This window comes from Kumtagia ephedrae, assembly GCF_003012745.1.
Lineage (GTDB): Bacteria > Pseudomonadota > Alphaproteobacteria > Rhizobiales > Rhizobiaceae > Kumtagia > Kumtagia ephedrae.
In genome coordinates this window covers 1-56,954 of sequence record NZ_PXYK01000033.1, presented here as the reverse complement: position 1 = coordinate 56,954, position 56,954 = coordinate 1, and the positions used below count along the sequence as shown (strand labels likewise).

The following is a 56,954-nucleotide window of genomic DNA, read 5'->3' as shown; positions in this document are numbered from 1 at the left end:
TGTGATCTGAGCGGATCTGGGTCACAAGGTCCCAAGCATTCGCGGCCGTCGACGATGAAACAGGATCGTCGGTGCTTTCCTCCAGGATCGAACGAATCTCCTTCACCGTCTGTGCCCAAAGATCGGACATTCTCAAGTCCGGTTCGGCAGCACGCGGTCCGGCGGGCGGTGGCCGTCGAAGAAGGTGCGGATGTTGATGATCACCTTCTCGCCCATGTCGATGCGGCCTTCGATCGTCGCCGAGCCCATATGCGGCAGGATGACGACCTTGCCCCTGGCGGCGAGCTTGACCAGCTTCGGATTGACCGCCGGCTCGTGCTCGAACACGTCGAGGCCGGCGCCGGCGATCTTGCCTTCCTGCAGCATCCTGACCAGCGTCTCCTCGTCGATCAGGTCGCCGCGCGCCGTGTTGACGATGTAGGCGGTCGGCTGGAGCAAAGCGAGGCGGCGCGCCGACAGCAGATGGAAGGTGGCGGGCGTCGACGGGCAGTTGATGGAGATGATGTCCATGCGCGCCAGCATCTGGTCGAGGCTTTCCCAATAGGTAGCCTCCAGCTCGTCCTCGACGCTCTGCAGCACGCGGTGCCGGTTGTGGTAGTGGATCGACAGGCCGAAGGCTTTTGCGCGCCGCGCCACCGCGGTGCCGATGCGGCCCATGCCGATGATGCCGAGCCGCTTGCCGGTGAAGCGTCGGCCGAGCATCCACGTCGGCGACCAGCCGGCCCATTTCGACGGGTGCTCCAGGATGTTGGCGCCCTCGGTCAGCCGGCGCGGCACGGCCAGCATGAGCGCCATGGTCATGTCGGCCGTATCCTCGGTGAGCACGCCCGGCGTGTTGGTGACGGTGATGCCCTTGCGGGCGGCCGCCTCGACGTCGATCTTGTCGACGCCGTTGCCGAAATTGGCGATGAGCCTGAGATTCGCACCGGCCTGCTCGATGAGCGCGGCGTCGATCCGGTCGGTGACGGTCGGCACCAGCACGTCCGCCTCCTTCATGGCGGCGACAAGCTCGGGCTGGCTGAGCGGGCGGTCGTCGAGGTTCAGCCGCGCGTCGAACAGTTCCCGCATGCGGGTCTCGACCTGGTCCGGAAGCTTGCGGGTGATGACGACGAGAGGCTTCTTCTTGCCCGCCATGAGTTTCCTCGAATCCGGATCCTGTTGAGACCTCTTTAACCAAGGCGCGCGAAACTTGCACCCGACCCCGGCGTGACCGCCTGTGTAACAAGCGGCCGGGCCTATGACAAAGAAAAAGGGGCGTCCCGCGGGGGATGCCGGCTCATGCGCAGAGGAACGAAGGTGTCTGGTCTGGTGTCGATTCGCACGGTTGTCCTGGGCGCGCTGCTCGGCCTGGCGCTGTTCCCGGTCGGCGATCGCCATGCCGCCGCGCAAGGCGCCGCCGGCCCGAGCGCCTCGGTCGGCCCGAGCGGCCTGCCGCTGCCGCGCTTCGTCAGCCTGAAGTCCGGCAAGGTCAATTCGCGCATCGGACCCGGCGTGAACTATCCGGTCGACTGGCTCTATCTGAAGCCCGGACTGCCGATGGAGATCATCCAGGAATACGACAACTGGCGGCGCGTGCGCGATGCCGACGGGGCGGAGGGCTGGATCAACCAGTCGCTGCTGTCCGGCAAGCGCACGGCGATCGCCGCTCCGTGGCAGCGCGGCAAGGATGCCACGATCGACCTGGTGGCGGAGCCGCGCCGCGAGGCACGCAAGGTCGCCGTCATCGAGCCGGGGGTGGTCGGCACCATCAAGGAATGCAACGGCGAGTGGTGCCAGATGATTTTTTCCGGCCATACCGGCTGGATCAGCCAGACGCTTGTGTGGGGCGCCTATCCCGGCGAGACGATCAAGGATTGACCGCAGCGGGCCGCGCGCCCAGCCGGCGCTTGAGCGGGCGCCGTCACCGACGGGTCGGCGCAATACGCAGCCATTCGAGGCGCAGCGTCGCCCCCAGCCAGTTCGGCAAGATCGGATGTGGTGTCAGGCGCCGGCCTTGCGGCGCAGCCGCACGACCACGTCGACGTTGACGATCTCCATCCCTTCCGGCGGCGCGGGCAGGTCGCTGACCTTGATCGGGCCGGACATGATGTCGAAGACGGTGTTCTCGCCCTCGATGAAGAAATGATGGTGGTCGGACGTGTTGGTGTCGAAATAGGTCTTGGAGCCTTCGACGGCGAGGATGCGCAGCAGGCCGGCTTCCGTGAACTGGTGCAGCGTGTTGTAGACGGTCGCCAGCGACACCGGCACGCCGGCGGCAAGCGCCTCCTCGTGCAGCAATTCGGCGGAGAGATGACGGTCGCCCTTGGCGAACAGCAGGTCGGCCAGCGCCACGCGCTGGCGTGTCGGGCGCAGGCCCGCCTTGCGCACGCGCTCACCGATGCTGACTGCGTTGTCCGGTGACTTCATCGTCCCAACTACAACCCCGAGAGAGACTGCAAGCCCGCGAATACACGAACTTGGTCACAATTCCCTTTACGAGCATATATTCGGTTGTGGATTGCCGATCAATAGCCGCGCTTCGACGATGTCCGCGCGAGGCGCTCGCCGATATGTCCGGCATCGACCCAGGCAGAGGTCTACTCCGCAGCCATTGCCGTGCGCAATTCCGGTTCCTCCGCCGTGTCCTCGGGGACCTCGTCGGCAGTCGGCTTGATGCGGAACCACGCGGCGTAGAGCGCGGGCAGGAAGAGCAGGATCAGCACCGTGCCGACCGCGGTGCCGCCGATCAGAGTATAGGCCATCGATCCCCAGAAGACGGAGTGCGTGAGCGGGATGAAGGCCAGCACGGCGGCGAGTGCCGTCAGGATGACGGGCCGTGTGCGCTGGACAGTGGCTTCGACGACGGCGTGATAATCGTCGAGACCGGCCGCGCGGTTCTCCTTGATCTGCTCGGTCAGGATCAGCGTGTTGCGCATCAGGATGCCGGCCAACCCGATCAGCCCCAGGATGGCGTTGAAACCGAAGGGCTGGTTGAAGGCGAGCAGTGTCGGCACCGCGCCGACAAGCCCGAGCGGTGCCGTCAGCAGCACCATGGCCATCATCGAGAACGATCGCACCTGCAGCATGATGACGATCAGCGTGATGGCGATCATCAGCGGGAAGACCTTGCCCAGGGCTGCGTTGGCCTTGCCAGCCTCCTCGATCGATCCGCCCAATTCGATGCGATAGCCGGCCGGGAGAGATGCGATCAGCGGCTGAAGGGCCTTCATGATCTGCTTGGAGACCTCAGGAGGCTGGGTCGCCTCGTTGATGTCCGAGCGGATCGTGATGACGGGCGTGCGATCGCGGCGCTTCAGGATCGGCTCTTCCAGACGGATTTCCGAATGGCCGATCTGGTCGAGCGGAATCGGTCGGCCGTCGCGGCTCATCAGCGAGAAATCGGCCAGGCGCGCGGGATCCAGCCGTTCGCCGCCGCCGCTACGTGCCACGATGGGGACGTTGCGGATGTCCTCGCGGACCTGCGTAACCGGGATGCCGGTGAGGAGGAACTGGAGCTGCTGGCCCACCTCCGCCGGCGAAAGGCCGATGAGGTTCAGCCGATCCTGATCCGGGACGAAGCGGAGCACCGGCGTGCGACTGCCCCAGTCGCGATTGGCCTGCCGCACGTCCCGGACGCCCCGCATGATGTCGAGGGCCTTCTCGGAAATACGGTAGAGTTGCACGGGATCAGGCCCCATCACCCTGAACTCGACCGGGAACGGCGTGTAGGGGCCGAACACGAGCTGCGTGACGCGGACATAGGCTTCCGGTGCGAGCCCCTGTGCCACCGCCTGCCGGAGCCGGTGCTTCAACACCTCGCGCGCCTCGGCGTCAGCGGTCAGCGTGACGATCTTGGCGAAGGCGGGATCGGGCAGCTCCGGCGCCATCGCGAAGAAGAAGCGGGGCGCGCCCTGACCGACATAGCTCGTGACGATCCTGGCCTCGGGCTGGTCTTCCAGCCAATGTTCGAGTTTCTCGACCGTAGCTGTCGTCGTCTCGATGCTGGAGCCTTCCGGCAGGCGGACCTCCACCAGCACCTCCGGACGGTCGGATGTCGGGAAGAACTGCTCTTTGACGGCACCCATGCCGACGACGGACAGCGCGAAGGCGATGCCGACTGTGGCGCAGGTCGCGAACTTGTAGCGCACGGCAAGGGCGATGAGCCGCCGCAGGCGCCGGTAGTTCGGCGTGTCGTAGATCGCGTGGGTGCCGCCTGCGACCGGCTTGATCGCGGGCAGCATCTTCACGCCGAGATAGGGCGTGAAGATCACCGCGACGATCCAGGAGACGATGAGGGCGAACCCCACGACCCAGAAGATGTTGCCGGCGTATTCGCCGGCGGTCGAGCGGGCGAAGCCCACCGGCAGGAAGCCGGCGATCGTCACCAGCGTTCCCGACAGCATCGGCGCGGCGGTGTGGCTCCACGCATGGGCGGCCGCCTTGATGCGGTCCATGCCTTCTTCCATCTTCACCACCATCACCTCGATGGCGATGATGGCATCGTCGACGAGAAGGCCGAGCGCCAGGATCAGGGCGCCGAGCGTGATGCGGTCGAAGAACCGGCCGGTCTCCAGCATAATGAGGAAGACGACGGCGAGCGTCAGCGGGACGGCGGCCGCCACGACGATGCCGACGCGCCAGCCCATGCTGATCAGGGCGATCAGCAGGACAACGCCGAGCGCCATCGCGAACTTCATCATGAATTCGTCGACCGCCGAGGTGATGTTGACGGCCTGGTCGGTCACCTTGTCGAGCGTCATCCCGAGCGGCAGTGTCCGTGCGATGGCCGCCGTCCTGTCCTCCAAGGCCTTGCCGAGCGCGAGGCCATCCCAGCCCTCCTGCATGACCGCCGCGAGCATGATGGTGGGCTCGCCCTGGCGCCGGATGAGATAGGTGGGAGGATCCTCATAGCCGCGGCGGATTTCGGCGATGTCGGAGAGCTTCAGCGTCCGTCCCGCAGCGACGATCGGGGTATCGGCAATCGCCTGAACGCTGTCATAGGCGCCGTCGACCCGGATGAAGACGCGCGGCCCCCGCGTGTCGATCGAGCCTGCGGGCGTGACGGCGTTCTGCCGCTGCAAGGCGGCGACGATGTCCTGTGCCGACACGCCGAGGGTCGCCAGCTTGGCGTAGGAGAATTCGACGAATATCTGTTCCGGGCGTTCCCCGAGGATGTTGATTTTCTTGACGCCGGGCACGTGCAGCAGGTCCTGGCGGATCACTTCGGCCTGCCTCGCCAGCTCACGCATCGGCATGCCCTTGGCCTTCAGCGCATAAAGCGCGAAGCTCACATCCGAATATTCGTCGTTGACGAAAGGACCGTGGACGCCGGCCGGCAGGTTGCGGGCCTCGTCCCCGAGTTTCTTGCGGGCCTGGTAGAATTCCTCCTGCACGACGGATGGCGGTGTGCTGTCCTTCAGCGTGACCGTCATATATGCGTAGCCAGGCCGCGTGGTCGTCTCCACGCGGTCGTACCAGGTCAGCTCCTGGAGCCGTTTCTCCAGCGGTTCGGCGACGAGATCCTGCATCTCGCGCGCCGTGGCGCCCGGCCAGACGCTCGTGACCGTCAGGGTCTTGATGGTGAAGTTCGGGTCCTCCGCCCGACCGAGCATGACGAAAGCGTAAGCGCCGGCAGCAACCAGCAGGAGGATGAAGAACAGGGTGACGGCCCGTTCGCGAACGGCGATCGCGGAAAGATTGAGGTTCATCGTCAGTTGCTCGCGCTTCCGGGCCCAGTCCTGACGCGGGCGCCCTCCTGCAGGAGATGCGCGCCGAGCGCGACAACCTGATCGCCGGAGTTCAGTCCGGAGATCACGGCGGTTTCGTTGGTCATTCGCACGAGCTTGACCGGCTGGAATTTGACCGTTGAAGTGGCGCTGTCCAGAATCCAGACGCCGGTTCTCTCACCGTCATCGAGGACGGCCCCCAGCGGCACCTGGACCTCCGGCTGACCTGCCTGGCTTGGAAGGCGGATCGTTACCGTTGCGCCGAGCGGCGCCCCTGCAGCCTCGCCGTCGAGCACGTAGCGGGCTTCATAGGTGCGGGTCTGGGCATCCGCGGAATCCGACAGCTGCCGCAGATGCGCCGTGTGGCGACGTCCATCGCTCCCGTAGAGGCTGGCCTCGGCTGCCGAGCCGATCGCCGGACGGATCGTTTCGGGCAGTGCGACCACTGCTTCACGAGGGCCGGCCTGGGCGAGCCGAACCACGGTTTGGCCGGCGGAGACCACCTGTCCCGGCTCGCCAAACGTTTCGACCACGGTTCCATCCGCATCCGCCACCAGGACCGTATAGGTCGCTTCATTCTCGGCAACCCGTGCTTCGGCTTCGGCAGCAGCGAGTTGCGCCCTGGCCGTATCCAGCGCGGCCTTCGCCTGCTCGTAGCGCTGTCGGGGAACCCATCCGTCCTTGAGCAGACTGGCATATCGCCGTTCATCCGGTTCCGTCTGAACGACTATGGCGCGCGCCGCGGCAATGGCGTTGCGCTTCGCTGCCAGTGCGAGGTGAAGGTCGGCATCGTCGATCCGCACCAGCGGCTGGCCGGCTTTGACCTCCTGGCCAATGTCGACGAGCCGTTCCACGATCTTGCCCGGAACACGGAAACCGAGATTGCTCTCAACCCTCGCTCCGATAGTGCCGGTAAAGCTGCGCTCTGATGCGGTCACAGGTGCCGCCGTCACCAATCTGACGACCGGCGTTTCCTGCCTGGGGTCGCTCACGGCAGAGGCTTCCTGCGTGGGGATGGCAAGTGTGGCAAATGCCGCCGCGCCCGACGCTGCGACCAGGACGCCGGCCAGCACCACGAGATTCCTCTTTTTCCTGCCCATCGCCTGGTCCTAAAATTAGATTGCGTTCGCACTCTATAGCTGATATAGATTACGGGCGCAATCTAAAAAGAAGGAGATCGACGATGCGCGTGAGTCGCATGCAGGCCGCGGAAAACCGCGAGACCGTGATCAACGTGGCAAGCCGTCTTTTTCGGGAGCACGGCTTCGACGGCATCGGCCTCAAGGACCTGATGAAGGGCGCCGGACTCACCCAGGGCGCCTTTTACAAGCAGTTCGCATCGAAGGACGACCTGGCCGCTCAGGCGTCCAGGCGCGCGATGGAGCGCGCCTTCAGCCGCTTTTCAGCCGCAGCCGCGGAAAATCCCGACGATCCCCTTAGCGCGGCAATCGCTCTCTACCTCAGCACGGAACATCGCGAAGAGCGGATGGACGGCTGCCCGGTCGCGGCACTCGGTTCGGATGCAGCCAGACAGGGCGCCGACGTAAAGGCGTCATTCGAAGCCGGGATCAGGGAATACCTCGATATGCTCGGCTCTGGGGTTGACGAAGCGGAGGGCAAGGAGCCCGGCGGCAAGGCCATGGCGATTCTTTCGACAATGGTCGGCGCAATCGTCCTCTCGCGCGCCGTCAACGACGAGCAGTTGTCGAAGCAGTTCTTGGAGGCGGCCCGCGAAGCCGTTGCGTGCCAGGCCCAGGCCAACCCCCTCCATCCACAGCACGGAGCTTATCACCATGGATGACGTCATCATCATCGGCGGCAGCTTTGCCGGCCTCGCCGCTGCCCTGCAGCTCGGCCGTGCCCGCCGCAAGGTTACCGTTCTCGATACCGGCCTGCCGCGCAACCGCTTCGCCGGCCATTCGCATGGTCTGCTTGGCCACGATCACAAGCCACCGCTGGACATCCTGGCCGAGGCGCGGCGGCAGTTAGCGCGCTATCCCACGATCCGGCTCGTCAATGCCCGGGCCGATAGCGTCTCCGGCGCCATCGACGATTTCTCCGTCCTCACCGGCGATGGCGAAAGCCTTGGGGCGCGCCGCCTGATCCTGAGCTATGGCATAACCGACCAGGTGCCTGATGTGCCGGGCTTTGCCGAAGGCTGGGGCACGTCCATCGTGTCCTGTCCCTATTGCGACGGCTTTGAAGTCGCCGGCCAGCATTGGGGCCTCGTCTGGTCCGGCCCGCAGTCGCACAATCAGGTCAGGCTGTTCCACGATTGGACCGACAGGTTGACGGTCTTCGCCGATGGTCACGACATTCCGCCCGATATCCGGTCCGATCTGGAGCGTCGCAACACACCTGTCGTCGATGGCCGGATCACCGAGATCGCCCATCACGGGGGGCATGGCGCCACCGTCAAGCTCGATAGCGGCCCCGATGTCGCGGTCGACATCCTGTTCGCGCATCCGCGCAACAAGCCGTCCGCAAGCCTGCATGAATCACTGGGCCTCACCACGGTCAATACGCCCCTCGGCATCGTCCTCAAGGTTGACGAGCGCCGCGAAACCAGCATGCCGGGCATCTACGCCGCCGGCGACCTCACCAACCCCCTCATTCCCTCGGTCACCACGGCATCATGGCAAGGCGCGATGGCGGGTATCTTCGCCCAGCAGTCGATGCTGGTTTGAGAGCACAGATTGGCGGGATGTGGCGAGCTCCCTGCGCTGATCGAATGGATGACGGAGAGAACGATGTCGAAAGAAACAACAAGCAGCAGCCTTGCCGGAAAACGGGCTCTGGTCACAGGGGCATCGAGTGGCCTCGGTCTTGAATTCGCAGATATCCTGGCGGCGCAGAAGATCGATCTCGTATTGGTGGCCCGACGGCAGGAGCCGATGGAAAAGCTCGCCTCCGATCTTCGCCGCAAATACGGGGTGGACGTGCTGGTCGAAGCGGTCGATCTGGCCTCGCCCGGCGCGGCCAGTCGCCTGAAGAGCAGTCTCGACGCGAAGGCGATAGCGGTCGACATCCTGGTGAATAATGCCGGATACGGCCTGCACGGCGATTTTCTGGAAACCCCGATCGAGCGCACCACGGATATGATCCAGCTTAACATCACAACGCTCACCGAGCTGACCTATCTCTTCGGCCGCGATATGGCCACGCGGGGATCCGGACACGTCCTTCTCGTCGCCAGCCTTCTGGCCTTCCAGGCCGTTCCCAGCTACGCGGCCTATGCGGCGACCAAGGCTTATGTGCTCGCGCTTGGCGAGGCCCTGCATGACGAGCTCCGCCCCCACGGCGTGGTCGTGACCAGCCTCTGCCCGGGGCACACTGCGACCGGGTTCGATGCGGCGGCTGGCGCCACTGACTCGGCCTTGTTGCGCCTCCTCACCATGAAGCCACGCCCGGTTGCCGCGAGCGGCATGCGGGCGCTCTTGCAAGGAAAGGCCATGGTGGTCGCGGGCCTGTCGAACAAGATGGCAGCCTTTTCAAACCGCGTGACGCCGCGATCGATGCAAAGGGCCACGATGAGAAGAATAATGGCGGCTTAAGTCCCGCGTGGCGGGAACGATGCCGGGCCTTGCAGGATGGATGCGCACCGGCCAGACCGAGTAAGCTCGCCATCGAAGTTCAAACCGAGTGCCGTTGCGGCGGCCTCCGGCAGCCGGGCATGCGAACGTGCTTGCACTGTGCCAGCCCAAGCGGTTCGGCAGATCGACAGGAAGATGATGCGACGAATTGTTGTCACTGGTCTCGGAGCGGTCACGCCGCTCGCCGCGGGCGTCGAAACGTCCTGGTCGCGCCTGCTGGCCGGCCGCTCGGGCGTTCGCAGGCTTCCGGACGATGTCGTGGGAGACCTGCCCGCGAAGGTCGGCGGTGTGGTTCCCTCTTTGGAAGAAGACCCCGAAGCCGGCTTCGATCCGAATGCTGTCTTTGCGCCGAAGGATCAGCGCAAGGTCGACCGCTTCATTCTCTTCGCGCTGGCGGCGGCGGACGAGGCGCTGGCGCAGGCGGACTGGAAACCCGGCTCCGAAACCGAGCGCCTGCGCACGGCCACGATCATCGCGTCCGGCATCGGCGGTTTCCCGGCCATCACCGAGGCGGTGCGCACGGTGGACTCACGCGGTGCGCGCCGCCTGTCGCCGTTCACGATACCCTCTTTCCTGGTGAACCTCGCCGCCGGGCATGTCTCGATCCGCCACGGCTTCAAGGGGCCGCTCGGCGCGCCGGTGACCGCATGCGCGGCCGGCATCCAGGCGATCGGCGACGCGGCACGGCTGATCCGCGCAGGTGAGGCCGACATCGCCCTGTGCGGCGGCACGGAAGCCTGCATGAATCTCGTCAGCCTTGGTGGGTTTGCCGCGGCGCGCTCTCTTTCGACCGGTTTCAATTGGGCGCCGGCCCAGGCCTCCCGGCCTTTCGACAGGTCGCGGGACGGCTTCGTCATGGGCGAAGGCGCCGGCATCCTGGTCATCGAGGAACTGAGCCACGCGCTGGCGCGCGGCGCAAAACCGCTCGCCGAGCTCGTCGGCTACGGCACGACCGCGGATGCTCACCACGTCACCTCAGGCCCGGAGGACGGCGACGGGGCGCGCCGGGCCATGGAGATTGCGATCGCCCAGGCGGGGATTTCGCCGCGCGAGGTCCGTCATCTTAATGCGCATGCGACCTCCACGCCGGTCGGCGACATGGGCGAGATCGAGGCGATAAAGAGCGTGTTCGGCCGCGATTTCGCGATTGCCGTCAGCGCAACGAAATCGGCGACCGGGCACCTGCTCGGGGCCGCCGGCGGGCTCGGCGCCATCTTCGCGATCCTGGCGCTGAGGGATCAGGTGGCGCCGCCGACCCTCAATCTGAGCATGCCCGATCCGGCCGGCGACGGAATCGACTTCGTTGCAAACGAGGCCCGGCCTATGGCGATGGAATACGCGATCGCCAACGGCTTCGGCTTCGGCGGCGTGAACGCCAGCGCGCTGTTCCGGCGCTGGACGGACGATCTGTCCGGCGCAAGCACTGGAGGTGGCTCGTGATCGCCGCCGCTCGCGCTCCGGTCTGACGGGAGGACATTTCGATGAAGATCGGGATGCGTCGGCAGCCCGGTATCCCGGTCTATTGCACGGAGATGACAACGAACGACCTGAAATCGGCGCTGCAGTCGGCCGACCGGTCTCGCGCTCCCGGCAATCGTGACGCTCTGATCAGAGAATTCATGGCAGCCGGCGGCAAGCTCGGCCACGACGAAATCGTCGCCCGCAACCGGGCGGTCACCGCGTGATCAGCGAACCCGAGTGGCGATGCGGGAAGAACCTCTCCGACGACATGGCAGAGCGCCATGTCGAATGCCCCGTTTTCGTGGACAGGCCGTATGCGAATTGGTGCCTTGTGGCTGGTCGCGTTTCATAGCTTCCCTGCGAACAGGTTTTAAGGGGAAGATGATCATGACCAGCACCTCGCCGCGGGACGAAGTGGACACTGGAGTAGCCGCCGTTTCCTACAAGGATCCCGAAGCGCCGCGGCTCTTCGCGGAATCGCTGCGCAGGACCGGTTTTGGCGTCCTCAGGGACCACCCGATCCCGCAGGAGCTCATCGAGACCATCCATGGGGAATGGCTGGATTTCTTCAAAAGCGATGCCAAGCACGCCTATGCCTACGACAAGGAGAAGCAGGATGGCTTCTTCTCGACCGCGGTGTCCGAGACGGCCAAGGGCAGCACCAAGAAGGATACCAAGGAATTCTTCCACTGTTTCCCGGCGGGCCGCTATCCCGCCGAGGTCTCCGATGCCGCAAAACGCTACTACGCAGCAGCCAGCGCGCTCGCAGCCGAGCTTCTCTCCTGGGTGGAGATGCATACGCCGTCCGACATCCGGGCAAGGCTTTCGATGCCATTGCCCGATATGATCAAGGACAGCCCGCAGACGCTGCTGAGGATCCTCCACTACCCGCCGCTTACGGGAAACGAGGAGGACGGCGCACTGCGCGCCGCCGCCCATGAAGACATCAACCTGTTGACAGTGCTGCCCGCATCGAACGAACGCGGCCTGCAGCTCCTGACGGAGAACGGCGAGTGGGGCTACGTGCCGTCCGACCACGGCTCGCTGGTCATCAATATCGGCGACATGCTGCAGGAGGCGACCGGCGGCTACTACAAGTCGACGACGCATCGTGTCGCCAATCCGGTCGGTGAAAGCGCCCGTCGATCGCGCGTGTCCCTGCCCGTATTCCTCCAGCCGCGTTCGGACGTCGTTCTTTCCGAGCGCTATACGGCAGGGTCCTATCTCGAGGAGCGGCTGCGCGAGCTCGGCGTCAAGTAAAGAACGAAATCGCTGACCTGCTCGAGGTCAACGGGACAGCTCGCGGCGGACCGCCGCGATGATCGCCTGGGTGAAGGCGGTGCTGAGGGCCGGCACCGTCGACTGGTCGCGCACGCAGATCGACAGGGTTTCCCGCGTGTTCGGCGCGTCCAGCGGGACCAGCACGATCTGACCGCTCGCCAGTTCGTCGCGCACGTCGAACCGCGTCAGGATGCTGATGCCGGCTCCGGCGCGTACGGCGCTCTTGATCATGAGGATCGAATTCGAGGTCAGCGGCGCGGTCGTCCATGGCGAGCCGCTTGCGAAGATGGTGTCGATCAGCGGCCGCAGGCTCAGGCTGCCGTCGACCAGAAGCAGCGGCTCGCTCTCGCATTCGCTCGGGGAAATCGAGCGGCGCGACGCGAAGGGATGACCGGCCGCCACCGCCACCGCCATGTTGATGGGCATGGTCTCCACCGCCCAGTAGTTGGAGCTCGGCGGCATGTTGAAGGCGACGACCAGGTCGATCTCGCCGTCCTCCAGCAGGCTGACCAGCTCGCGCGTCCCGCCGACGCGGACGACGGCCGACACTTCCGGATAGCTCTGGCGCACCGTAGCGAGGATTTCGGTGAAGAAGCCGCCGGCGAAACACTCCATCATGCCGATCGTGATGCGCTGGCTCTCCTTGCCACGCAGCTTCGCCAGCTCGTTAGTCACCCCTTCCATGTCCGCATGCCAGCGGCGGATCTGCTCGGCCATGAGCCTGCCGGCCGGCGTCGCACGCACGCCGCGCGGCAGGCGTTCGAGGAAGATCATCTTGTATTCGGTTTCGAGGTTCAGGATGTGCCGGTTGATCGCAGACGGCGCCATGTTGAGGATTTCCGCCGCGCGCCGGATCGACCCGGCCTCGATCACCTCCACAAGACAACGGGTCGCCGTCGTAAAAATGGGCATCGATGTCGACTGCTCTCACTTTGAGCACGGGCCGTGCGATAAACTTTTCTTGTGTACGTTCATCCGCCTTCATAAGCTTTGAAATGTCAACCGGCGGATGGCGAGCCGCCCCGAAATCAACCATTCCGCGCAAGCTGATAGCCCGATCGGGAGCCGCAAGCCTTCCGGCGCGTGGACGCATGCGCAAGCCGAGCCGGAGTCCATGACCGTTCGAATTCTCGCAGCCGACCACGTCATCACCATGGATCCGGAAAACCGGGTCGTCGAAAACGGCGCGGTCGCCATCGACGGTGCCCGTATCGTATCGGTCGGCGCGCTGGCGGAGCTCCGGGCAAGCTTTCCGGACAGCCCCGTTCGCCTGTTGCGCGACCGCCTGCTGATGCCGGGCCTCGTCAACGCCCATCTTCATTCCGGCCTGCTGCGCGGAACGGCCGAAGGCCTTCCGGTGTGGGACTGGCTTCGCATGTACATCGATCCGATGCATCGGGTACTGCGGCCGCGCGAGGCCGAGGCGGCCTCCTGGCTCTGCTACGCGGAAGCCGTGCTGTCGGGGACGACGACGGTCGTGGACATGTGGCGTCACATGGAAGGCGCCGCCCGTGCCGCCAGCGCCATCGGCAACCGCACCGTCATGGTGCCCTATGTCGGAGAGCATCCGGACTACGACTACTTCGACCGCCTCGACGACACCGAGCGCCTGCTCGAAACCTGGCACGGCAAGGCCGATGGCCGCGTCGAGGTCTGGGTGGGGCTCGAACATGCCTTCTATTCGACCGAGGACGGCCATCGCCGCGCCATCGAGCTCGCCAGGAAGTTCCGCACTGGCTTCCACACCCACAGCAACGAGGCCGACGTCGAGCTCAGGGAGATGCACCGCCGCTACGGCACCCGGTCGATCCAGGCGCTGGAGAAGCTCGGCCTTCTCGATGCCGGCAAGACGCTGCTTGCCCACTGCGTCTGGCTCGACGACAGCGAGATCGAAGTGATGGCCCGGCGCGGAGTGGCGGTCGCCCACAATCCCGCCAGCAACATGAAGCTCGCCAGCGGTTATGCCCCGATCGGCAAGCTGCGGGCGGCGGGCGTCGCCGTCGGCATCGGCACGGACGGCGAGAAGGAGAACAACAACCTCGACATGTTCGAGGAAATGAAGTTCGCTTCGCTGCTGAGCAAGTTCGCCACGCACGATGCCGCCGCTCTCGACGCCTGGGACGTGATGCGCATGGCGACCATCGAGGGGGCGCGCGCCATCGGCAAGGAGCACGAGATCGGTTCGCTCGAAACCGGCAAGAGGGCCGACATCATCGCCGTCCGCACCGATACGCCGCGCATGACGCCGCTGTTCGGCGGCAAGGGCGGAAACCTGCACCACAATCTCGTCCATGCCGTGCGCGGCGGCGACGTCGATCTCACGATGGTCGACGGCCGCACGCTGGTCGAGGACGGACATCTGAAGACGGCCAACATCGGCGACCTGATCGCCGATGTGCAGGCGGTCGTGCCCGGCCTTTTTGCCCGGCGCGGCGCCTGGCTTGCCGAGAATGCCGCGGGCGCGGTCAGTCCGATTTCCTCGGCCTGACGGCGACCCGATTACTACTCAAGACTTAAAAAAAAGGGGAACCATAATGATGATCACCGCCATGACCCGCCGCAGCGCCCTCCGCGCCATGATGCTTGCGGCTTCGACCTCCGTGCTCGCCGTGGCCGCCACGGGCGCCCAGGGCGCCGATGCCAAAAAGATCGTCTTCCTCGTCAACGGCAATCTGGGCGACAAGTCCTATTTCGATCTCGGTGCCAAGGGCATGGATCTGGTGAAGCAGAAATACGGCGACCAGGTCGAGACCAAGGTGATCGAGATGGGCACCGACCAGACCAAATGGCTGCCGACCTTCCAGGACGTCTCCGAGCAGGACTACGATCTGATCATCGCCTGCACGTTCGAAATCTCCGACATCATGGCGGAAGTCGCGCCGGAATATCCGGACAAGACCTATGTCCTGATCGACGGCGTGATGCCCTACGACAAGGGCGACTACGGCAATGTGTATTCGGTCGTCTACAAGCAGAACGAAGGCTCCTACCTCGCGGGTATCTTTGCGGCGAGCCTGCTGAAGGACGGCGTCGTTCCAGGCTCCCAGGGGACATCCCTCGGCTTTCTCGGCGGCATGGACATTCCGATCATCAACGACTTTCTCGTCGGCTACGTCGAAGGGGCGCAGTCGGTCACGCCGGACATCAAGATCGCGATCTCCTATGCCGGCACCTTCAACGACGCGGCCAAGGGCAAGGAGCTGGCGCTCGCCCAGTACCGCGCGGGCACGGCCATCGGCTTCAACGTCGCCGGCCTGACGGGCGTCGGCCAGTTGGCGGCGGCCAAGGAGGCGGACAAATGGGCGCTCGGCGTGAACTCCGACCAGGAGCTGATCTTCAAGGACAGCGATCCGGCGATGGCCGCCAAGGTCGCCACGTCGATGCTGAAGAAGGTCGATGTCACGCTCGCCCGCACCTATGATCTGTTCCTGGAGGGCAAGCTGCCCATCGGCACCGTCGAGGCCATCGGCCTCAAGGAGGAGGCTGTCGGACTGGCCGAAACCGGCAACATGGCGACGCTCGCCCCGCCGGCGCTGAAGCAGAAGCTCGACGAAGCGAAGGTCGGCATCATCTCCGGTGCCATCAAGGTCTCTTCCGGCTTCGCCATCGATCAGGCGGCGCTCGACAAGATGCGGACCGCGGTTCGCCCCTGATCCGAAGCGGAACAGGACAGGCGGCCAATGGCGGCTGAACCCATCATCCGCTTCGAGGCGATCTCGAAGCGATATCCCAACGGGACCGAGGCGCTGAAAGGCGTCTCGTTCTCGATCGAGGCCGGGACCATCCACGCCATCTGCGGCGAGAACGGCGCCGGCAAATCGACGCTGATGAAGATCCTGTTCGGGCTGGAGCGGGCGACCGGCGGCACGATCCGCATCGACGGGCAGCCCGTCGACATCTCCTCGCCGCGCGCAGCCGCCAGCTTCGGCATCAGCATGGTGCATCAGCACTTCTCGCTGCTGCCCTCGCTCACGGTCGCCGAGAACATCCTGCTCGGCCAGGAGCCGCGCAGGGGTTTGCTGGTGGACCGCAAGGCGGCGCGCGAGCGCGTGGCAGCGCTTGCTGCCAGGTACAATCTCGAAGCGGATCCGGATGCCCGCGTCGCCGGCCTGTCGGTCGCCGCCCAGCAGAAGGTCGAGATCCTGAAAGCGCTTTCCCGCGACGTGCGGGTGCTGATCCTGGACGAGCCGACCGCGGTCCTGACGCCGCCGGAGACGGACGAGCTCTTCCGCCGGCTTCACGGGCTCAGGCGGGCCGGGATCACCATTCTCTTCATCTCGCACAAACTCGGCGAGGTGCGGGCGCTGGCCGATCGCGTCACGACGCTGCGCGCCGGGCTGCTGTCGGGCGATGCTGCCATGGGCGACATCTCCGATGCCGAGATCGCGACGCTGGTCATGGGAACGACAAAGACTGTGCCGCCGCTGCGCGAGCCCCACGGCTTCGGCGCCGAGCGGCTGCGGGTCGACAACGTCGTTCTCAGGTCCCTGGCCGGCGCCGACAGGCTGGACGGCGTGAGCCTCTCGATCCGGGCCGGCGAGATCCTAGGCATCGCCGGCGTCGACGGCAGCGGCCAGCGCGGACTGGTCTCGGTGCTCACCGGGGAGGTGTTGCCCCATGACGGAGATTTCCATCTGGACGGCCGGTCTGCCCGCGGCTGTTCGACGGCGGCCCTGCGCAAGGGCGGCATGGCCCATCTGCCGGCCGATCGTTTCCATCAGGGCAGCGCGCGCACGCTGAGCGTCGTCGACAATGCGATCGCCGGTGCCCACAGGAGCAGCCGATTTTCCCGTGGCGCCTTCCTGCGTGTGCGCGAGATGGAGACCGAGGCCCGGCGCCTGATATCGGACTTCTCGATCCGCTGTCCCGGGCCGCGCGCGCCGCTTTCCGCGCTTTCCGGCGGCAACGCGCAGAAAGTCATCGCCGCGCGCGAGTTCGCGACGGCGCCGACCTTCCTGATCGCCGACCAGCCGACGCGCGGCATCGACATCGCCGCCGCCGCTTTCCTGCAGGGCCGCATCCTCGATATGGCACGGCAGGGAACGGCGGTGCTCCTGATCAGCGCCGACCTCGATGAACTGCTTGCTCTTTCCGACCGCGTCGCCGTTCTCTATGCCGGGCGGATCACCGCCGTGCTCGACAACGGCCCGCACCTGACGCCGGAACGGCTCGGGCCTTTCATGCTCGGGCTGGAGGATGCGGCATGATCCGCCGGACGCTGGCCCCCTTCGCCCTGACGGTGCTGGTGCTGATCGTGGCGGTCGCAGCCGTGCTGATTCCGGTCGCCTTGGCGACGCCGGATCCGATCGGCATGATCGACACGTTCCTGTTCGGTCCTTTCCGCACCTTCCGCCACACGGGCAACATCGTCGAGATGGCGACGCCCGCGATGCTGTGCGGCCTGGCTGTCGCGCTGATGTTCCGCGCCGGCATGTTCAATCTCGGCGTGGAGGGCGCTTTCTTCCTCGGGGCGCTTGCGACCGCCGCCATCGTCATCCTCGTGCCCCTGCCGGGCTGGGCGATGGCGCCGGTGGCGCTCGCCGGCGGAATGATCGTCGGCTCGTCGGCCTGCGTGGTGCCGGGCGTGCTGCGCAATCGCTTCGAGGTCTCCGAACTGGTCTCCTCGCTGATGCTGAACTTCGCGGTGATGTTCATCGGCCTCTACGTCGTGAACTCCGTCCTGCGCGACCCTTCGGCGGGCGCGATGGTGAGCTACAGGATTCCCGCCGACGCCCGCCTGCCGCGCATCGTTGAGGGTACCCGCATTCATCTGGGTACTATCTTCGCCTTCCTCGCCTGCATTGCCGGCAGCATCTACCTGTTCCGCACCAAGGCGGGATACGAATCGCGCATCGTCGGCGCCAATCCCGGCTTTGCCGCGCATCTCGGACTGCCGATCCGCTCGGTCATGCTGCGCGCCCAGGTCCTGGGCGGAACGATCGCCGCGCTGGCCGGCGGCATCGAGCTTCTCGGCCTCTATCAGCGCTTCTCCTGGCAAGGCCTGCCCGGCAATGGCTGGACCGGCGTCGTGGTGGCGATCCTCGCCCGCGACCGGCCGCTGCTGCTGATCCCCTCCGCGCTGTTCCTCTCCTATCTGCAGGTCGGCGGCGATCTCGTCGCCCGCAATCACGACGTGCCCAACGAGGTGGTGGGGCTGATCCAGGCGCTGATCCTGATTCTGGTCACGGCGTCGGCGATCACGCGCAGCCCGCGCCTGCTGGCCCTGCTCTCCGGCAAGCGCAAGGAGGGCCACGCGTGACCTTCCTGGAGACCATCGCCCATATCGTCGACCTCGTTCCGGTGCTGCTGCGCGTGACGACGCCGATCCTGCTGGCGGCGCTCGGCGTGCACATCTCCCAGAAGGCGGGCGTGCTCAATCTCGGCGTCGAAGGCATGATGCTGGCCGCAGCGCTTGCCGGCGTGCTGGCCAGCGCGGCGAGTGGCAGTGCCTGGGTCGGACTTGCCGGCGCGCTGGCGACGGGGGCCGTGCTGGGCTTCCTCCTGTCCTTCGCCATCCATGTGCTGAAGGCGGACCTCATCCTGTCCGGCATCGCGTTGAACATGCTTGCCGCGGCAGGCACGACGCTGGTCCTCTACATGCTCACCGGCGACAAGGGCATGTCCGGCTCGTTGTCGAGTGGCGTCCTTCCTTCGCTTGCGATCCCGCTGATCGCCGACATTCCCGTGCTCGGCAGGCTGCTGTCGGGCCATCACGTGCTGACCTATCTCGCCTTCGCCATGGTGCCGGTGGTCGCCGTCCTGATGATGCGCACGCCCTTCGGCATACGCCTGCGTGCCGTCGGCGAGAGCGCGGAAGCGGCGGCGACCGCTGGCATCGACGTGGCACGCATGCAGATCGCCGCGCTCGTGCTTTCGGGTCTTCTCGCCGGCGCGGCGGGGGCCTTCCTTTCGATGGGCTATGTGAGCTGGTTCTCGCAGAACATGAGCGGAGGCCGCGGCTTCGTCGCCCTTGCCGCCGACCTGATGGGCTATGGCAGCGCCTGGGGCACCATGGCGGCGTCGCTGCTGCTCGGTGCCGCCGACGCGTTCGTCATTTCGCTGCAGGGCAAGGGCATCCCGAGCGAACTGCTGCAGTCCCTGCCCTACATCGTGCCGATCGTGGCGCTGGTCATCCATGCCCGCGCCCGCCGCAAGCGCTTCGTGCGCATCTGAACCCCGCATCGAACGAGGACCGGCTCATGACCCTCCGCAAAGTGATCTTCGACACCGATCCGGGCGTAGACGACGCGATGGCGCTGCTCTTCCTGCATCACGCACCGGAGGTGGAGCTTGCGGGCATCACCACGACGTTCGGCAACGGCACCATCGACCAGACCACGTTCAACGCTCTTTATATCGCCGAGCGCTTCGGCATCGCCGCGCCGGTCGCGCGCGGGGCGGGCGCGCCGCTGGTCGGCGCGGCGATGGCGCCGCCCGATTTCGTCCACGGCCGCAACGCCCTGGGCGACGTGGCGCTGCCGGCGCAACTCCGGGCCAGGGCCGACCCGCGCCCGGCATATCGTTTCATCATCGACGCCGTGCGTGCCGCCCCTCACGAGATCTCCATCGTCGCCGTCGGCCGTATGACCAATCTGGCCTTGACGCTGCGGGAGGAGCCGGGCATCGCCTCCCTGGTCAAGGAGATCGTCGTCATGGGCGGCGCCTTCGGCATCGCCGGCGTGCAGGGCAACGTCACCCCCGCTGCCGAGGCCAACATTATCGGCGATCCGGAAGCCGCCGACGAGATTGCCGCCGCCGACTGGCCGATCACCTTCGTCGGTCTCGACGTGACCCAGAAAACCAGAATGTCCACCGATTTTCTGGCCGATCTTGCCGAAAAAAGTGGCGAAAGCGGCCATTTTGTATGGGACATCTCGCGTTTTTACGAAGCCTTCCACCAGGCCGGCGGGGTTTCGTCGATCTATGTCCACGACTCCTCCGCCGTGGCGTATTTTCTGAAGCCCGAGCTTTTCACCACGCGCAGCGGAGCCATCCGCGTCTCGACCGACGGCATCACCCGCGGCATGACGGTCCAGAAGCCGGACACATTGTCCTATCCGCCCGGCGCATGGGATGGCCGGCCGTCGCACAGGGTCTGCACCTCCGTCGATTCCGACGGCTTGCTTGACCTTTATCGTTCGACGCTCATCGAAGCGCGCTGATGGTCGTAAAGAGTAGCCAGCTTCCGGTGGCGGCGGACAAGAATGGCTCGTATCTGCTCGCGATCAATCCTGGGTTTTCCGCCAGAACGCTTCGTGCAGCGCGGCGGCCTCGTCCGCTAGCAGCGGGCCGATAACCTCGATGTCGCGCTGACCCGCCTCGAATACCGTTCGGCAGGGCAGGTCGAGCGTCGGGTTTTCGTCGTGATTGCCTGTGATCAGCTTCAGCCGGCTTTCGCCGAGACCGTAGACGACCCTGCCGACGCCTGCCCAATAGACGGCCCCGGAGCACATGGCGCAGGGCTCGGCGGAGGTATACATGGTGCATTCCGCGAGGAACCGCGGGCGGTAGGCCTGCGACGCGCGTGTCATCAGCACGCGTTCGGCGTGGCCGGTCATGTCCTGCAGCGGCTGGAAGGCGTTCTCCTGTTCCATCAACACCTCGCCATCCGCTCCCACGAGAATGGCGCCGAACGGGTGGTTGCCCGCCGCCTGCGCGCGCTCGGCCACCTCGAACGTCTTGCGCAGAAAATACTCGTGATCGACCGAGCTGCGGTTGTCCTTCATCGCATGCGCTCCCTTATGTGCATTGCAGCAGGGTGCCGAATGGGAAAATCAGTGACAAGCAACAATTCGCGGCGCTACCGTACGAGAAGATGCAACGCTCTGCCGCGATCAGGAAACCATGCAGCTGCTTTCTTCCTCCGCGATCCTGCTGGATGCCGTGGCACGGGCAGGTTCGTTCCGTCGCGCGGCGGAAGCGCTCAACATGTCCGCCTCGGCGATCAACCGGCAGATACTCAACATGGAGGCGGACATCGGCCTGCCGCTGCTCGAGCGTCTTCCCCGGGGGGTCCGTCCGACCCCGATAGGGGAGCGGCTGCTGGCCGACATCAGACGGTGGCGGCGCGAGCAGGCCCTCGCCGAAGGGCAGTTGCGCGAACTCACCGGACAGAGACGCGGAGCGGTCTCGATCGGCGCCACCGAGTGCTTCAGCACGGCCGTGCTGCCGGATATCATCAGGGCGCTGTGGCAGTACCATTCGGGGGTCGAGGCGTCGGTCCAGATCGCCTCGACCGAAGAACTCGTGCGCAGGCTTGTCGCCAAGGAACTGGACCTGGCGCTGGTGTTCAATCCTCCGGCGCGCTTCGCCGCCGATATCGTCTTCCGGCTCAAACTGCGCCCCGGCCTGGTGATGGCGGCGAACCATCCTCTGGCCGGTTCCCGCAACTTGAGACTGGCCAACTGTCTTCGTCATGGTTTCGTCCTTCCGGACAGTTCGGTGCGCATTCACGAGTTCATCGAGAGCGCTTTTCGCGAGGCGCATATCGAAGTCGTCTCGCCCCTCAAATCCAACTCGATCGCGATGTTGAAGTCGATGCTCCGCAACGCCGAACTGATGGCGATTCTGTCGATCTTTGACGTGCAAACCGAACTCGCGCATGGCGAACTCGCCTTCCTCAAGATCGAGGACAGCAAACTCGAGAGGGAGGAACTCGTCATCGCGGTGCCGTCGAACCGCCGTCCGTCACCGGCCGCACAGGCTGCCATCGCGCTGCTGCGCGGCGCACTCACCGATATCGCGTCGACGCAATCCATGACCGAAAACGTTAGCTAGCGTTGCATTCCGTCGCACGGTTCGAACGTGAAATTGCTCTTGTGCACCTGCGAAAAAGCTGGAAGCTCCTCAGCCGGAACCAAGGAAAATCCGGGGCTTCAGCACACGTGTCGACGGACTTCAAATCGCTGCCGAAAGCGGAAATCCATATCCATCTCGAAGGCTGCTTCTCCACCGAGACGATCGTGGAGCTCGCGCGCGAGAACGGTACACCTCTGCCCCGGCCGGAAGAGCGGTTGCTGGAATTTCAGGGCCTCGCGGATTTTCTCCGGTTCCTCGATTTCATCTGCGGCCTGTCGCGCAGCAAGGATCAGCTCGCCAGGTCGGCCTATGCCTTTTCCCGGCGGATGGCGGATTCCGGCGTCGGCTACGCCGATGTGATCGTCAATCCGACGCACTGGTCGGGCTGGCGGGGTAATTTGTCCGGACTGGTGGAAGGGCTCGACGAGGGTTTTCGCGCAGCCGAAGCGGATGGCCTCCCGCCGGTCGGCCTGTGCGTGTCGCTTCTGCGGCAGCAATCCTGCGTGGAAGCCGTCGCGCTGGTCGAGGAACTGCTCCGGTTGAAGCATCCGCGGGTCGTCGCGCTTTCGGTCGACGGCAACGAAGCTGCATCCGGCCGCACCGGCGAGAAATTCGCGGAGGCTTTCCAGATCGCCGGACGCGGCGGTCTCGGGCGCACCGCTCATGCCGGCGAATCCAGCGGACCAGAAGGGGTTCGCGACGCGATCTTCCTGCTCGGCGCGGACCGCATCGACCACGGCGTTCGCGCCATCGAGGATCCCGCGCTTGTGGAGATCCTGGCCGATCGCCAGATCGCGCTCGGGGTCTGTCCGAGTTCCAACCTCGTGCTCGGCCTCTACAGGACGCTGGGCGAGCATCCGATCGAGCTTCTGCGTCGCGCCGGCGTGCCGGTTTCGGTCAATACCGACGATCCCGCCCTGCTGCGCACCGACCTTGCCGCGGAGTATGCCCGCACGGCCGACGCCTTCGCCTGGGACAAGGAAACGTGCAGAGGTGTCGCGGAAACCTCTATTCGCGCCTCCTTCGCCCCGGACGCGCTGAAGACCTCCCTGCTGGAGGCCCTCGCAAGATGGTGAGACACCTCGCCCTTGCAATCGTCGCTCTCGCGTTCGCGGAAGCGCCCGCCGCGGCGGCTGGCACCGACCTCTTGCAATGGGCAAGGAGCCTCCCGGAACGTTTCGCGGTATCCGGCTCCAAGGTGGAGCCGACCTACATGGCGGCGATCGACATCAGCCGCGACGGTGACGTGGTGTCCATCCTCGGTGGTGCTCCGGCCTGGGCGGAGCGGTCGCGCGAAGCGGTCGCGGTCGATGCCGACGGGACGATGCGGCACCTTGTCTGCCCGGGCGGGATGGCCTGCGACGGCACGCCCTCGCCCGCCGGTTTTCTGTCGACGGCCGCGCTGATCTCGAAAAGCCGCGCCGGCGCGCTGGACGCTTCCATCGAGGCCGAGCCCTACGGCCGCTTCTCGGTTCTGTGCGTGCCTGCGGAAATGCTCGGAATTTCGCGGCCGATCCTCGACCCGTGCTTCGAGATCACGACCGGGGCGGCGATCGCCCAGAAGAACAGATTCAGCAACCGCTTCGACGGCCCCAGCCTCGATCCGGCGTCGCTCACATTCGCAACCGACAACGCAACCACGGCTCCGAAGGAACAGGCTCCATGAAAACACTGCGTCAGATCAGTCTTGCCGCCACCGTCGTGTTCGCCAGCCTTTCCGCTGGCGCCGCATTCGCCGATCCCCTCAAGGTCGCTCTCCTCGTGCCCGGCCATGCCAATGACGGGTCGTTCAACCAGGTCGCCCGCGAGGCTGCCGAGAAGCTTGCCAAGGACGGTGACATCACGTTCGAACTCCGCGAGGAAATGGCCGACCCGTCAAAGTCCGAGCCCGTCATCCGCCAGTATGCGTCGCAGGGCTATGACCTCGTCATCGGTCACGGCATCGAGCTTTCCGACCCGATCCTGAAAATCGCGCCCGACTTTCCCAAGGTGCATTTCGCCGCGTCCGGCGGACCGGATCTCGCCGACCGTCTGATCGCCAATGTCGACGGCTGGACCTATGATTTCGGACAGCAGGGCTATCTCGGGGGCTTCATTGCCGGCAAGCTTGCCGGCGTCACCACGTTCGGCATGGTCGGCGGTCCGGACCTTCCCTTCGTCAAGGCTTCCCATAACGGCTTCAAGGCCGGCCTGAAGGAAGGCAACGCGTCGGCCGCCTTCGTCGAAACCTATACCGGTTCCTTCGACGACGCCCAGAAGGCCGCCGAGGTGACCAGGGGCATGATCGCGCAGGGCGCCGGCCTCATCTGGACGTCAGGGGACGGCATCGGCAACGGCGTCGCCGCCGCGGCCGGACAGGAAGGCGCGCTGACGATCGGCGTGACGGGCGAGGCCGGCGGTTTTGCCGAGAAGGTCAACATCGCATCCGTCGTGCTCGACATGTACCCGACCTACAAGGCCTATGTGGACGACATCAAGGCCGGCAGCTTCGGCAACAAGTTCTTCGTTTCCGGCATCGCCAACAAGGGCCTCGTGATGACCGAAGTTCGTGAGGTCGGCGAAAGCCTGCCTGCCGATCTGAAGAACCAGGTCGAGGCGCTGATCGCCGATCTCGAAAGCGGCAAGAAGACGCTGCCCAATTTCTTCGAATAAGAGAACGGCGACGTGTCGGATATGCTCGTCAGTCTCAAGGACGTGGACAAGCGCTTCGGATCGATATCGGCCCTTTCCGGTGCCGCGATCGATCTGGAGCGCGGGCGCATCCGCGCGATCGTCGGCGAGAACGGAGCGGGCAAGTCCACGCTGGCGAAAATCATCGCCGGCATTGTTCCGCGCGATACCGGAGAGTTCGTCCTCGACGGGGCGGCTGTAGGGCCATGGTCGAGGCGCCAGGCCATCGCGGCCGGAATAGGCTTCGTGCCGCAGGCGCTTTCCTTTGTTTCGACGCTGTCCATCGTCGACAACCACCTGCTGGCCGGACGCGGCCTGAGGCTCGATCGCGCCGGCGCGCTTTCGCGGCTCCAGGAGGCGGCCGCGGACATGGACGTCTCGCTCGACCTGACGTCTCCGGTCGAGCGCCTCAGCCTGGCCGGCCGCCAGCTCGGCGAGATCGTCTCGGCGGTCACCGCCGGCGCGCGCATCCTGCTGCTCGACGAGCCTACCTCGGCGCTTGGGCCGGTCGAGATCGACCGTCTCGTCAGGACTATTCGCCGCCTGGCGGCCGCCGGAACCTCGGTGGCGCTGGTCACCCACCGCATTGCCGAGGTCATGGAGGGTGCCGACAGCCTCACCGTTCTGCGCGGCGGCAAGGTCATTTTGGACGGCACGACAGCGGGGCTCGACACCAACGAGGTGGCGCGCCTTATGGTTGGCGACCGCGATCGGGGCAGGGCGACACGCGCGGCCGCGACCAGCGAGTGGCGGCGCCTGAAGGTCTCCGGCCTGATGCTCCGGGACGAGGATCAGTTGATACTCGACGGCATCTCTCTGGAGGTACGGCAGGGCGAAATCTTGGCGGTCGCAGGGGTGGCGGGTGTCAGCCAGCCGGCGCTGGCGGAAGCGCTGGCCGGGCTGCGGGCCGTGAATGGCGGACGCGTAGAGATCGATGCGATCGACGTCACCGGTGACCCGGACGGCTCCACGTGCCTGGGCCTGGCGTTCATTCCGGAAAACCGGGCCGACGGGATCGTCGCCGATCTGACGATCTTCGAGAATGCCAGCCTCTTCGAGATGGGAGGCAAGGCGTTCCGGCGGTTTCCGGGCATGCGCGATCGATCGGCCGAACATGACCACGGCAAGCGCATCATCGCGGATTTCGACGTTCGGCCGCCCGATCCCGATGCGATCGCCGGGGGTCTTTCCGGCGGCAACCAGCAGAAGCTTCTCGTCGGCCGCGAACTCGCCCGTGCTCCCGGTGTGGTCGTGGCGCACGGCCCCACGCAGGGGCTCGATCTTGCCGCGGCCGCCACCATCCGCGCCGCGCTGGCGAAGGCTGCCGCCGCTGGAGCGGCGGTCGTGGTCATCTCGGCGGACCTCGATGAACTCCTGGAACTCGGACATCGCATGATCGTCATCACCAACGGCCGCATCGTGGCGGAGTTCGATCTTGCCCGACCTGTCGACATGACCCTGCTCGGACAGGCAATGACGGGCCTCAATGGAATGGAGATAGCACCATGAGCGACGAACCGCTCACCTATCCCGCGACCGGGGCCGCCTGGGCGCCGTCTGTCGCCGAGCTGATGCGCATGCGCTTCGTCGCGGCGGGCAAGGAAAAACCGGATCTGATCCTTCGCGGCGGCAAGGTGCTGGCGCTGCATATCGGCGAAATTCTCGAGCGCGACGTCGTCATCAGCGGGCGCCATATCGCGGCAATCACGCCGGTCGGGCACTTCGAATGCGACAATGTCATAGACGCGACCGGATACTTCGTCGCCCCGACCTTCATCGACGTCCACCTGCATATCGAATATACCAAGCTCGTGCCCGGCGAACTGGCGCGCCTGTCGGTGCCGAAGGGCACGACCACCGTGCTCGCCGACGCCAATTGCATCGCCAACGTGCTGGGTGAGGCCGGGCTCGATTTCATGGGCTCGACGACGACGCCGCTGCGCATCCTGCGCCAGGTCTCCCACAAGGTGCCGCAGGCTCCCGAGCTTGAACTCGGCGGCGCGCACCTGACCACCGAGCAGATCGCCGCACGCGTGCAGCGTCCGGATGCCGCCACGCTGGGCGAATCCAACCCCTTCAACCTGGACGAGTCCTCCGCTCGCAAGCAGGTCGCGGCGATCTCGGCCGGCAAGCGCATCACCGGCCACACCGCGCTGCTCGAGAACGAGCCGTTATGGAGCTATCTCGCCGGCGGCATCTCGGACGACCACAACGCCCACAAGACAAGGGATGTCGTCGAGCGGCTGCGCCTCGGGGCCATGCTGACGGTCATGGCCGGCAGCATGAACGACAACACTCCCGAGGTCTTCGCCGACATTCCCGCGCTGAAGGATGGGCTCGGCCACATCGCCTTTTGCGCGGACGACAAGCTGGTGGAGGACCTCGACCGCCAGGGTCACATCGATCATCAGGTGCGCAAGGCGATCGAGTGCGGCGTCGAGCCGCTCAAGGCCTGGCGCATGGCGACGCTCAACGCCGCCTCGTACTACCGGGTCGACCATCTGATAGGCTCGGTCACACCCAACAAGATCGCCGATCTGCAGCTGGTCGAGGATCTCGCCGAAGCGCGGCCGCATCTCGTGCTGGTCGACGGCAAGGTCGTCGCCCGCGACGGCGTGGCGCTTTTCGCGAACACCGACGAAGTGCCGGCATTCACGCGCAACACGATGCATCTTCATCCCGATATCGACGAAACCTTCTTCTCGGTGAATGCGCAGGGCGACAAGGCCTGGGTGCAGGCGATGGAGATGTATGACGGCTACTTCAAGCGCGCCTTCCACACCGAACTCGACGTTCGCGACGGCCTGGTCGCCTGTGATACCGACAGGGATGTGCTCAAGGTCGCCATCGTCGACCGGCACCATGCGACGCTCAATGTCGGCATAGGCTTCGTCAAGGGTTTCGGCCTGAAGCGCGGCGCCATTGCCGCGACCACCAATTGCGAGAACCAGAACCTGGTGATCGTCGGCACTTTGGACGCAGACCTGGCCTTTGCCGCCCGGGCGATCGAGGCTCTCGGCGGCGGCTACGTCACGGTCGCCGACGGCGAAGTGCTGTCGACCGTTCCTCTGCCGGTCGCGGGCTGCATGAGCGACCAGCCATGGGAGACGGTGCGCGACCAGTCGCTCGCTTGCGACGCCGCCACCCGGACCATCGGCTGCACGATGCATGCGCCCTTCCTGATCATGTCTTTCATCGGGCTGGTGGGCGTGCCGGATCTCGGCCTTACCGAACGCGGGCTTGTCGAAACCAAGACGCAAAGCTTCACCGACCTCGTGCTCGGCAGGAAAGGCGGCCTCGTCTGCTGCCGCTGCCCCAGCCATACGCACGATATTCACCGGGCGATGGATCCGGCCCGTTTCGAGGCCGTCGCCGTCTGATGCTGGATGAGGGAATGACAAAGACCACACTTTCTCCGCTCCTCGGCGCAGCCTTTCCGCCGCTTGCGCTGCCGGCGGAGGTCGCTCCGCTCATGCTGGACCTGCAGAAGGCGATCGGCGGCGAGATTGCGCCACGCGCCGTCGAAAACGACGCGACAGGACGGTACCCCACGGAGTCGATCGCGGCCCTGAAGCGAAGCGGATTTCTGCGCGCCATATTGCCGAAATCGCTGGGTGGACTGGGCATCTCCCACCGCCTGTCCATGGAGGCGCAACTGCGGCTCGCCATCGCGGACAGCTCGGTTGCCCAGATCTACAAGGTGCATGACGAGATCGTGCGTGAGATCCTGACCTATTGCCCGGAGGGCCTCAAGCCGCGTCTGGCGCGTGCAATCGTCGACGAAGGAGCCATCATCGGCCTTGCCGTCGCTGAGTCCGGCCGCACGGTCGACGCTCCCATGACCACCACGGCGCTTGCCCGGCCGGATGGCGGTTTCGTCGTCAACGGCCGCAAGATCTACACGACTGCGGCAGCCGAAGCCGACTACATCGCCACCTGGGCCTTCAATCCCCAGGCGCCCGGCGCATCGGAGAACGCGCTTGCCGGGATGCAGCTCAATCTCATCCCGCCGGCGACCGAAGGCGTTACCGTGCACCGCGACTGGGACGCGATCGGGCAGAGGGCGACGGATTCCGGAACGATCACCTTCGACCAGGTGCAGACCGATCCGCTGTGGAACGCGACGATCCCCGGACAGTTTTCGCCGCCGCACGCCTCCTTGCGCTATCAGGTCGGCTTCTGTGCCATCATGATAGGTACGGCGATCGGCGCCCTGCGCCAGGCGGCCGACTTCGTTCCGTCGAAGAGCCGCCCGTGGCCATCGGCCAAGGTGGCAAATGCCGCCGACGACCCGCTGACGCAGAGGTCGACCGGCGAGCTCGTGGCGGATCTCGTTGCCGCCTATACCCTGATGCTGAGCGCGGCCGATCTCCTCGATGCCTATGAGCGCGGCGACATCGATCGCACGGGGCTCGCCATCCCGGTCTATGCCGCCAAAGTCGCCGCCCACAAGGCATCGCTTGCCGCTGCCTCGGAAATCTACACTTTGATGGGAACGCGCTCGGTCGCGCGGGCCAACGGCTTCGACCGCTACTGGCGCAATATCCGCGTCCTCGCCCTGCACGATCCGGTCAACTGGAAGCAGGCGGAGATCGGCCGTCACGTCCTCACGGGCTGGCAGCCGGAACCGGGCCTCTATCAGTGACGGGGCGCACGACGGACGGGGTGGCGACCGAGCTTGCGCGAATACTGCTCGGTGCAGCTGTGTTGGCGGCGGTCGTAGCGGCGCTGGTGTGGTTGGCTGGCGCCAATCCTCTCGCCGCGCTGCGGGCGCTGGTGCACGGCGCGTTCGGCGAACGCTACCTGCTTGCCGAAACGCTTGTCACCGCCGTGCCGCTCGCGATCGTAGGGCTCGGCGTCATGCCGGCACTTCGGACCGGCGTGTTCACCATTGGCAGCCAGGGGCAACTGATTGCAGGCGCGGCGCTCTCGACGGCGTTCGTCTTTTCCGTACCGGCCGACGAGCCCGTGGTTCTGCTGACGGTCGGCTTCATGGGCGGCGTGCTCGGCGGCATGCTCTATGCGTTGCTGCCCGGCCTGCTGCGCGCCTACGTCCAGGTCAACGAGATACTCTCCACGTTGCTCCTGAATTACATAGCCGGGTTCGCGCTGATCTGGCTTCTCAAGGGGCCGCTTGCCGCGGCCGCGCAAACGGCCACCCCGCGCAGCGCCCCTTTGCCGGAGACCTCCCTCGTGCCGAGCCTGCTCGAGGGCACGCGTCTTCACTGGGGCGCGGCCTTCGTGGTTCTGCTCGCCGCTGGACTGATGGTGTGGATGCGCACGCGGTCGGGCCTCCTCTACAGGGTTTTCGCCAGCAACGAGGGGCTCGCCGCGCGGCTCGGTTTGTCGCGGCCACGGGCGGTAGTGACAAGCTTTCTTTTCGCCGGGGCCACTGCCGGTCTCGCCGGCTGGCTGCAGGTCGCCGGCGTCGCCCACACGCTCTACCCCAGCGTCGACGGCGGTCTCGGCTTCGGCGGCATCCTGGTCGCAGTGCTGGGTGGGCTTAGACCGCTCGGCATCGTGCTTGCTTCCCTGATGTTTGCGGCCCTCACCACCGGTGCCCAGGGGATGCAGATGGGAACCTCCGTACCGGCAGCGATCGCAGTCGTGACGCAGGGGCTGGTGCTGCTGATCGTCGCGATCGGTCTGCAGCGAAAAAAAAGGACGGCATGATCCCGTGACGTGGACCGACATCGTTTTCTGGCAGATCGTGCTTGGCGGCATGCTGCGGCTCGCGGCGCCGATCTTCTTGGCTGCGCTCGGTGAGATGATCACCGAGCGGGCGGGAACGCTCAATCTCGGTATCGACGGAATCATGACAGCGGGGGCCTTTGCCGCGGTCGTCTTCGCTCACATGGCCGGATGGCAGGCGGGGCTTCTCGGCGCCGCCGCGGTCGGCGCCTGCTACGGAGCCCTTCTGGCCGTCTCCGTCATCCGGCTCGGCGCCAACCAGATCGTCATCGGCATCGCTATCTCACTTATAGGCGCCGGGCTTACGTCCTATCTCTTCCAGCTCTGGCAGCCTTCCGGCCAGATGGCGATCTTCGTGCCGCTGACGCCGACATGGAAGGTGCCGTTCCTGAGCGATATCCCGTTCGTCGGCCCCATACTGTTCCGACAGAACCTGATGACCTACGCGACGTTCGTCGCGCTGGTCGTGGGAATTTTCGTGCTGGCCAAGACCCGTATCGGCATAGTTCTGAAGGCGGTGGGCGACGATCCGGCAGGGGCGGAGATGCGAGGCGTCGATACGGCGCTGGTGCGCTACGTGGCGCTGACGCTCGGTGGCGCGCTGATGGGGCTCGCGGGCGCGGCCATCACGCTCGGCGTGCTCGGCGCCTTCAATGACGGGCTCACCAATGGCCGCGGCTACGTCGCGCTCGCGGTCGTCATCATCGGTCGCTGGTCCGTGCCGGGAGCCTTTGCGGGAGCGCTCCTCTTCTCGTTCTTCGAAAGCCTCGGCCTTCGCGCGCAGAGCGGAATGAGCTTTGTTCCGACGGAACTCTTCTCCATCCTGCCCTATGCCATGACGCTTCTTGCCCTTGCTCTGACGGCGCGCGCCAAAATCGCGCCGCGCTCGCTGTAGGCGGTCTGCTCCGGCGCCGAGGCCGATGGCATCAAACGACCGATGCGGGGCCGTCTGCTGGCCGTCCGGTTTCGGCCTCGGCAATGGGACTGGCTGGCATTCGCGCTGTGAGACCGCGATGAGCGCAACGCTTCTGTAGTGCGAGATGGATTTCTTGTGCCCCACCGACGCACGCATACCTTTCAAGCGTCGAGTCCAACCGCGGGCCCCCGAGCCCGGATCAGCCTTTGCTTGGCACCGGCGTGTTGAGCAGCTGCTGCTCCCACAGGAACGCGATGCCGCTGCCGGCGGCATGCCGTACAAGCACTTCCGCAAGCTCGGCGGCATGCTCGGTGCGGGCCCAGTCGCGCTGCCATTCGGATGCCACCGACAGCCAGGTCATCATGTTCGCGCCGGCCGCGATCATGCGTTGAATCCCGACCTCGTGGGCCTCGACCGAAGTGCCACCCGAAGCATCGGTAACGACCGTCACATCCCAGCCTTCGCCGAGTGCCTGAATCGTCGGCATCGCAACGCAGATTTCGGTCCACAGGCCCGCGATGATAAGCTGCTTACGGCCCGTCGCTCTGACTGCGTCGACGACCTTCCGATCCTGCCAGGTGTTGATGAACGTACGGTCAATCACCTCCTGGCCGGGGAAGACATCTGTGATCTGGGGGAAGATGAGGCCGCCGCGATCGGCGATCACGCTCGTCAGGATCGTCGGCACCCCGAAGGCCTTGGCGGCCTTCGCCAGCGCCGTTGCATTGTTGACCACCATGTGCGGATCGTGACTGTTCAGGTTCGCGAGCTGGTAAGGCTGGTGATCGATCAGAACGAGCACCGAGTCTTCGGGACGAAGCAGCGAATCGAGGCCGTTACGAGGGGTCATCAAGACTTCCTTTCTCTGCCGCCATGGACGGCAATGGGGTCACGGGAGACATGCGCCAGCGGACGACGTTGCCTGGGACGCAATTTGCTGTTCCTTTTGGCGATGCGGTAGTGCCATGGTCAGGCACGCTGTGTCGCGTAGCGAGGAACGCCGATTGGACATCGAAGATTTGGAGACATTCGTCGCGGTGGCCGATGCAGGGGGCATATCGGCCGCCGCGCGCCGGCTCGGCGTCTCCAAGTCAATCGTCAGCCGGAGGCTCTTTCGGGTTGAAGCGGAGCTTGGCGTCCAGCTTCTTGCACGAAAGACCCGCGGCACAGGCAGTCCTCGGCGGCGCCGTGCCCGATGCACCTTGCGGCAGGCGGTTGGCCTGCTGGCGAATGCCAAGTTGGCTCAGGCGATTGCGCCCCCGTCGGCGGTCAAGATGGCGCCCGTAATCACGCTCGCGGCGGGACTTGCCAGAAAGACCACGGCGTTCGCGACTTCGCGCGGCTCGGCGTAGCGTCCCAAAGACGTCAGGCTTCGCTGGAAATCGGCAGCCTCGCCATCCGCCGGATTTGCATCCGTGTTCGTCGCCCCGGGCTGCACAAGATTGACGGTGATGCCGTTCGGGCCGAGTTCGCGCGAAAGACCGCGGGTGAAGGAGGTAAGTGCCGCCTTGGACATCGCATATGCGGTAATGCCTGGGAACGGGACCCTCTCACCCAGGGCCGAACCGATCGTGATGATGCGTCCCCCTTCGGTGAGATGCGGGATAACTGCCTTCGCAAACAGCACTGGCGCTCGCACGTTGACGTCCATCACGGCCTGATAGTCATTCACGTCGATGTCGGCGATCGTTCCCGTGTGGCCGATGGCCGCGCTGTTGACGAGGATATCGAGTCCACCGAGCGCGGAGACGGCTTCGCTCACGGAGCGCATGATGGCCTCCGGATCGCCGCTATCGGCCTGGATAGCGATGGCGCGGCGCCCCGCACTCTCGATGGATTTGGCCACCGCTTCAGCTTTTTTGGCCGCGCGCTGGTACGTGAACGCGACGTCAGCACCGTATTCCGCCAGCGCCAAGGCGATCGCGGCTCCGATGCCCCGCGAACCTCCTGTAACCAATGCACGCTTCCCATTCAGGTCGATCATATGTTTGTCCATTTCTACCATTGTTGGTTCAAGTGCCCGGCAATCGCGTGAGACGCGGCACGCGGCAAAGGCCTGATCCACGAATTTGGCGTTCGGGATCTGTCGCTTTCAGTGTCGAGAAATGCTCAGCTGTGTTGCTAAGAGGGGAACGCTGGCCGATGGCTTCTCAAGCCGGGCAAGGCGACCACCTTCCGGCGGGCAACCTGGTCGCCTTGGTGCTGGTGTTCCTGCTGACGGCCACGCCCCCTGTCATCGACGCAGCACGTCCTGCCATTCCGGATGACGAGCGATCTGCGCTTTTGCGAATGGACAGAGCGGCATGATGGCGACCCCGTCTCGCCGGGCATCCTCGACCGCCTGTCTCACCAGTCGTTCGCCGACCTTGCGGCCACGCATGGCCGCCGGAACTTCGGTATGGTCGATGATGATCAACCCCTTGCCGGCCCGGCTGTAGGTCATCTCCGCTTCGACACCATCAATGATCAGCCGATAACGCCCTTTTGATACCCCATCCTCGCGCTCGACCTTTTCGTCGCCGGCTGAATGCGCAGCCTTCGCCAGCGCCGCGTCCGGGCGGCGGACCTGACGCGGTCGCCCTTGCGCGCATTCCAGCAGATCGCGGTCCCATCTGCCCAGATCGGCAGCAGCCTCGTAGGTCGAGACTAGAAACGTCATCAGGGCCTCATCAGGGTCGGGCGCCGACTGTACGGCATCGTAGGGCAGAATGAACTCTGACAGGCCGTCATGCCAGAACGCGGCATCGGGCCGGACCGGCGCGCTGCGGTAGCCGTTCGGCGTCGGGTAGGCGTAGGCGTAGAAGGCGGGATAATCGATGCCGCCGCCGCCCGGCCAGAAGCCCGTCGATGAGACCTCGCGGTCATAGGCCTCTTGCGTGACGTCGTCCGGCAATGCCGGAATGCCGCCCGGATGGAGAGGAGCGCGTCTCCCTGAGAAGCGGGTGACGGCGAGATCGAGAGCGCCCCAGAACAGGTGAACGGGACTGGATTTGCCGAGAAAGGAGGTCCGGAACCGATTGAATACCCTGTCGACCGCCACCAACGCGTGATGGAAACGTCGAACGGCGTCGCGGTCATAGGGCCTGTCGCGATGATCTTCGGCGAAAGGTACCGGGTTGGGCACTTCGTTCGGTTGTCCGTTGAAAGTCGGCGTGCCGCCGAGTTCCGAAATCAACTCCACGAAGCTGGCGTGGAACGCCGCGACCGTAGTCGGCCCGAGCGCAAAGGACGCCTTGCGGCCGTCGCCGCTCGTGCCCATCACCATGTGGTCTCGAAGGTCGAACAGGATCTCGATGCCAGGGCCGTCGGGGATCGGCGAAGATGCCAGGCCGGTAGGCGTGACATAGAAGGTCGCGTTCCAGGAATGGTTGAGCCACGGAGCATGAGCCAGTCGATACTTGCCGGCGACCTGCAGGTAGAGATGCAGCGCTGAACACGTCTCGCGCCAACCGACGTAGTCGAGATGGGGCCATTTGTTGCTCATCTTCCCAGTCTCCATCCAGCATTCAACCGGCACGCGACGTCGGTCATGCCGTCCTAGGCCCACCCGAGCCGTGTCCGGCGATCATGTCATCGGCGCCGGTCAGTCCGGAAGAGGAATGTGCTCTTCCCGGTCATCGACGGGTAGATCGAAGCGCCCCTTGCCCCAGTTCTGCACGCGCCATTCGGCCTTGGCTTCTTCGATGCGCTCCCGGGACGAGGCGACGAAATTCCACCAGATGTAGCGCGGTCCGCCGAGCGTGGCGCCGCCGAGGATCATCAACCGCGCGCCCTGGTCGCGGGCCGCGACCGTGATCCTGTCGCCGGGGCGGAAGACCATCATCTGCGGTGCCTCGAAAGCCTGGCCGGCGATCGAGATCGAGCCTTCGACGATGTAGATGGCTCTGTCCTCATGATCGTCCGGCATGGGCAGCCGGCTTCCAGGCTCGAGTTTCACATCGGCGTAGAACGCCTCGGAGAACATCGTCGCGGGTGCCTTCCGGCCATAGGCCTCCCCGAGGATGAGCCGGATCGAAACGCCGCGATCCTCGATCACCGGCAGCGCCTCCTTGCCGTGATGTTCGAAGGTAGGCGCCATATCCTCATGCGTATCGGGCAGGGCAAGCCATGTCTGTATCCCGAACAGGCTGTTCGGACCGCTTCGGGCGGCCGCTGATGTGCGCTCCGAATGGGTCACGCCGCGCCCGGCGACCATCCAGTTCAGCGCGCCAGGACGTATTATCTGATCGGCGCCGGTGCTGTCGCGGTGATGAAAGTCGCCGCGATAAAGGTACGTGACGGTGCCGAGCCCGATATGCGGATGCGGCCGAACGTCGACGCCCTGTCCGGTCAGGAGTTCGGCCGGGCCGGCCTGATCGAAGAAGATGAATGGTCCGACCATCTGCCGCTTCGGCGCCGGCAGGGCGCGCCGAACCTCGAAGCCGCCCAGGTCTCGGGCGCGCGGGACGATGAGCGTTTCGATCGCGTCGAGGCCAACCTCATCGGGACAGCCCGGTTCGATTGCCGGGTTCCAACTCATGCGCGCTATCCTCTCTTGGGCTTCCGACCCTGGGTTTCCGGAATGTCTAAATTGGCGCGGGACCATCTACCGAACTAGGCCCGCGATACGTCAAGCTGTGTCGCAGCAAGTGGAACGGCACATGCCGCCGAAGTATGGGTCGCAATTGCCCGACAAGACTTCGAAGCGTTCGTGTCCTACCGATCGAGCCCCCAAAGATCCGGGTTCCGTTTGAAATACTCGATCAGCATCTCGGTGAGCACCCGTACTTTCCGCGTGGGATGCTGACCCGGCGGGCGGACGACATATACGGCCGCCGGAGGTACCGGATAGCGTGTCATGATCGGGACCAGCGCGCCGGAGGCCACATAGTCATGTGTGATGCAGTCGGCGAGCCAGGCGATGCCGAGACCTGCCGCCGCCGCGGCGGCGAGCGCCGTGGCGCTATCGGCCTTGAACCTGCCCTGCGGCTGGACCGTGACAACCTTGCCACCATCCATGAACTGCCAGGTTTCGGTTCCCTGCATGAGGGCCTGATGGGTGACGAGTTGGTCCGGAGTCTCGGGTGAGCCGTGCGCTTCGATATAGTCCGGGCTTGCGACAAGCTTGCCATGGAACGGCCCGACGCGCTTCGCGATCAGGTTGGAGTCCTGAAGGTAGCCAGCCCGGATCGCGCAATCGAAACCATCTGCGATGAGATCGACGAAGCGATCGCTGTAGGAGGTATGGATGTGAAGCTGCGGGTGCCGGTGCGCCATTTCCGCCAGTACCGGAGCGAAGTGGGTCGGGCCGAAAGTAAGCGGCATGGCAACCCTCAGGCGGCCACGCAACTCACCGGTGGGGAGGATCGTTTCCCTGGCCGTATCGATCTCGGCGCTGGCGCGGGCCGCATGGTCCCTGAACGTGATCCCCGCTTCGGTGAGCGCGGCGCCGCGGGTCGTTCGTGCAAGAAGCTGGACCCCAAGCTCCGCTTCAACCCGGAAGAGCCTCCGGCTGACGATTGACTTGGAGACGCCAAGCCGGCGCGCGGCGGCCGATACGCCTCCGGCATCGGCTACTGCGACGAATGTCTGTAGATCTTCGATGTCCAATTTGGCGTTCCTTGCTACGCGACACAGCGTGCCTGACTATGGCACTACCGCATTGCGATGGGGAACGACAAATTGCGGCCGGGCAACGTCCAAGCACGACCCTCCAGAAGGAGAACACACCGTGGGCTTTGTCACGACCGACGACGACGTACGGATTTTCTTTAAGGATTGGGGTCCCAAGGATGCCCAGCCCATCGTTTTTCACCATGGCTGGCCGCTCAGCTCCGACGACTGGGACGCCCCCAACAACAACGACTTCGCTGGTAGGCCCACGTCAGCAAGCGTCGAACGGGTTCTGGGTTTAGCATGTCAAAGGGCGGCTGCCGAGATGAGCTTCCTATTTGCCCATCGGTGATTGTTCTCTGGGTTCACTCATGCAATCCTAGAATTCATTTGAACTTTGCGGGTGAGGAACCTGGATCAATGAGATTCGCTCTTTTTATCTTCACATCGATAATTGTTCCTTTTTCACTAACGGGTTGCGAGGCCACACAAGAACAACGAGCCGGTACCGGGGCGCTGATTGGCGCCGGCACAGGTGCGGTGGCTGGACAGGCACTCGGCCGAAACACTCGCAGCACGGTCGTTGGCGCGGGTGCTGGTGCGCTTCTGGGCGCCGTAGTCGGCACCGCATCAACGCCTCGCGGCACCGGCTACTGTCGATTCCAACGCCCTGACGGTACAATTTATACCGCACGCTGCTAGACACCCGGTTTGATTGCGGAGCCACAGCAACTTTCCGGGCAAGACCCAGCAGCCGCCTAAGGACGTTGGGCAACATGAGGGCATTCATAATGTCGGATCAGCGCACGAAACTCACGCGCGGCGTGGGGGCATTCCTGTTCGAAATAGCTATTAACTCGCACAATGCCCGCGTCGTCGATTTCCGCCGACTTAGAAGATAATGTTTTTTTCCACAAAGCTTGAAGGGAACCATGCGCTTCGTCCGATACAGCCAAGGCTTTGGGTTCTGCGCTCATGATTCCTTGCACGGAGGACTAATCTCAGAATCCATTTGATCTGAGCATATCTCCTGGTCGACCGCACCAAGAGGTCCAGCAGAGGGGAAGAAGAAATGCCCACCGCCGATGCGGCTCCGAAAACCGCGATGCAAAGATTTCTTGATGGCGTCGAGAAAGTCGGGAACATGGTTCCCCATCCGGTCGTCATCTTCCTGATCCTGATTGCCATCGTCATCGTTCTGTCGGCGGTTCTGGGCATGTTCGACGCGGCGGTCACTTTCGACCGCATCAATCCGGACACGCACCAAATCGAGATTGCGAGCACGGAAATACGCAGCCTGCTCAATACGGACGGCATTCGCTTCATGTACGAATCGCTGGTTCCCAACTTCATGGCCTTTACCGCCGTGGGTTTGATGATTGCGGCGATGATCGGCGCCGGCGTGGCAGAGGAATCCGGGCTGGTCACCGCGCTGATCCACAAGCTCGTCATCGTGTCGCCGCACTGGGCGCTCACTTACATCTTGGCCTTTGTCGGCATACTTGCCAGCATTGCCGCCGATGCGGGCTATCTTGTCCTGATCCCTCTCGCCGGCATCGCCTATCTTGCAGTCGGGCGGCATCCCTTGGCCGGCCTGGCGCTGGGTTTTGCCGCTGTCGCAGCCGCTTTCACCGTCAACATGCTGATAAAGCCGCTCGACACGGTGCTCGTCGAGTTCACCAATGACGCCGCCGCCCTTGTCGACCCCACCAGATCGATCGGCCTGGCCTCGAACCTCTGGTTCTCCATCGCATCGGTGCTGTTTCTGACAGTCATCATAGCATTCATATCCGATCGCATCATCGAACCACGCCTTGGAACCTATAATCCTAAGAGCGCCTCCGAAGGCACCACGACGGACCAGAGCGCTATGCTTGGCGAACAGGAGTCGCGTGGCCTGCGTTTCGCCGGTTTCGGACTGCTCGGCCTGATCGTGGTCTTCGGCCTGCTGACGATCCCGTCATGGGGACCGCTGCGCAATCCGGACACGGGCGAACTGATCGGCAACTCGCCATTCATGAGCGGCCTCATAACCCTCATCGTCCTCATGTTTCTGGTGACCGGCTGGGCCTATGGCATCGGCGCCGGAACCCTGCGTACGCTGACCGAGGTCATCGGCGCGATCGAGAAGTCGATCAAGAACATGGGCGGCACGATCTTCCTGTTCTTCGTGCTCAGTCAGTTCGTCGCCTATTTCACCTACACCAATATCGGCACAGTCATGGCGCTCAGCCTCTCGGGCGTCCTGCAAGCGGCCAATATCGGTGCGCTGCCTCTGCTGATCGGCTTCATCATAGTGGTCGCGATCATCGATCTGCTGCTCACCGGGGCAATCGCCAAGTGGGCGATTTTTGCACCGGTCTTCGTGCCGCTTTTGATGCAGCTTGGCGTCGAACCTGAGGCGGTGCTGGCCGCCTACCGCGTTGGCGATTCCCCGATGAACGCGATCACGCCGCTCAACGCCTATTTCGCGCTCGTCGTCGGCTTTGCCCAGAAGTACGACAAGTCGGCAGGTGTCGGTACGATCGTGTCTCTGATGCTCCCCTTTGTCGTGTGGATATACGTGCTGTGGACGGCGCTTTTCGCGGTCTGGAAAATGCTCGGCCTGCCATGGGGGCTGTGAGGGCGTGGACTGTGATGGCGAACTCGCCCCGGAATGAAAAGACTTGAACGATCGGAGGACCCCATGAGCAACCCCTCTATTCCTCTCGATGTCGCCGCCGCTGAAGAGCATCTGATGCGCTTCCTCGCGGTCGAAGGCGTCACCGGGCAGGAGGCCAACATTGCCGCCGCCGTCAGCGACGCGCTGAAAATGATCGGCGTGCCGGCGTCGGCCATCCGCCTCGACGACGCGAACAAGCGCATCCCGCTGCCGACCGAGATCGGCAACCTCATCGTCGACTTGCCGGGGACGAGGCCCGGCCCGCGTCTTTTGTTCTCCACCCATCTCGACACCGTGCCGCTCTGCGCCGGCGCGAAGCCGCGGCGCGAAGGAGATCGCATCGTCTCGGACGGCACGACCGCACTTGGGGGCGACGCCCGAACTGGGGTTGCTCTTTTGGTCGTGCTTGCCGAGACGCTTATGAAGCACAGGCTTCCGCACCCTCCAATAACCCTGCTGTTTACCGTCCGCGAAGAAAGCGGCCTGCACGGCGCTCGCGAGCTGAACCCTGCCGATCTCGGCGGCGCCGTGATGTGCATCAATGTCGACGGCATGCTCGCCAAGGACCTGATCATCGGCGCGGTCGGACAGGAAAACTGGGAGGTCGAGATCAAGGGCCGTGCATCCCACGCCGGCGTGGCGCCCGAGAAGGGCATATCGGCGACCCTGGTTGGAGCCATTGCTTTGACAGAGGCACGGCAGGCCGGCTGGTTCGGCAAGGTCGTCAAGCCCGACGGCCGCGGGACGAGCAATGTCGGTATTTTCGGCGGCAAGGATGGAAAGCCCGCAGGCGATGCGACCAATGTCGTGACCGACTATGCCTTCATCAAGGGCGAGGCTCGCAGCCCCGAGGCAGCCTTTGCAACGAAGATTGCCAAGGGCTACAAAGAAGCGTTCGCGAAAGCGCAAGGCGAGGTCAAGGATCATGAGGGCCAAACGGCGGAAGTCGCGTTCAGCCACCAGACCTCCTACCCTCCTTTCAAACTCGCGGAGAACAGCCCGGTCGTGAAGCGCGCCACCAAGGCGTTGGAGATGTTGGGCATCGAGGCCAACTGTCTCTTCTCCAACGGTGGTCTCGACGCCAATTGGCTCGACAAACATGGAATCCCCACCATTACGATAGGTGCGGGCCAGGCGGAGATTCATACCGTCAAGGAATACGTCAATCTTGCCGAATACGAGAAGGGCTGCCGCCTCGGCATACTTATGGCTACGATGGAAGAGTAGCAGTCATGCCGCGGTCCGGCGGCATGACCGGTGAGGAACGAAGCGATTGAGCCCAATAGCATACACTGCCACCATCATCGCGGTCGTTGTCGTCCTGTTCGTCTGGAACAAGCTGCCTGTTGTCGTTGTCGCGATGGCGACGGCGATGGCGCTGTGGGCTACCGGCGTCCTGACGATTGATCAGGCCCTCGGCGGCTTCGGTGATCCCGCGGTGATCTTCATAGCCTCCCTCTTCATTGTCAGCGCGGGACTCGACGTGACCGGCGTTACCGCCTGGGCCGGGCAGCTTCTGATCCGTGGCGCGGGCGAAGAGAGCCGCGCTCGCCTGTTACTGCTGACGATGAGTATGGTCGCGCTCCTTACGGCGCTGATCAGCGTCAATGGCGCCGTTGCCGCGCTCCTGCCGGTGGTGGTCGTGATCGCCGTCCGGCTGAAGCGAAATTCGGCGCAGTTGCTCCTGCCGCTGGTTTTCTCCGCGCATGCCGGTTCGAAGCTCGCCCTGACGGGTTCGCCAGTAAACGTCCTGGCTTCGAACGCGGGTAGCGACGCCGGCGTGGGCGGCTTCGGCTTCTTCGAATTCGCGCTTGTCGGCTTGCCGCTGCTGGCGGGAACGATGGCGATCATCATACTGTTCGGAAAACGGCTCCTGCCCGAACGCAACGGCGCGACCATGCCTGTCGACTTCAGCCGCCATGCGAAGACGCTCGTCGAGCAATACGGCCTTGCCAGCGGCGTGTACCAGATGCGCGTGCGCGCAAGTTCGCCGTTTATCGGCAAGCCTGCCGCTGCGATCGAGTTGGCCACTTATCCCGAACTGCACCTCGTCGCCGTCCAGGATGGTGAAACGGCCAGCCCGCTGCGCAGACCTGCAATCGCCGAGGGCGATCACCTGCTGCTGCGGGGCGAGGCCCAGTCGGCTGCCGCATTCGCTGCCGACAAACACCTCGCATTCAGCGAGTCGGCGGCGCCCGGGCAGGGTGAAGAGACGCTGTTCAATCGCAGTTCGGGCCTCGCCGAGGTGGTGATCCCGCCGCGCTCTGGCCTTATCGGCCAGAACGTTTTCCCGGGCATGGTGACCGAAAGCGGCGATCTGATCGTCCTTGCGGTGCAGCGGGCCGGAGCGGAGCTCGCCGCCACCAACGCAACACGAGACGCTGGAGGCATCGTGTTGCAGGCCGGCGACACGATGCTGCTGCAGGGAACATGGAAAGCGCTTGACCACCGGCTCACGGATCCGGATGTCCTGGTCGTCAATTCGCCCGAACTGGTGCGTCGACAGGCCGTGCCGATGGGACCAGGCGCTCGCCAGGCCGTCGCCATTCTGGTCGCAATGGTCGTGCTCCTCGCCACCGGCATCACCCCGCCGGCGATAGCCGGCCTGCTCGCCGCCGGAGCGATCGTCCTGTCGGGGATTATGAGCGTCGAGCAGTCCTACCGCGCCATCGATTGGACGACGGTGATCCTTGTCGGCGCTATGATGCCGTTGTCTACCGCCATGATAGAGACAGGCGCGGCGAAACTAATGGCGGAGTATCTGGTGTCGCTCGTCGGCGGCGCCGGCCCCATTGCGCTGCTCGCCGGCCTGTTCGTGCTGACTGCCATAATGGGGCAGCTCATCAGCAACACCGCCACCGCTCTCATCGTCATCCCGATCGGGGTGGCGGCCGCGGCGACCATGGGTATTTCGCCCCGCCCGGTGCTGATGAGCACCGCCGTCGCAGCGGCGGCAGCGTTCCTGACGCCGATCGCAACCCCAACGAACCTGATGGTTATGGGTCCGGGCGGCTACGCTTTCAGCGACTACTGGAAGCTCGGCCTGCCGCTGCTGCTCTGGTTCTTTGTCGTGGCTGTGTTCATAGTGCCGATGATCTGGAGATTCTAAGTTGCCAATGACCGCTCGGCCGGTTCCGATACTGCTGGGCATCATCTGCGCAATTCTGCTGCTGGCTGCCCTCTATTTCGCGGACGCGATCTTTGCGCCCGTTGCCTGCGCCCTCTTCATCATCGCGATCGTCTGGCCGCTTCAGGACCGGCTTCAGACCGGCCTGCCGCAGCTTGTGGCGCTCGCCATCGTCGTAACGATGGTCGTTCTGGTGTTCATCGTATTCGGGTCTGTTGTGGCCTGGGCCTTCGGTCGGATCGGCCGATCACTGATCGCGGAGGCGCCTCGGCTTCAAGGACTCTACGAACAGGCGACCGCCTGGCTGGAGACGCATGGGATCGCGGTTGCCGGCCTGTGGGCCGAACACTTCAACATGCGCTGGGTCGTGGGGGCGATGCAGGGTGCTTCAGCACGGCTGAATACGATGATCTCGTTCTGGATCGTGGTGCTGATCTACGTGCTGCTCGGCCTGCTCGAGGTCGGCCCGCTGGCGCGCAAGATTCCCGCTATCGTCGGCAGCGAGGCGGCCCGCATCCTGATCGTGGGCGGCGAACACACTGCCGCCAAGCTGCGCCGCTATCTGTGGATCAGGACGATCATGAGCATCGCAACGGGCGGAATGGTCTACGTGTTTGCCCTGGCACTCGGCCTGCAGCTTGCGACGGAGTGGGGCGTCATCGCCTTCACTTTGAATTTCATCCCCTTTGTCGGCCCGTTCATCGCAACGCTGCTGCCGACTTTCTACGCACTGGCGCAGTTCGAATCCCTGTATTCCGCGCTGTTCGTGTTTGCCTGCCTCAATCTCATCCAGTTCGCGATCGGCAGCTATGTCGAGCCGCGCTTGGCGGGAAAGGCGTTGGCGATGTCGCCCTTTCTCGTCTTGTTTTCTGTCTTCCTGTGGATGTTCCTCTGGGGCATGTTCGGCGCTTTCATCGGAGTTCCGATAGCAATCGCCGTGCTGACCTTCTGCGCTCAGGCTCCATCGACCAGATGGCTCGCCCAATTGTCGGGGGCCCCCGGCGACGACGTGCACAGCGCTCAGAATCTTAGGTGAACGTCCGCTGTCCCTTTTCCCCGCACCACAAGCGAACCTACCGGCCTCGGCCCCGATGTTGTCGAGCAGCAATGCGCCTCATCAAGGTCATTCCGCCCGCTCCTGCCGTCCTCCAGAAGCGGACGTCGCTGACGACTTCAGCTTTTCCAGAACCGCTGAGCCGGCAGCAAACGGTATCGTTCCCACTCCATCCGGGTTACGATGCGTGGCTGGGAACGGGCGCGGGCGGCTCGTCGAACCGCCTACGACAGGAGGGCAGCGTGAAATCGCCGACGGTGAGAGTTATGGCCGCAGCCGATGAAGATTCGGCGGTCGAGATCATCGTGCTGGCATTTGCAGCGGACCCTATGGCGCGATGGACGTGGCCGCATGCACACACGTATCTTGGCGCCATGCCGCGAATGGCCCGCGCGTTCGGGCGCAGGGCATTCTCCAACGAAAGCGCCTTTTGCACCGACGGCTACGCCGGGACGGCGCTGTGGCTGCCGCCCGGCGTGCATCCCGACGAGGAAGAGCTTGGCGCCGTGCTCGAGAGCACGGTTGAACCCGCGCTCGCCCCTGAAACCGCTGCCATATTCGAGCAGATGGCCACCTACCACCCGACCGAACCGCATTGGTACCTGCCCCTGATCGGCGTCGACCCGGCGCATCAAGGCGAAGGTCACGGCGATGCCTTGATGGCGTACGCACTCGAACAGTGCGACCGCGATCACGCGCCGGCCTATCTGGAATCCTCTAACCCGCGCAACATATCGTTCTACCAGCGGCACGGCTTCGAACCGCTCGGCGCGATCCAGGTCGGTTCGTCGCCGACGCTCACCCCGATGCTGCGGCGACCTCGTTGAGCGTCCAGTTTGATCAGATAGTTTGCGGCATAGGGGCGCCGAGCTACGAAACGAAGATGGAACGTTCCGGCAAAACTGTTTGCCGATGGTCCTGCAGGCGAGGTCGTCCTCGGACACACCCTGTCGGTGCCCAGGCGCAGGATAGCGGCTTGCCTCAGGAGACGGCGACTAGCTGTCGGCTAATCACAGCACGTGCTGTTCACACAATTCTCGACGAACCCTGGCGGCTCAGAAAAGGTGAGTACTCACGGATCACGGCTTCTTTAGGGGGACAAAGTCAACCGTGCCAGTGCGATTCACTGCCGTTCCTCTTCAGAAACTGATCTGGCTCCGAGGGTGTCGCGCGGCGGGGCGGAGGCCGACGGCGAAGCCGAGGAAGCGGATGCGACTGGCGAGCCTCTCGACCTGGCGTTGCCGGTTGCCGCGGGCGAAGTGGTCCACGCCGAGGTCCTGGTAGCATGTTCCGTCCTTGAGCATGTGGTAGGCCGGTTCCAAGATCGATGCGGGAACGGCGATGGCCGCCGATAGGACGGTGGTCTGGGACCACTTTGGGTCTGTGAGTGTCCGTGACGCCACGTATTTCGGACCCCTGCTTAACGCGATGGCGACCGGATTGTCGGCCGAGACATCGTTCAGGGCGCCCCAGGAGCCGACGAAGATCTCACAAGTCCACCGTCCGAAGAGAAAGGCATCGACCCGCGCATCAGCTTCATCGTGTCATTCCTTTCTCTATCACGCGGCTTGGCCGGGAGGTGCTGGATTGTCCCCTCGCGCTTCGTCGTAACCGAATGGGCAGCAAAATACCGATCCGTGCTCGATCCGGCATTGACGCGCGGTTCAGCGTGCACCTGGAGCCTATCGGGTTGACGTGGATAAGGCTGTATCGTATATTGCAATAGTGTTTTGATATAAGAAACGACGACTGGGAGGGAGTTGAGACATGAACATCCGAAGCGGCATTTTCGCCGCCATTGTTCTGCTTTTTCCGGGCAGTGCCCTGGCGCAGGAATACACGCTGAAATTCGGGCATGCGGCGACGTCGACCCATCTGTTCCAGGATGGGCTGGTCATGTTTGCCGACAAGGTCACCGAGAAGACGAGCGGCAAGGTCAAGATCGAAGTCTATGGCGACCGCCAGTTGGGCGACGACAAGCAGCTTTTGGAGGGTGTGCAGCTCGGCACGATCGACGGCGCGCTGGTCTCGGTTCCGACGATCCCGCTCACGCTGAATGCGCCCGCCTTCGACGCGCTTCAATTGCCGTTCCTTGTACCCAGCTACGATAAGATGGCCGCGGTCCTGTCATCCGAGGTAGGGCAGCAGCTCCTCGACTCGCTGGCGCCCAGCGGCATCAAGGGCCTGGGCTACATCGAGGCCGGCCAGCGCCACTTCCTCTCGCGCACCAAGGCGGTGCAGACCGTGGGCGATTTTTCGGGGCTCAAGACCCGCATCGTTCCCACCCCGCTGCACAAGGCGATCTGGGAGGCGGTCGGCGTCAGTCCGATCGGCATGGCTTTTGGCGAAGTCTTCTCGGCGCTGGAAACCGGCACTATCGACGCGGTGGAGATCAATCTGTCGTCGGCCTATGCCGAGAGTTACTACGAGGCGGCCAAGAACGTGACGCTGACCGGCCACTATTTCTGGCCGGGCGTGCTGATGACGGGCGGCGCCAAGTTCGAGAGCTTGCCTGACGACGTCAAAACTGCCCTCGCGGAGGCGGGGCACGAGGTCATCGCCGAGCAATATGCGCTGGCGCGCGACCAGGAAGCCGAGATCGCCGACAAGCTGAAGGAAAAGGGCGTCACCATCTCGCAGTTGTCCGACCTCACCGAGATGCAGGCGCGGGTTCGCCCGGTGTTCGAGTCCTGGCTGGCAAAGGATCCGCTGATCCAGGCTTTCGTCGACACCGTGCGCAAGACCGACTGACCGAAGCGGGGCGGCGCGCTGCCGAGGACACCGCCCCCGTTCCGAAACAACTGACGACCAGCTTTCCGGCGGCCGCCGTGCCGCGGCAGGAAAGGCATGTTCGACGACGGGACTGATCCATGCTTGCCTTGCGACGCCTCTTCGATGCCGTGGTGTCCACGATCCTGATCTGGATGCTGATCGTGCTTCTCGCGGTGATGACGGTCCAGATCGTGCTGCGCTACGGCTTCTCCTCCTCCTTGATCTGGGCGGAGGAAGTGTGCCGCTACCTGCTGGTCTGGGTCTCGTTCCTCGCGGCGATGCTCGCCTACGAGCGTGGCGAGATCGCGAGCGTGCCAATGCTGCGTGACGCGCTGCCGCGCAAGGCGGGATTGGCGCTGGCGATCCTGGCCAATGCCTGCGGCATCGTCCTCCTGACGGTGCTGGTCTGGTATGGCTTCGTCTATGCCGGCCGGCTGGGATCAGCGCCGATCCCGGCAATGAAATTCCTGCTGGGCGATGTGTTCGGGCCCGATTTTCCGGTCCCCTCGATGTACTGGGTCTACATCGCCCTGCCCGTCGGGCTGTCGCTGTTTGCGTTCCGCCTGGCGACCGACATCGTCCTCTACGCCGGCATGATGACCACCGGCGGCCACGCAGCCGACCTGCGCGACGCGGGTGAGCTCGAGGTGCACGGATGATCCTCTACCTCGCCATCTTCTTCGCCGCCCTGATCATCGGCATGCCGGTGGCATTGGGGCTTGGCATGGCCTCCCTGGTCTATCTCCTGATCGAGGGGCACGGGCATCTGCTGGTGGCCTTTCCGCAGCGGATGATCGCCGGGATCGATAGTTTCCTGCTGCTGACCATCCCGTTCTTCATACTGGCCGGCAACCTGATGAACGCCGCCAACCTGACCGGCCACATCGTGCGTGCGGCGCAGTTCCTGGTGGGGCGGATCAAGGGCGGCCTGGCGATCGTCAACGTGCTGGCCAACTTCATGCTCTCCGGCCCCAGCGGCGCGGCGACGTCGGAAGCGGCGGCCGTGGGCGGCATCATGATCCCGCCGATGAAGCGGGACGGGTACGACCCGGCCTATGCCGCGGCGCTGACCGCCACGGGTTCGCTGCTGGGACCACTGATCCCGCCGTCGCTGCCGCTGATCCTGTTCGGCGTGCTGACCGGCACGTCGATCGGCGACCTGTTCCTGGCCGGGATCGTGCCGGGCCTGATCCTGGGCGCCCTCCTGCTGGTCTATGCGCTGTGGAAGGGCCACCGCGAGAACCACCCGGTTGCTCCGCCGGTCCCCAGGGGGGAACGCTGGAGCATCCTGCACGCGGCGATTCCGGCAATAGTGCTGCCGGTCTTCATCGTGGTCGGCATCCGCACCGGGATATTCACGCCGACCGAGGCCGCCGGCGTCGCCTGCATCTATGCGCTGGTGACCGGCCTCTTCGTCTATCGCTCGCTGCCCTGGAAGAAGCTGAAGCGGTCCTTCTACGACACCGCGACCATGTCGTCCGGCGTCATGCTGGTCGTGGCGATGGCCAGCATGACAGGCTTCGTCCTCGGCATCGAGAGCCTGCCGCAGAAGATCGCGGCGTCGATCCTGGGGATGACGGAAAACCCGGTACTGCTGGTGATCCTGCTCAACATCGTCCTGCTCGTCCTCGGACTGTTCCTGGAGCCGCTGGCGGCGATGGTCCTGATCATGCCGGTGCTGAACGCGCTCGCGCCGACAATCGGGATGGACCCTGTCCAGATGGGCGTGATGGTCGTGCTGAACCTGATGATCGGAATGTGCACGCCGCCGGTCGGCCTGGTGCTGTTCATCGTCAGCTCGATCGCACGCAGCCCGCTGCAGGCGGTGACGCGGGCCTCGCTCCCGATGCTTGGGCTGTGCCTGCTGGTCCTGGCGCTGGTGGCCGCGGTTCCGGGCATCTCACTCTGGATTCCCGGCCTGTTCAAGTGAGGGACACATGAGCGTCGAACTGGATAAATCGGTCAATCAGTCCACGCAGATGGCCTTCCTGATCATCGAGGTGATGGCCGAGATCGGGAAACCCGTGGCGCTGTCCGATCTCGCCCGCCGCATAGGCGCGCCGAAGGTAAGGGTCTTCCGGTTCCTGCGGACGCTGCTGTCGCTGGGCTACGTGCTGCAGGACCCGGACACGGAGAAATACCGGCTGTCATACAAGCTGTACCACCTCGGCCAGGCGCTGGCGGATTCGACCGACATCCTGCGCGAGGCCAGACCGGTGATGGTCGAGTTGCGGGACGCAACGGGCTTCACCGTCTCCTTCTCCCAGATGGAGCCGACCGGGATGCGTATCCTGGACATGGTGCGCACCGAACAGCCGGTCGCCATCGTGACCCGCCCGGGCGCGCTGCTGGATTTCCACGCCTCCGCACAGGGCAAGATCGCGCTGGCCTTCGGCGACGCTCGGCTGCCCGAGGAGCCGCTCCGGCAGTGGACCAGCGAGACGCCGACGGATCCCGCCGCCATCGCCGCCGAAGTGCAGGCGGTGCGAGCGCAGGGCTGGGCCGAAGCGCCGAACCAGACCCTGCAGGGCGTCACCGCCGTCTCGGCGCCGGTCTTCGATATGAACGGCGCCTTCATCGCCACGCTGACGATCGCGGGCCCCACCAACACCATCGGCTCGCCTCCCGCTCCGCGCTTCATCGAGGCGCTGAAGGGGGCCGCCCGCAAAGTCTCCACCAATCTCGGCAATACGGACCAACGTTCATGAAAAAATACTCGCTTGCGGTGGACATCGGCGGCACCTTCACAGATGCCGTCCTCCTGGCCGACGACGGCCGCACCTTCGTGGACAAGACGCTGACGACGCATGGCAACCTGCTGGAAGGCTTCTTCCGCGGCGTGGGGCTGGTGCTGGGGCACGCGGGGATCGAACCGGGGGACGTCAACGACGTGGTGGTCCACGCCACCACCGTCGTCACCAACGCCTTGATTGAGCGGAAGGGACCACCGGTCGGGCTTATCCTCACCAAGGGCTTCACGGACATCCTCTACATCCGCGACGAGCACCGCTACGACATGTACGACCCGCAGATCGAGTTCGCGGAACCGCTGATCCCGCGTGAGCGGACCTGGGCGCTGGACGAGCGGGTGCTGGCGGACGGCACGGTCGAGAAGGCAGCGCGGGAGGCCGAGATCGCGGCCATTGCGCGGGAATGCGAAGCACGTGGCATCCAGTCGGTCGCCGTCAGCCTGATCAACGCCTACCGCAACGGCGCGAACGAGGCGCTGGTCGCCGAGGTCTTTGCGCGCGAGGCGCCGGAGATCTTCGTCTCGCTGTCCTCCGAGATCGCACCGCAGATGCGGGAGTATCTGCGCACCTCCACCGTCGCAATCAATGCCTACACGGTGCCGATCACGCGGCCCTACCTGAACGCGCTGATCGCCGAGCTGGATCGTCAGGGTTTCTCGCAGCAGCCGCTGATCATGCTGTCGAACGGCGGCGTGATCGGTGCGGGCCGTGCCGGCACGCTGCCTGTCAGGATGATCGAGAGCGGTCCGGCCGCCGGGGCGCTGGTCGCCTGCTATTTCTCGCGCATGTTCGGCCTGCCGGACCTGATCTCCTTCGACATGGGCGGCACCACGGCCAAGGCCTGCATGATCCAGAATCACGTGCCGCTGGTGACGGGGACCTTCGAAGTGGACCGGCGCTACCGGTTCAAGCCCGGCTCGGGGATGCCGATCACCGTTCCGTCCATCGACATGATCGAGATCGGCGCAGGCGGCGGTTCCATCGCATGGGTGGACGAACTGGGGCTGCTTCGCACCGGGCCGGAGAGCGCCGGCTCGATCCCCGGACCGGTCTGCTACTCCCGCGGCGGCATCGAGCCGTGCGTGACAGACGCGGACGTCGTGCTGGGCATTCTGGATCCCGACCGCTTCCTGGGTGGCGACATGAAGCTGGATGCGGCAGGCGCGCGGGCAGCCATCGGCAGGCTGGGCGCCAGGATAGGCCTGACGCCGGAGCAGACGGCATGGGGCATATACGAGGTCGTCTGCGAGCAGATGGCCGCGGCCGCGCGCACCCATGCCACCGACCGCGGCGTGGACTATCGTGGCCTGCCCATGCTCGCCTTCGGCGGGGCAGGTCCGGTGCATGCCTGCCTGGTCGCCGACCTGATCGAGTCGAAGCAGGTGATCTACCCGCCGCTCGCCTCGGTCCTGTCGGCCTTCGGAACGCTCGTGACGCCGGCGCAGATCGACCTTGTCCGCAGCCAATTGGGCCCGATCGAAAGCCTGGACCCGGCGGCCGCGCGCGCCCTGGTCGGCCAGATGACCGAGGAAGGCACCGCCGCGCTGACCGAGGCGGGGCTCGCGACCGCCGATATCGGCTTCGTCTTCGGTGCCGACCTGCGCTACCTCGGTCAGCAGTCGGAACTGCGGATCGAACTGCCGTTCGACCCGCGCCAGGGCCTCGATACCGCGGCGATGCGGGCGATCTTCGACAGGGAATATATCGCCCAATACGGGCTGAAGCTCGACGACATGCCGATCGAACTGGTCAACTGGCATGTCACCGCGCGAGGCCGTCTGCCCGAGCGCGCCACCGCGCATGTCAGCAAAGGCGGAAGCCGCCCCGCACCGCGCAGCCGCATCGTCCACTTCCGCGGCAAGCCGGTCGAGACGACTGTCTATTCCCGTGCCGAGCTGATGGAGGACGACGTCATTCCCGGCCCGCTGATCGTGGAGGAGCGCGAGACCACCATCTTCGTGCTGCCCGGCTGGACGGTACGCCTGCACCCGAACGGCAGCCTCGTTGCCGACAAGATGACGGAGCACTGAACCATGGACGGCGTTGAACTTCAGATCCTCTGGTCGAACATGATCGGGATCGTCTCGGAACAGGCCCGTGCGCTGCAGCGCATCGCGTTTTCCCCCATCGTGCGGGAGGCCGGGGACCTGGCAAACGGCCTCTTCGACGCCCGCGCCCGCATGGTGGCGCAGGCGGTGACGGGAACGCCGGGGCACATCAACTCGCTGGCGGCGGCCGCCGCGAACCTGCTGCGGCATGTCGATGCCGATACCCTGAGACCGGGCGACGTGCTGATCACCAACGATCCCTGGATGTCGGCAGGCCACTTCTTCGACATCACCGTCCTGTCACCGATCTTCCGCGGCGAGAAACTGATCGGCTATGCCGGGTCGACGATCCACCACACCGACATCGGCGGCTACGGCATCGGGTCAGGCGCGCGGGACATCCACGAGGAAGGGCTGTGGATCCCGGTGCTGAAGCTCTACGAGGCCGGCGTGCGCAACGAGACGCTGTTCGCCATGATCACGCGCAACGTGCGCACGCCCGACGCGCTGCTGGGCGACCTGGGCGCGCAGGTGTCTTCCGGCATGATCGCCGCGCAGCGACTGAATGCGTTGTGCGACCGATACGGGTTGGACGACATCGAGTCGCTCGCCGACGAGATCATCGACCGCTCCGAAACTGCCACGCGCGAGTCGATCCGGGCGCTACCCGGCGGGACGTTCCACGGCGAAACCACCTTCGACGTGCCCGGCGGCGACCGGATCACCCTGAAGACCGCCGTGACTATCGACGACAAGGCGGGAGAGATCACGGTCGACTTCGCCGGATCGTCGGGCCGCAGCCCGCGCGGTATCAACGTGGTGCCCGCCTATACGCAGGCCTATGCGACGTTTGCTATCCGCTCGACGCTCAATCCGGACCTGCCGAACAATGCCGGCTCGCTGGCGCCTATCAAGCTGACGTTGCCGGAGAACTGCGTCGTCAACGCCACCTACCCTTCGCCGGTGAATGCCCGGCACGTCGTGGGCATGTACGTGCCCTTCCCGATTCTCAACGCCTTGTCGCAGGTCGTGCCGGACAAGGTGGTGGCCGAAGGCTCGGGCGCCGTCTGGACCGTGCAGATCCAGGGGCGGGATGCCGACGGACGAGCCTTCACTTCCTCCATGTTCAACTACTCGGGCGGGATGGGGGCACGAGCGGGAAAACCCGGCATCTCGGCCGTCTGCTATCCCACCGGCGTGTCCGCCGTCCCGGTCGAGGTGCTTGAGGCGGCCTATCCCATCGTCTTCACCTGCAAGGAGCTGGAACGCGGATCGGGCGGGGCGGGTGCGCAGCCGGGCGGAGACGGTCAGCGGATCGGCTTCAGGATGCGCACGACGCAGCCCTGGCTGCTCAACACGGTGCCCAGCCGGCTGAACGAGGCGCCCCAGGGCCTCGCCGGCGGCGGGCCGGGCCGGCCGGGACAGTTTCTCGTGAACGGCAAGCCCGTCGTCCTGTCCGGCAAGACGGACATGAAGGCGGGCGACGAGGTGATGATGATCACGCCCGGCGGCGGCGGGTTCGGCGCGTTGAAGGCGGCAAAGGTCGCCTGAGGATATCCACAGAAGGAGGACGAGATGAGCGAGCTTCAACCCTTTCGCATGCCGGTCAAATGGGAGGACCTGCCGCGTTTCTCGGTGCGCGAGCACGTCAGCAGGGCCGGGTTTCGGGGCGAGGACGTGCTTCTGGTCATGAACTGGCTGGAACCGGGGATGACCCTCGGCATGCACAAGCACCCCTTCGAGCAAATCGCCGTCGTGCTGACCGGGCGGATGCGCTGGACCGTGGGCGACGAGACCTTCGAGGTCGGCGCGGGAGAGGTGCTGCGCGTGCCGCCGGACGTGATGCATGGCGGCATTCCGATCTCGGACGAGGTGGTCATGAACCTCGACATCTTCTGTCCGATCCGGAAGGACTATCTGGAGATCGTCGAGCACCAGGCAGCCGACTTCCCGCCCGTGGAGGGCTGACATGGCCTTTCCTGCCGTCCTCGCCGATTTCGCCCCGACGCTGCGCCGGGGCGGGCTGCACTTGTCGACCTTCTGCCAGTTGCCCGACCCCAATGCCATCGAGGCGCTGGCCAAGACGAAGCTCGATTCCTTTATCTTCGACATGCAGCACGGCATGTTCGACGAAGCCGCCGTGCTGGCCGGCGTCGCCGCCGCCTCGCTGGAAGGCAAACCGGCGTTCGTCCGGCTGCCGGTCGACGCTGGTGGGTTGGCCTCGCGGGTGCTGGATTTCGGCGCGGCGGGGGTGGTCTGCCCGATGGTCAATACGGTGGCGGATGCCGAGCGGCTGGTGTCCTACATCAAGTTCCCGCCCATCGGCGCCCGCAGTTGGGGCCCGCGTCGCGCCATCCCGCTGTCGGGGCTCAGCGCGCCGGGATACCTGGCCAGGGCCAACGAACTGACGCTGGCCATCGCCATGATCGAGACGCGGCAGGCGCTGGACAATTTGGACGCCATCCTGGCGGTGCCGGGGGTAGATGGCGTCTTCGTGGGGCCGTCCGACCTGTCCGTCTCGCTGTCGGGCGGAGCGACCCTGGACAGCGCCGAGGTAGCCTCGGCGCTCGACCATATCGCGGCCCGGGCGCGGACGGCGGGCAAGATCGCGGGCATCTTCGCGATCAATCCGGCCTATGCCGTCGACTGCGCGACCCGCGGCTACAGCTTCATAGCGCTGATGCAGGACGCCATGTTCATGCAACAGGCAGCGGATGGGGCGGTCGCGGCGGTACGGGAGAAGGCCGCGTGACCCGCCCCGTCATCCTGACCGCCTGCGTCAATGGCGGGCGCCCTGACGCCGCGACGCTCAATCCCGGCCTGCCGGTCAGTCCCGAAACCATCGCGGCGGCGGTGGCAGAGGCTGCGGCGCTGGGTGCCGCGGTGGCGCATATCCACGTTCGCGATCCGGCCACCGGCCTGCCGTCGAACGACGCGGCACTGTGGGCCGAGACGGTCTGCCTGATCCGCGAAGCTGGGACCGATATCCTGCTGAACCTCAGCGCCTCGATGGACGGGCTGCTGCTGCTTGACGATGAAGCCGGTTTCGTCCCGGCGCCCGGCACCACCTTGCGGCCGGCGGCGGGCCGCGCCGAGCATGTGCTTTCGCTGCGGCCCGAGATCGGCACCATCGACTGTGGCACCTTCGCCCTTGGCCAGGCGATCCATGTCGCGCGCCTGGGCGACCTGCGCGAGATGGCGCGGCTCTACGCCGAGGCGGGCGTCCGGGCCGAGGTCGAGTGCTTCGACTTCGGCAACCTCGAAATCGCCCGCCGCCTCGCCGCCGAGGGCGCGTTCGGCCCCCGCCCGTTCCTGCAGATCTGCCTCGGCACCGGCTATGGCGGCGCCCCGGCCACCGCGGCAGCCCTGTCGGCGATGCGCGAGCGCATCCCGGAGGGCGCGGTCTGGGCAGCCTTTGCCGCCGGCGAGGACAATCTGTGGGTCATGCGCGAGGCGGTGAGCCGCGGCGGCAATGTCCGTGCCGGGCTGGAGGACACGCTGCTCGATGCGGCCGGGCGGCCGACCACCAACGCCGCATTGCTGAAGGCGGCGGTCGAGGCGATCATGGACGCCGGCGGCCGCGCCGCCACGCCGGCCGAGGCCCGCCAGATCCTCGGCCTGCCTGCAAGGGTCTGACGCAGGAGACGACCATGGCTGAAGCCTTGATGATCGGCAGGGACTGCGACGGCATGACCGGGACGCCTGGTGGTGCGGCCGGTCGGCGCGACCAGACGCGCAAGGCCTTCACACACATCGAGGTCGGGCAATGAACCCTGCACTCTGGCTGGAACGGGCGGCGCGGCTGTGGCCGGACCGTCCGGCGCTGTTTCGGGGCGCCGAAGCAGTGGCCGACTACGCCGGATTCAACGCCCGTGCCGGGTCGCTGGCGGCGGGACTGACTGCAGCGGGGATCGGGCCGGGGGACCGGGTGGCGCTGTTCCTGGCCAATCGAACGGATTATCTGGTGGCGATGCAGGCGATCTGGCGGATCGGGGCGGTCGCGGTACCCATCAACGCAAAGCTGCACGAGAAGGAGGCGGCCTTCATCCTGAGCCATTCCGGCGCGAAGCTGGCCTTCACCGATGCCGGACACGCCGCTGACCTAGCCGCGCTGGCGGATTCGCGGATCGTCGACATGGACGGGCCGGATTTCACCGCGCTTTTGCCGGATGGGCCCTTCCCGCCGCTGCATGGCACGGCCCAGGACGATCTGGCCTGGCTGTTCTACACGTCGGGGACCACCGGACGGCCCAAGGGCGTCATGCTGACGCCGGCGAACCTGCAGGCGATGGTGATGAGCTACCTTGCCGATGTGGATGCGGCCGAGGCGGCGGACGCCAAGGTCTATGCCGCGCCGATGTCGCATGGGGCCGGCCTTTACCAGTTCATGTACCTGATCTGCGGCGCGCGTCATGTCGTCCCCGCCTCAGGCGGGTTCGACAGCGACGAGATCCTCGATCTCGCGGTACGGCTGGACCGACTCTGCTTTTTCGCAGCCCCCACCATGATCCGCCGTCTGATCGCCGCGGCGCGTGCGCGGGCCAATCGGGGAGAAGGCATCCGCACCATCGTCTATGGCGGCGGGCCGATGTATCTGGCCGACATCCGCGACGCGATGGACCAGTTCGGCACCCGCTTTGCCCAGATCTACGGGCAGGGCGAGACGCCCATGACAATCACCGTCCTGACGCGCCAGGCACACGCCGAGGCTTTGGCGGCAGGAGCGCAGGATGTGCTGCAGTCGCACCGGCTGGCCTCGGTCGGAGTGGCGCAGGCGGGCTGCGAGGTGGCGGTACTCGGGCCGGACAGAAAGCGCCTTCCGGCCGGCGAGATCGGCGAGGTCGCGGTGCGCGGACCCTCGATGATGAAGGGTTACTGGAACGACCCGGCCGCCACGGCCGCGACGATCCGGGACGGGTGGCTGCATACCGGCGACGTAGGCGCGCTGGACGATGCGGGCTTTCTGACGCTGCATGACCGGTCCAAGGACGTCATCATCTCAGGCGGGACCAACATCTATCCGCGCGAGGTCGAGGAGGCGCTGCTGACCCATCCGGCGGTGGCGCAGGTCTCGGTCATCGGGCGGCCCGATGCGGAATGGGGCGAGGTGGTGGTCGCCTGCGTGGTGCTGGAACCAGGCGCAACCGCCGATGCCGCCGCGCTCGACGCCCACTGCCTGACCCAGATCGCCCGCTTCAAGCGGCCGAAGGGCTATGTCTGGCTCGACGACCTGCCGAAGAGCGCCTACGGGAAGGTCCTCAAGACCGAACTGCGCTCGCGCTTCCAAGTTGTTGGAGCGACGTGAAATAGCGCCCCCTGGCCAAGGTCACGAACAAGGCTGCTCGGGATCCTACGTGAAGCGTATTCTGTCGAAGCAATTTCAATATCTTCCAGATCGGCGCGCAGGGACGGATCTCCCGCGGTCACTTTCGCTAGCCGGAGCAGCAGTCTCGTTCACTTGGCAAGCCACTTCTTCCTAGTAGGGCGTTTCCCAAGATTGGAGGGCGCAATAGACGGCATCCGAAACAGAAGGAACTCAGGCTGGATCAGGTGAGCGGATCGTCTATGACGCCACGAAACTGCACGACTCGATAACCAACCTGCGGCTGATAACCGGGACTACGCATTCCCGAGCGCTAACCGACCTTCCAGAGCGCTTGTCGCAGCCGTCACCACGACCACCGGCAACACCCGCCCGCCGTGGGCGCTAGAGCGGTTCACGGCCTGACTGAATCGGAACGGATTCCCGTTCGGTCGGAATTGTGATTCAAGATGCTGGCTGGATTGGAGGCCAGCATCTGATGACCCGACCTCTTTCCAATGATCTTCGAGAG

At 65.1% G+C, this 56,954-nt stretch carries 52 protein-coding genes and 2 pseudogenes (1 of these 54 running past the window's edge); 40 read left to right on the top strand and 14 right to left on the bottom strand.

Annotation, left to right across the window (positions count from 1 at the left end):
• Together C7I84_RS25475 and C7I84_RS25470 are read right to left on the bottom strand one after the other, a co-directional pair.
• Window positions 1–130 carry the start of a hypothetical protein gene (locus C7I84_RS25475; RefSeq protein WP_106775030.1) on the bottom strand. Its footprint begins 221 nt before the window's first position, so the window shows 130 of its 351 coding nt (coding positions 1–130); it begins with the start codon at window positions 128–130; the stop codon falls past the left edge of the window.
• A gap of 2 nt (window positions 131–132) precedes the next feature.
• Complete coding sequence (locus C7I84_RS25470; protein WP_106775029.1) at window positions 133–1,134, bottom strand: 2-hydroxyacid dehydrogenase; 1,002 nt, start codon at window positions 1,132–1,134, stop codon at window positions 133–135.
• A 162-nt stretch (window positions 1,135–1,296) separates the two neighbouring features.
• Between C7I84_RS25470 and C7I84_RS25465 the strand changes: the two genes are divergently transcribed.
• Window positions 1,297–1,857 (top strand): SH3 domain-containing protein, encoded by a 561-nt coding sequence (locus C7I84_RS25465; RefSeq protein WP_165816215.1) that lies wholly within the window; start codon window positions 1,297–1,299, stop codon window positions 1,855–1,857.
• A gap of 123 nt (window positions 1,858–1,980) precedes the next feature.
• Here C7I84_RS25465 and irrA read toward each other — a convergent pair whose 3' ends face one another.
• The 3 genes from irrA to C7I84_RS25450 form a co-directional block, all read right to left on the bottom strand.
• Window positions 1,981–2,406 carry an iron response transcriptional regulator IrrA gene (irrA, locus tag C7I84_RS25460; protein ID WP_106775027.1) on the bottom strand — a complete coding sequence of 142 codons (426 nt, stop codon included), beginning with the start codon at window positions 2,404–2,406 and terminating at the stop codon, window positions 1,981–1,983.
• 170 nt (window positions 2,407–2,576) lie between these two features.
• Entirely contained in the window at window positions 2,577–5,687 is a 3,111-nt protein-coding gene (locus C7I84_RS25455; protein WP_106775026.1) for an efflux RND transporter permease subunit, read from the bottom strand.
• A 2-nt stretch (window positions 5,688–5,689) separates the two neighbouring features.
• The gene (locus tag C7I84_RS25450; protein WP_106775025.1) at window positions 5,690–6,805 is read right to left on the bottom strand and encodes an efflux RND transporter periplasmic adaptor subunit; all 1,116 of its coding nucleotides are present in this window, start codon (window positions 6,803–6,805) and stop codon (window positions 5,690–5,692) included.
• Between the two features lie 83 nt (window positions 6,806–6,888).
• Between C7I84_RS25450 and C7I84_RS25445 the strand changes: the two genes are divergently transcribed.
• The 6 genes from C7I84_RS25445 to C7I84_RS25420 all read left to right on the top strand — a co-directional run bounded on the left by C7I84_RS25445 (window position 6,889) and on the right by C7I84_RS25420 (window position 12,019).
• On the top strand, window positions 6,889–7,506 hold the full coding sequence (locus C7I84_RS25445; protein WP_106775024.1) for a TetR/AcrR family transcriptional regulator: 618 nt from the start codon (window positions 6,889–6,891) through the stop codon (window positions 7,504–7,506).
• Window positions 7,499–8,392 (top strand): NAD(P)/FAD-dependent oxidoreductase, encoded by an 894-nt coding sequence (locus tag C7I84_RS25440; protein ID WP_106775023.1) that lies wholly within the window; start codon window positions 7,499–7,501, stop codon window positions 8,390–8,392. The genes C7I84_RS25445 and C7I84_RS25440 overlap by 8 nt, the downstream gene beginning before the upstream one ends.
• A gap of 63 nt (window positions 8,393–8,455) precedes the next feature.
• Window positions 8,456–9,259: an SDR family NAD(P)-dependent oxidoreductase gene (locus tag C7I84_RS25435; RefSeq protein ID WP_165816213.1), complete on the top strand. Its 804-nt coding sequence runs from the start codon at window positions 8,456–8,458 to the stop codon at window positions 9,257–9,259.
• 177 nt (window positions 9,260–9,436) lie between these two features.
• Window positions 9,437–10,738, top strand: coding sequence for a beta-ketoacyl-ACP synthase II (fabF, locus tag C7I84_RS25430; protein WP_106775022.1), 1,302 nt, complete (start codon window positions 9,437–9,439; stop codon window positions 10,736–10,738).
• Window positions 10,739–10,779: 41 nt separating this feature from the next.
• Complete coding sequence (locus C7I84_RS25425) at window positions 10,780–10,983, top strand: hypothetical protein (protein ID WP_106775021.1); 204 nt, start codon at window positions 10,780–10,782, stop codon at window positions 10,981–10,983.
• Between the two features lie 163 nt (window positions 10,984–11,146).
• Entirely contained in the window at window positions 11,147–12,019 is an 873-nt protein-coding gene (locus tag C7I84_RS25420; RefSeq protein ID WP_106775020.1) for a 2OG-Fe(II) oxygenase family protein, read from the top strand.
• 27 nt (window positions 12,020–12,046) lie between these two features.
• On the opposite strand, the gene C7I84_RS25415 is transcribed toward C7I84_RS25420, so the two are convergent.
• Window positions 12,047–12,952 (bottom strand): LysR family transcriptional regulator, encoded by a 906-nt coding sequence (locus tag C7I84_RS25415; protein ID WP_106775019.1) that lies wholly within the window; start codon window positions 12,950–12,952, stop codon window positions 12,047–12,049.
• Between the two features lie 202 nt (window positions 12,953–13,154).
• Between C7I84_RS25415 and C7I84_RS25410 the strand changes: the two genes are divergently transcribed.
• From C7I84_RS25410 to C7I84_RS25385, 6 genes are read left to right on the top strand one after another with little or no spacing between them, the layout of a single operon-like run.
• Window positions 13,155–14,528, top strand: coding sequence for an amidohydrolase family protein (locus C7I84_RS25410; protein WP_106775018.1), 1,374 nt, complete (start codon window positions 13,155–13,157; stop codon window positions 14,526–14,528).
• A gap of 52 nt (window positions 14,529–14,580) precedes the next feature.
• Entirely contained in the window at window positions 14,581–15,693 is a 1,113-nt protein-coding gene (locus C7I84_RS25405) for a BMP family ABC transporter substrate-binding protein (protein ID WP_425351400.1), read from the top strand.
• A gap of 27 nt (window positions 15,694–15,720) precedes the next feature.
• Window positions 15,721–17,247, top strand: coding sequence for an ABC transporter ATP-binding protein (locus C7I84_RS25400; protein ID WP_106775017.1), 1,527 nt, complete (start codon window positions 15,721–15,723; stop codon window positions 17,245–17,247).
• Complete coding sequence (locus tag C7I84_RS25395; protein WP_425351397.1) at window positions 17,244–18,299, top strand: ABC transporter permease; 1,056 nt, start codon at window positions 17,244–17,246, stop codon at window positions 18,297–18,299. Before C7I84_RS25400 ends, C7I84_RS25395 begins: the two co-directional genes overlap by 4 nt.
• A gap of 5 nt (window positions 18,300–18,304) precedes the next feature.
• Window positions 18,305–19,213: an ABC transporter permease subunit gene (locus C7I84_RS25390; RefSeq protein ID WP_207771070.1), complete on the top strand. Its 909-nt coding sequence runs from the start codon at window positions 18,305–18,307 to the stop codon at window positions 19,211–19,213.
• A 26-nt stretch (window positions 19,214–19,239) separates the two neighbouring features.
• A complete protein-coding gene (locus C7I84_RS25385) occupies window positions 19,240–20,202 on the top strand; it encodes a nucleoside hydrolase (RefSeq protein WP_106775015.1) in 963 nt (320 codons plus the stop codon).
• Between the two features lie 63 nt (window positions 20,203–20,265).
• Here C7I84_RS25385 and C7I84_RS25380 read toward each other — a convergent pair whose 3' ends face one another.
• A complete protein-coding gene (locus C7I84_RS25380) occupies window positions 20,266–20,766 on the bottom strand; it encodes a nucleoside deaminase (protein WP_106775014.1) in 501 nt (166 codons plus the stop codon).
• A 118-nt stretch (window positions 20,767–20,884) separates the two neighbouring features.
• Here C7I84_RS25380 and C7I84_RS25375 point away from each other — a divergent pair, with 118 nt between their 5' ends.
• The 9 genes from C7I84_RS25375 to C7I84_RS25335 all read left to right on the top strand — a co-directional run bounded on the left by C7I84_RS25375 (window position 20,885) and on the right by C7I84_RS25335 (window position 31,094).
• On the top strand, window positions 20,885–21,817 hold the full coding sequence (locus tag C7I84_RS25375; RefSeq protein WP_106775013.1) for a LysR family transcriptional regulator: 933 nt from the start codon (window positions 20,885–20,887) through the stop codon (window positions 21,815–21,817).
• Window positions 21,818–21,924: 107 nt separating this feature from the next.
• Window positions 21,925–22,914 (top strand): adenosine deaminase, encoded by a 990-nt coding sequence (add, locus tag C7I84_RS25370; RefSeq protein ID WP_106775012.1) that lies wholly within the window; start codon window positions 21,925–21,927, stop codon window positions 22,912–22,914.
• A 137-nt stretch (window positions 22,915–23,051) separates the two neighbouring features.
• A complete protein-coding gene (locus tag C7I84_RS25365; RefSeq protein ID WP_133170160.1) occupies window positions 23,052–23,504 on the top strand; it encodes a hypothetical protein in 453 nt (150 codons plus the stop codon).
• On the top strand, window positions 23,501–24,490 hold the full coding sequence (locus C7I84_RS25360) for a BMP family protein (protein WP_106775010.1): 990 nt from the start codon (window positions 23,501–23,503) through the stop codon (window positions 24,488–24,490). The genes C7I84_RS25365 and C7I84_RS25360 overlap by 4 nt, the downstream gene beginning before the upstream one ends.
• Window positions 24,491–24,511: 21 nt before the next feature.
• Window positions 24,512–26,017 carry an ATP-binding cassette domain-containing protein gene (locus tag C7I84_RS25355; protein WP_106775009.1) on the top strand — a complete coding sequence of 502 codons (1,506 nt, stop codon included), beginning with the start codon at window positions 24,512–24,514 and terminating at the stop codon, window positions 26,015–26,017.
• Window positions 26,014–27,888: an adenine deaminase gene (locus tag C7I84_RS25350; RefSeq protein WP_106775008.1), complete on the top strand. Its 1,875-nt coding sequence runs from the start codon at window positions 26,014–26,016 to the stop codon at window positions 27,886–27,888. The genes C7I84_RS25355 and C7I84_RS25350 overlap by 4 nt, the downstream gene beginning before the upstream one ends.
• Before the next feature lie 14 nt (window positions 27,889–27,902).
• Window positions 27,903–29,153 (top strand): acyl-CoA dehydrogenase family protein, encoded by a 1,251-nt coding sequence (locus tag C7I84_RS25345; protein WP_165816212.1) that lies wholly within the window; start codon window positions 27,903–27,905, stop codon window positions 29,151–29,153.
• A gap of 20 nt (window positions 29,154–29,173) precedes the next feature.
• Complete coding sequence (locus C7I84_RS25340) at window positions 29,174–30,181, top strand: ABC transporter permease (protein WP_165816211.1); 1,008 nt, start codon at window positions 29,174–29,176, stop codon at window positions 30,179–30,181.
• A gap of 4 nt (window positions 30,182–30,185) precedes the next feature.
• Window positions 30,186–31,094, top strand: coding sequence for an ABC transporter permease (locus tag C7I84_RS25335; protein ID WP_106775005.1), 909 nt, complete (start codon window positions 30,186–30,188; stop codon window positions 31,092–31,094).
• A gap of 220 nt (window positions 31,095–31,314) precedes the next feature.
• Here C7I84_RS25335 and C7I84_RS25330 read toward each other — a convergent pair whose 3' ends face one another.
• Window positions 31,315–31,965: a hydrolase gene (locus tag C7I84_RS25330; RefSeq protein ID WP_106775004.1), complete on the bottom strand. Its 651-nt coding sequence runs from the start codon at window positions 31,963–31,965 to the stop codon at window positions 31,315–31,317.
• A gap of 154 nt (window positions 31,966–32,119) precedes the next feature.
• Here C7I84_RS25330 and C7I84_RS25325 point away from each other — a divergent pair.
• Window positions 32,120–32,281: pseudogene (locus C7I84_RS25325) on the top strand (helix-turn-helix domain-containing protein); the annotation flags it as partial.
• A gap of 77 nt (window positions 32,282–32,358) precedes the next feature.
• Here C7I84_RS25325 and C7I84_RS25320 read toward each other — a convergent pair.
• The 4 genes from C7I84_RS25320 to C7I84_RS25305 form a co-directional block, all read right to left on the bottom strand.
• Entirely contained in the window at window positions 32,359–33,099 is a 741-nt protein-coding gene (locus tag C7I84_RS25320; RefSeq protein ID WP_106775036.1) for an SDR family NAD(P)-dependent oxidoreductase, read from the bottom strand.
• A gap of 249 nt (window positions 33,100–33,348) precedes the next feature.
• Window positions 33,349–34,599, bottom strand: a complete 1,251-nt coding sequence (locus C7I84_RS25315) for a DUF5996 family protein (RefSeq protein ID WP_106775003.1) — start codon at window positions 34,597–34,599, stop codon at window positions 33,349–33,351.
• Between the two features lie 99 nt (window positions 34,600–34,698).
• Window positions 34,699–35,634, bottom strand: a complete 936-nt coding sequence (locus C7I84_RS25310; RefSeq protein ID WP_106775002.1) for a pirin family protein — start codon at window positions 35,632–35,634, stop codon at window positions 34,699–34,701.
• A gap of 176 nt (window positions 35,635–35,810) precedes the next feature.
• Window positions 35,811–36,704, bottom strand: coding sequence for a LysR family transcriptional regulator (locus C7I84_RS25305; RefSeq protein WP_106775001.1), 894 nt, complete (start codon window positions 36,702–36,704; stop codon window positions 35,811–35,813).
• A gap of 121 nt (window positions 36,705–36,825) precedes the next feature.
• On the opposite strand from C7I84_RS25305, the pseudogene C7I84_RS30740 reads away from it, so the two are divergent.
• A pseudogene (locus tag C7I84_RS30740) lies at window positions 36,826–36,945 on the top strand (alpha/beta fold hydrolase); the annotation flags it as partial.
• 182 nt (window positions 36,946–37,127) lie between these two features.
• Window positions 37,128–37,409 (top strand): YMGG-like glycine zipper-containing protein, encoded by a 282-nt coding sequence (locus tag C7I84_RS25295; RefSeq protein ID WP_106775000.1) that lies wholly within the window; start codon window positions 37,128–37,130, stop codon window positions 37,407–37,409.
• 56 nt (window positions 37,410–37,465) lie between these two features.
• Here C7I84_RS25295 and C7I84_RS29830 read toward each other — a convergent pair whose 3' ends face one another.
• On the bottom strand, window positions 37,466–37,684 hold the full coding sequence (locus C7I84_RS29830; RefSeq protein ID WP_133170158.1) for a hypothetical protein: 219 nt from the start codon (window positions 37,682–37,684) through the stop codon (window positions 37,466–37,468).
• Window positions 37,685–37,779: 95 nt separating this feature from the next.
• Between C7I84_RS29830 and C7I84_RS25290 the strand changes: the two genes are divergently transcribed.
• The 5 genes from C7I84_RS25290 (at window position 37,780) to C7I84_RS25270 (ending at window position 44,377) form a co-directional block, all read left to right on the top strand.
• Window positions 37,780–39,330: an AbgT family transporter gene (locus C7I84_RS25290; protein ID WP_106774999.1), complete on the top strand. Its 1,551-nt coding sequence runs from the start codon at window positions 37,780–37,782 to the stop codon at window positions 39,328–39,330.
• A gap of 63 nt (window positions 39,331–39,393) precedes the next feature.
• Window positions 39,394–40,596: a M20/M25/M40 family metallo-hydrolase gene (locus C7I84_RS25285; RefSeq protein ID WP_106774998.1), complete on the top strand. Its 1,203-nt coding sequence runs from the start codon at window positions 39,394–39,396 to the stop codon at window positions 40,594–40,596.
• Between the two features lie 46 nt (window positions 40,597–40,642).
• Window positions 40,643–42,478: an SLC13 family permease gene (locus C7I84_RS25280; protein ID WP_106774997.1), complete on the top strand. Its 1,836-nt coding sequence runs from the start codon at window positions 40,643–40,645 to the stop codon at window positions 42,476–42,478.
• A 7-nt stretch (window positions 42,479–42,485) separates the two neighbouring features.
• A complete protein-coding gene (locus C7I84_RS25275; RefSeq protein ID WP_106774996.1) occupies window positions 42,486–43,532 on the top strand; it encodes an AI-2E family transporter in 1,047 nt (348 codons plus the stop codon).
• A 260-nt stretch (window positions 43,533–43,792) separates the two neighbouring features.
• The gene (locus tag C7I84_RS25270) at window positions 43,793–44,377 is read left to right on the top strand and encodes a GNAT family N-acetyltransferase (protein ID WP_207771069.1); all 585 of its coding nucleotides are present in this window, start codon (window positions 43,793–43,795) and stop codon (window positions 44,375–44,377) included.
• Between the two features lie 312 nt (window positions 44,378–44,689).
• Here the strand turns inward: C7I84_RS25270 and C7I84_RS30200 are convergent, their stop codons facing one another.
• On the bottom strand, window positions 44,690–44,854 hold the full coding sequence (locus C7I84_RS30200; protein WP_165816210.1) for a hypothetical protein: 165 nt from the start codon (window positions 44,852–44,854) through the stop codon (window positions 44,690–44,692).
• Between the two features lie 463 nt (window positions 44,855–45,317).
• Between C7I84_RS30200 and C7I84_RS25265 the strand changes: the two genes are divergently transcribed.
• The 10 genes from C7I84_RS25265 to C7I84_RS25220 all read left to right on the top strand — a co-directional run bounded on the left by C7I84_RS25265 (window position 45,318) and on the right by C7I84_RS25220 (window position 56,425).
• Window positions 45,318–46,301: a TRAP transporter substrate-binding protein gene (locus C7I84_RS25265; RefSeq protein ID WP_106774994.1), complete on the top strand. Its 984-nt coding sequence runs from the start codon at window positions 45,318–45,320 to the stop codon at window positions 46,299–46,301.
• A gap of 119 nt (window positions 46,302–46,420) precedes the next feature.
• Complete coding sequence (locus tag C7I84_RS25260; protein WP_106774993.1) at window positions 46,421–46,981, top strand: TRAP transporter small permease; 561 nt, start codon at window positions 46,421–46,423, stop codon at window positions 46,979–46,981.
• Window positions 46,978–48,252: a TRAP transporter large permease gene (locus tag C7I84_RS25255; protein WP_106774992.1), complete on the top strand. Its 1,275-nt coding sequence runs from the start codon at window positions 46,978–46,980 to the stop codon at window positions 48,250–48,252. Before C7I84_RS25260 ends, C7I84_RS25255 begins: the two co-directional genes overlap by 4 nt.
• A 7-nt stretch (window positions 48,253–48,259) precedes the next feature.
• Complete coding sequence (locus tag C7I84_RS25250; protein WP_106774991.1) at window positions 48,260–49,030, top strand: IclR family transcriptional regulator; 771 nt, start codon at window positions 48,260–48,262, stop codon at window positions 49,028–49,030.
• Window positions 49,027–51,102: a hydantoinase/oxoprolinase family protein gene (locus C7I84_RS25245; protein ID WP_106774990.1), complete on the top strand. Its 2,076-nt coding sequence runs from the start codon at window positions 49,027–49,029 to the stop codon at window positions 51,100–51,102. Before C7I84_RS25250 ends, C7I84_RS25245 begins: the two co-directional genes overlap by 4 nt.
• 3 nt (window positions 51,103–51,105) lie before the next feature.
• Window positions 51,106–52,671, top strand: coding sequence for a hydantoinase B/oxoprolinase family protein (locus C7I84_RS25240; protein WP_106774989.1), 1,566 nt, complete (start codon window positions 51,106–51,108; stop codon window positions 52,669–52,671).
• 24 nt (window positions 52,672–52,695) lie between these two features.
• Entirely contained in the window at window positions 52,696–53,088 is a 393-nt protein-coding gene (locus C7I84_RS25235) for a cupin domain-containing protein (protein ID WP_245428606.1), read from the top strand.
• A 1-nt stretch (window position 53,089) separates the two neighbouring features.
• Window positions 53,090–53,872, top strand: coding sequence for an HpcH/HpaI aldolase family protein (locus tag C7I84_RS25230; RefSeq protein WP_106774988.1), 783 nt, complete (start codon window positions 53,090–53,092; stop codon window positions 53,870–53,872).
• The gene (locus C7I84_RS25225; RefSeq protein ID WP_165816209.1) at window positions 53,869–54,756 is read left to right on the top strand and encodes a beta-keto acid cleavage family enzyme; all 888 of its coding nucleotides are present in this window, start codon (window positions 53,869–53,871) and stop codon (window positions 54,754–54,756) included. The genes C7I84_RS25230 and C7I84_RS25225 overlap by 4 nt, the downstream gene beginning before the upstream one ends.
• Before the next feature lie 130 nt (window positions 54,757–54,886).
• On the top strand, window positions 54,887–56,425 hold the full coding sequence (locus tag C7I84_RS25220; protein WP_106774987.1) for an AMP-binding protein: 1,539 nt from the start codon (window positions 54,887–54,889) through the stop codon (window positions 56,423–56,425).
• Window positions 56,426–56,954: the final 529 nt, after the last annotated feature.

What these genes read in the sequence shown, in the direction of transcription:
- C7I84_RS25470 (WP_106775029.1), bottom strand. Translation starts at nt 1,134, where the DNA reads ATGGCGGGCAAGAAGAAGCCTCTCGTCGTCATCACCCGCAAGCTTCCG.
- irrA (WP_106775027.1), bottom strand. Translation starts at nt 2,406, where the DNA reads ATGAAGTCACCGGACAACGCAGTCAGCATCGGTGAGCGCGTGCGCAAG.
- C7I84_RS25455 (WP_106775026.1), bottom strand. Translation starts at nt 5,687, where the DNA reads ATGAACCTCAATCTTTCCGCGATCGCCGTTCGCGAACGGGCCGTCACC.
- C7I84_RS25450 (WP_106775025.1), bottom strand. Translation starts at nt 6,805, where the DNA reads ATGGGCAGGAAAAAGAGGAATCTCGTGGTGCTGGCCGGCGTCCTGGTC.
- C7I84_RS25445 (WP_106775024.1), top strand. Translation starts at nt 6,889, where the DNA reads ATGCGCGTGAGTCGCATGCAGGCCGCGGAAAACCGCGAGACCGTGATC.
- C7I84_RS25440 (WP_106775023.1), top strand. Translation starts at nt 7,499, where the DNA reads ATGGATGACGTCATCATCATCGGCGGCAGCTTTGCCGGCCTCGCCGCT.
- C7I84_RS25435 (WP_165816213.1), top strand. Translation starts at nt 8,456, where the DNA reads ATGTCGAAAGAAACAACAAGCAGCAGCCTTGCCGGAAAACGGGCTCTG.
- fabF (WP_106775022.1), top strand. Translation starts at nt 9,437, where the DNA reads ATGCGACGAATTGTTGTCACTGGTCTCGGAGCGGTCACGCCGCTCGCC.
- C7I84_RS25425 (WP_106775021.1), top strand. Translation starts at nt 10,780, where the DNA reads ATGAAGATCGGGATGCGTCGGCAGCCCGGTATCCCGGTCTATTGCACG.
- C7I84_RS25420 (WP_106775020.1), top strand. Translation starts at nt 11,147, where the DNA reads ATGACCAGCACCTCGCCGCGGGACGAAGTGGACACTGGAGTAGCCGCC.
- C7I84_RS25415 (WP_106775019.1), bottom strand. Translation starts at nt 12,952, where the DNA reads ATGCCCATTTTTACGACGGCGACCCGTTGTCTTGTGGAGGTGATCGAG.
- C7I84_RS25410 (WP_106775018.1), top strand. Translation starts at nt 13,155, where the DNA reads ATGACCGTTCGAATTCTCGCAGCCGACCACGTCATCACCATGGATCCG.
- C7I84_RS25400 (WP_106775017.1), top strand. Translation starts at nt 15,721, where the DNA reads ATGGCGGCTGAACCCATCATCCGCTTCGAGGCGATCTCGAAGCGATAT.
- C7I84_RS25395 (WP_425351397.1), top strand. Translation starts at nt 17,244, where the DNA reads ATGATCCGCCGGACGCTGGCCCCCTTCGCCCTGACGGTGCTGGTGCTG.
- C7I84_RS25385 (WP_106775015.1), top strand. Translation starts at nt 19,240, where the DNA reads ATGACCCTCCGCAAAGTGATCTTCGACACCGATCCGGGCGTAGACGAC.
- C7I84_RS25380 (WP_106775014.1), bottom strand. Translation starts at nt 20,766, where the DNA reads ATGAAGGACAACCGCAGCTCGGTCGATCACGAGTATTTTCTGCGCAAG.
- C7I84_RS25375 (WP_106775013.1), top strand. Translation starts at nt 20,885, where the DNA reads ATGCAGCTGCTTTCTTCCTCCGCGATCCTGCTGGATGCCGTGGCACGG.
- C7I84_RS25365 (WP_133170160.1), top strand. Translation starts at nt 23,052, where the DNA reads ATGGCGGCGATCGACATCAGCCGCGACGGTGACGTGGTGTCCATCCTC.
- C7I84_RS25360 (WP_106775010.1), top strand. Translation starts at nt 23,501, where the DNA reads ATGAAAACACTGCGTCAGATCAGTCTTGCCGCCACCGTCGTGTTCGCC.
- C7I84_RS25355 (WP_106775009.1), top strand. Translation starts at nt 24,512, where the DNA reads ATGCTCGTCAGTCTCAAGGACGTGGACAAGCGCTTCGGATCGATATCG.
- C7I84_RS25350 (WP_106775008.1), top strand. Translation starts at nt 26,014, where the DNA reads ATGAGCGACGAACCGCTCACCTATCCCGCGACCGGGGCCGCCTGGGCG.
- C7I84_RS25345 (WP_165816212.1), top strand. Translation starts at nt 27,903, where the DNA reads ATGACAAAGACCACACTTTCTCCGCTCCTCGGCGCAGCCTTTCCGCCG.
- C7I84_RS25330 (WP_106775004.1), bottom strand. Translation starts at nt 31,965, where the DNA reads ATGACCCCTCGTAACGGCCTCGATTCGCTGCTTCGTCCCGAAGACTCG.
- C7I84_RS25320 (WP_106775036.1), bottom strand. Translation starts at nt 33,099, where the DNA reads ATGATCGACCTGAATGGGAAGCGTGCATTGGTTACAGGAGGTTCGCGG.
- C7I84_RS25315 (WP_106775003.1), bottom strand. Translation starts at nt 34,599, where the DNA reads ATGAGCAACAAATGGCCCCATCTCGACTACGTCGGTTGGCGCGAGACG.
- C7I84_RS25310 (WP_106775002.1), bottom strand. Translation starts at nt 35,634, where the DNA reads ATGAGTTGGAACCCGGCAATCGAACCGGGCTGTCCCGATGAGGTTGGC.
- C7I84_RS25295 (WP_106775000.1), top strand. Translation starts at nt 37,128, where the DNA reads ATGAGATTCGCTCTTTTTATCTTCACATCGATAATTGTTCCTTTTTCA.
- C7I84_RS29830 (WP_133170158.1), bottom strand. Translation starts at nt 37,684, where the DNA reads ATGAGCGCAGAACCCAAAGCCTTGGCTGTATCGGACGAAGCGCATGGT.
- C7I84_RS25290 (WP_106774999.1), top strand. Translation starts at nt 37,780, where the DNA reads ATGCCCACCGCCGATGCGGCTCCGAAAACCGCGATGCAAAGATTTCTT.
- C7I84_RS25285 (WP_106774998.1), top strand. Translation starts at nt 39,394, where the DNA reads ATGAGCAACCCCTCTATTCCTCTCGATGTCGCCGCCGCTGAAGAGCAT.
- C7I84_RS25275 (WP_106774996.1), top strand. Translation starts at nt 42,486, where the DNA reads ATGACCGCTCGGCCGGTTCCGATACTGCTGGGCATCATCTGCGCAATT.
- C7I84_RS30200 (WP_165816210.1), bottom strand. Translation starts at nt 44,854, where the DNA reads ATGCTCAAGGACGGAACATGCTACCAGGACCTCGGCGTGGACCACTTC.
- C7I84_RS25265 (WP_106774994.1), top strand. Translation starts at nt 45,318, where the DNA reads ATGAACATCCGAAGCGGCATTTTCGCCGCCATTGTTCTGCTTTTTCCG.
- C7I84_RS25260 (WP_106774993.1), top strand. Translation starts at nt 46,421, where the DNA reads ATGCTTGCCTTGCGACGCCTCTTCGATGCCGTGGTGTCCACGATCCTG.
- C7I84_RS25255 (WP_106774992.1), top strand. Translation starts at nt 46,978, where the DNA reads ATGATCCTCTACCTCGCCATCTTCTTCGCCGCCCTGATCATCGGCATG.
- C7I84_RS25250 (WP_106774991.1), top strand. Translation starts at nt 48,260, where the DNA reads ATGAGCGTCGAACTGGATAAATCGGTCAATCAGTCCACGCAGATGGCC.
- C7I84_RS25245 (WP_106774990.1), top strand. Translation starts at nt 49,027, where the DNA reads ATGAAAAAATACTCGCTTGCGGTGGACATCGGCGGCACCTTCACAGAT.
- C7I84_RS25240 (WP_106774989.1), top strand. Translation starts at nt 51,106, where the DNA reads ATGGACGGCGTTGAACTTCAGATCCTCTGGTCGAACATGATCGGGATC.
- C7I84_RS25235 (WP_245428606.1), top strand. Translation starts at nt 52,696, where the DNA reads ATGAGCGAGCTTCAACCCTTTCGCATGCCGGTCAAATGGGAGGACCTG.
- C7I84_RS25230 (WP_106774988.1), top strand. Translation starts at nt 53,090, where the DNA reads ATGGCCTTTCCTGCCGTCCTCGCCGATTTCGCCCCGACGCTGCGCCGG.
- C7I84_RS25220 (WP_106774987.1), top strand. Translation starts at nt 54,887, where the DNA reads ATGAACCCTGCACTCTGGCTGGAACGGGCGGCGCGGCTGTGGCCGGAC.